Consider the following 57,671-nt stretch of genomic DNA (forward strand, 5'->3'; position numbering starts at 1 on the left):
GGGAGGCATACAGAGGCTGACTCCCCGAACGAAGGGGATCAATATCGGTTCCGTTCAGCGGATTAGGGCCCAGCCCAATCTGGTTGACCAGTTCGTCGGTTAATCCATTGCCGTCATCAAAAACTGTTCCGCTCAGTTGAAATTCGGATGGGAAACGGCCAATGCCGATGGCAGTGATACCCGCTATCATTGTACCAGCCAACGTACTGTTGTCGGTATTGAAACTAGCGTAGCTGCTCCCGGCTGAATAAGGCTTTTCGCCCGTACTTAAGTTAATCCACTTCGTTCCATTCCAGCCCACCAGCCGCAGGCTGGCCGACGAGGCAAAACTCGTCAGATTGGGGATTACGACGCTGATGGTCAGTCCCGCGCCCGTGCCGCTCAGGGGAATCCAGTCCCACTGCCCCACTGGGCTGACGGCCGTCAGGGTTTGGGTATCGAACTGGCCGATGGGGTGCAGGGCGGAGGCATCCGAAGGGTCGGGGGTGGTCGTAGGATCGCCTTCGAGCCAGGTAACGCCGTAGTGGTCCGTGGCGGTCGGTGGTCGGCTGATGGTTAGAGGTCGGCTGTCAGTAGCGCTACCGACGGGAAACGTAAAACTGGTTCTGCCCACTTTACTGACGTAGCCATCGACATGCTGGGCGTCGGTCAGCCCACCCACGTAACGAGCCTGATTGTCAAAGCGTAACGCCCCAGCCGTGGTCAGTGAGCGTACCGTCGTGGTGATTCCATTGGCGAACGTGGCTAGTCCCCGCACGTTCGCGCCATCGGTGTTGGTGATGGCCAGGGGCTGATCAGTTCCGTTCTGTAGGATCAGATTGAAAAAATAGGGACGTACCGTACCGGCTATTTCCTGTGGTCCCGGCTGGCCACCGGGGCCCTGGAAACGATCGGTGTGGTTGGTATCGGCGATAAAGGAGCCCAGGTTGACCAGCGTCCGGGCGGAAGGGCCCTGGTGGGTAAAGACGCCCTGTTTTGAACCGGTATACGTCCCCTTCGCTTTCACAAGGAACGACAGTTGCCGTTCGCTGATGCGGTTGGCGCGGTTCGTGATCCTACCGTTATTACTAAACTGCGCCCGCGCCGAAAGGTCCAGCAACAGCAGTACGAGTATGAAGAGAAGTCGGTTATTCATGGCAGAAAATGGTAGCCGCCGGATGGCGGGCTGGTCATCCGGCGGGTAGGTCGACGCGCTCCGGATCGGTTAGGGCTTTTGGGTGAGATTGGCCGACGAAGGCGCGGACTGCGGAGTTAGCAGGGCTTCGAGTCGGCTCAGCCGGTCTTCTACTTGCTGACCCTGCTGGCGGGTGCTTTCCAGTTGGGTACGTAGCTGTCCGTTATCGGCTTTGAGTTGCTGGTTGGCGGCTTTAAGCTGCTCGACTTCCTGGATCAGCGCTTTGATGGCGATCAGATTGACCCCGTCGAAGTCGGCCTGGTTGATGGCTTTGTCCTCTCCGATCGTACCGAGCGCATCGTGACCAAAGGCGGCAAAGAAATCCTGGGCCATAGGACCGTAGTGGCGGAAGGTGTGCACATCCTGGCCTTTGTAGTTCCAGCTCCCAAGCCGCATCTGGCTTATCTTTCTTAGGAAAGCCGCTCCGTCGGCGAGCCGGAAGTTCTCCTTGCGCGTCGAATCCGAAATTGTCGTCCAGGCATTTCCACCAGGAGGTACCGCAACGCCCAGATCAGGCTGTCCAGCGTTAATGGCAACGGGATTTGTTCTGAGTACATAACCTCCGGCAAAGACCATGAACATTTGATTGTCGGCTGTATTCAGATACCGGGCATTTGTTCGGCTATCACCAATGATAAACGAACCTGTTTTGTCATTGGTCGATACCGAGCTGCCCATAGCGGTCGAGTTTTTGCCGCTGGCCAGCACCTGGTAGCCAATGGCGATGGCATTCTCGCCCGTAGCCTGCGCCTGGAATCCCTGGGCGGAAGAAGCCGCTCCGCTGGCCAGCGCCTGAAAGCCCATGGCCGTGGCATAGGGACCTGTAGCCTGCGTAGTAAAGCCCATAGCCGTGGAAAAGAGGCCGCTGGCCTGGGTCGCGTTGCCCAGGGCAGTCGAATTGGGGCCACTGGCCAAGGTCGCGTTACCCAGAGCCACTGAATTGGCCCCGATAGCTGAGGTAGACTGGCCCATACTGATGGCGGCCTGAGCGGCAGGCCCCGTCTGAGCGCCAGCGCCCATTGCAGTGGAAAAGGGCCCACTGGCCAGGGTCATATTGCCCATGGACACCGAGTTGGTTCCGACGGCTGAGGTAGACTGGCCCATGCTGATGGCGGCTCCTGCTGTGAGGCTCGTCTGAGCATCGAAGCCCATAGCAACTGAATACCGACCGTTCGTGCGGGAAAGGTAGCCCGCAGCGGTCGAATAGCGGGCTAGGGCACTGGTCTGGGTACCCATCGCCGTCCCATCGGCACTGGCCTGGGTTAAGTAACCCAGAGCCATGGCATTGTCTCCACTTGCCAGCGTTTGCCGACCCAGAGCGGTGGCGAAATTACCCGTGGCGGTGGTGGAAGTACCCAGGCTGATGGTGGAGACACCGATGGCCTGGGCCTGATTACCGATGGCCGTCGAGGTTTCTCCGCTGGCAATGGAGAGATAACCAGTGGCCATCGTATTGAGACCACCGGCCTGGGTCTGGTAGCCCAAGGCGGTGGAGAATTGGCCACTGGCCTGAGTCTGGTTGCCCAGAGCGGTCGAGCTGGGACCACTGGCCTGTGTCGAGTTGCCGATACTAAAGGCGGAGTTGCCGGCCGCATTGGCGGAGTTACCGATCGCTACTGCGTTTGTATTATTGGTCTGGGCAGACTGGCCTATCGCCAGTGAGCTCGCTCCGTTAGCCTGGGCTTTATTACCCAGCGCCATGGAGTAATCACCGCTGGCCCGTGCTACGTACCCAAAGGCATAAGCGAACCGAGGTGTATCAAAAAAACCTCCGTCACCAGTCGGGCGATAGACATCCACTCTCGGATCAAATGTACCAGGATTAAAACTAGTTCTTAGATACTCAATATCACCGGTAGCACTGCCGGCTCCAATGGCTACGTTATAGGGACCTTTCGCAAAGGAGTTATTGCCCAATACCAAACTTCTCAGTCCCAAAGCGTAACTGTTGTTGCCCACACAAATGGCGAAAGCGAGTTCACTATCCGACTCCCCCGCACTGACCCCGTTTTCGTTCGAAGAATTATCCGGAGTTCCCGTAGCGCTGGCCTTTTTGTAACCAGCAGCACTTTGGCTACCCAAAACGATCGATTGGTCCCCCACCGCCCAATTTTTATAGCCCAGCGCGGTAGAAAAGTGGCCCAGAGCCTGGGTCTGGTAGCCCATGGCCGTGGAGAACTGACCACTGGCCCGGGTGTTGGCCCCCGAAGCAAAGGAGAAATCACCGATCACATCCCGGGTACCGCCATTGGCTACAGCTTTAAATTCCCGGTTGTCCCAGAAACGTTGAAAAGAGAGCGTATCGTAATAGTCCCGCTGGGTATCCAGGGAAAGGTCAACAACGTAGGGGCTATTTTGCGATAGTCCTTTATTAGAAGGGTAAGGGATAGGCGGTCTGTTACCAATATTTGGCCTGCTTTGTCCCGTATAGACGCCCCCGGCCCGAAACGCGCCTTTGTTACCATACCAGATCATTTTAGGCTCGATGGGTTGATTCTGGTACCGATAGTTACCAGCCGTGTTTGCCCCGTAGGCGGGGTCAAAACCCCCGTTTTGCAGGGCTCCCATTTTATCGAAGCGGGTGACCGTGGGTCGGCCAACACCTCCCAGCGAGTCAACCCCAAAGAGAACCGTGCGCTTGGATACGACGTTGAGAAAGGCTTTACCCGAGTCGAGACCGATCCCAACAGATGGGGCATTGAGTTCTTTCAGGGTTACCTGCGCCTGCGCACCAGATGTATTCAGTAGCACGCTCATCAGTAGTATCCAGCCAGGCAAAATATGTAGCCGGTCGGCTGGTCTCCGCAGGGATAGTACGGCTAGGACGCCAGCCCACAAGGGAGTAGAATCTGGCTGGTAAGAACAAGATGAAACGGCTTGTTCAAGAGGTAGAGTTTGCGTCATCGATGTTACGATTGATGGCCATCAAGACCATACGCAAAGGTGACGGTTGCTTATCGATCTGACGGGTCTAATCTGACCAAATACAGGTCTAAACTGACCAAATCAGCCAATCAGCGTCCTTTTTTGCTTGCTTTTAACACTCGAGCCTGGTAGACCCACAAGGCGAACTCGCCCGCTGCCGCTCCTTCCAGCGTCTTTCGAGTTACTGGATGAGCGCTCCGTAGGAAACGAGAAGGCGGTGGCGAAACAGACGATCCAGTAGCAATGAGCTTAGGATTCGGTGTGGGTAGAGGGGTGCCCATGAAGGGCACCCCCGCATGGATGAGCGGTTAGGTTACTTGTTAAAGTAGTCGATCTTGTCGGCATCGACGTTGTTGTTGACCCGCACTTCCCCACCACTGGCCCCCATGACCACCGCACTCAGCGTTAGCACTCCCGTGGTGGCCCCCGGACTCAGCGTACCGCTCAGGCCAAAGCTTAACCTGTTCCCCGCTCCCACCACGCTGCTGGTGGTCAGCGTGTAGTAGCCGGGACTGGAGTCGGCATCGAACCCCCACCGACTGTTCTGCACATCGCGGCCGTTGATGGCGGTGGCCCCCGGATCGAAGCTCAAGCTGACTTTGGCGTCTTTGGCGACCCGGACGGTGATAAGTCCCGAGCTGGCCAGATTGTTGATCTCGATTACGTCGACCGTCACGGTGATGGGTGTAGTGCCATACACCGTAGTGGGGCGGGTGTAGAGAATGGGCACCAGATCGGGACGCGCACAGGGACCGTCTGAGCGGACTGTTAGGGTGAAGGCACCGGGCCGGAAATCCCCACAGGCACCGTTGACGACCACCCGGTAGGTACCCGCATCGGCGGTACTCACCGCCGAAAAACTCAGGACAGAACCCGTCTCGGCCAGCCGCTGGTTCTCTTTATACCATTCGTAACTGGTAGCGCCCCGGGCCACTACCGAGAAACTGAAGGGGCTGCCCACGCAGGCGCTGGCCGAGCTGGGGTACTGGTTGACGACCAGCTGGCTGCCAGTGCCATTTTGGCAAAAGGCAGTAAAGTCTCCCCCGCCGGGCAGGGACGGGTTATTATTGATATTTACAGAGACCTTTCCACAAAAGGACGACAGACTGGCAGGCAAACAGCCACTTAACTGATTGCCAGAGAGATCGAGGGTTTGAAGATTGGTCAGAGCCGAGAGATTTCCGGGAATGGGTCCGCTCAACTGGCCATTGTGAAGATCGAGGGTTTGCAGCGCCGTCAGCGCCGAAAGACCGTCAGGAATGGGACCGCTCAGTTCGGTATTGAACAGCAACAGCTCCCGTAGGTTGGTCAGCGCCGAGAAACTAGTAGGGATCGACCCGCTCAGGCTATTGATAGACACATTGAGCGTCTGTAAATTGATCAGGGCCGAGAAGCTACTGGGGAGCGTACCGCTCAGATTGTTGCTCTGGAGATCGAGGGTTTGAAGGCTGGTCAGCGCCGAGAGGCTGGCCGGGAGCGAACCGTTCAGGTTGTTGTTGAACAAGTTTAGCCGAGTGACCCGGTTATTACCATCACAGGTGACACCCGCCCACCCACAGGGAATGCAACTATTGAGCCAGTTGCTTTTGTTGGTCCAGCCGGGGCCATTGGTCGCGTTATAGAGATCAACCAAAGGCTGATAGTCTGGAGTTTGAGACGATAAGACCGTCAGGTTGAAGGCCGTGGAGGTCAGACTGCTGCAACCAGCCGTGATTACTACGTTGTAACGACCTGTGTTCGCCGTAGTCGTGTTGGGCAGCGTGAGCGTGGCCAAGGTCTGATTACTGATCACCGTTCCATTCCTGTACCATTGATAAGCACTCACCTGTCCGGCCGTAGCCACCGAAACCACAACGGACGTGCCCGTACACACCAGGGAACTGCTGGCGGGTTGCCGGGTAATGCTCGCGGTGCTGGTGCTCTGAAACTCGTAGGCGCCCATGTCAACTATACAGTTATTGACGCGGGGGCTGCCCGCCAGATCGGTCGTGACACCGGCCAGCCCCGTGGCAGAGTTTAACCCCGTGTTGATCGCTGGCGAGGTGGCCGCCAGCATGGTTGTGGTGGTACCGGCAAAGGGAGATGTGTTGGTGGTTAGGCAGTTCGTGCCAACGTAGTCGGTTTCGGAACTTTCAAACAAACAGTTTGTCGCTACTACGTTAGGGGCAGTAAAAAAATAGCCAATGGTATTTGATCCACCGTTGCCCCAGAGCACACAGTTAACTAAGGTCATTGTATATTCAGCCGTATAGATAGCTCCACCATTACCGGCTGAATTATTTAGCAGCGAGCAATTGGTTAACACAGGACGGGAAACACTAAAACCGCCATCATTGTAAATTGCTCCGCCAGATGGCAAGACAAGGGCATAGTCATATCCGGCAAAGTCGATCGCCGAGTTATTGAGCAACGAGCAATTGACCAATTGAGGATCGGCTACCCCCCCCGCGCCATCATTGTACATGGCTCCACCCCGATTAGCTACGTTGCCATCGAAAATGCAGTTAATGAAAAAAGCCTTACTTCTACCCACTGTTTGATTCGCATTGGCCACCGCTCCTCCTCTGAGTGCTACATTATCTTTAAACAGGCAATTGGTTAGCCGGGGTTGCGCGACTGCCTGAAAGTCAACATAATCGCCCCGGATTAAGAGGGCTCCTCCAACTGCATCGTCTCTACAGGCGTTGTTGATAAACGTACAGTTGGTTATCTGAGGAGCGCCCCCGACAAGGAGCATCCCGCCACCCCCTCCACCGAGATAGGCACGGTCAGAGGCTCGCGTAGGCGCGTTACCACCGGTTAAAACAAAGCCATCGAGTATCGCAGACGCCGATAAATTATCACTAATAATGACATGATGGCTATTATCGGCATTATCACCTGGCGTACCCAGGTCTCCACTGAGGGTAGTACTGGAAGGCTGGCCCGTAATGGGGTTGATGGCTGGTCGCTGGCTCAAGCTGGTTTCTGAGCCCCGAAATCCACCGTAGATGGCGACGCCATCCTTCATGGAGAAATTGACAAATCGGTCTAGTCCCGTAGTCGGTTTATAAATACCGCTGGCCACCCAGACCTGATCCCCCGGCTGGCTGGCATCGATAGCGGTCTGGAGGCTGCCTCCCGCCAAGGCATTGGTCCAGGAGGTACCGTTTCGACTACCGGCTCCTGAAGGCGTGATGTAGCGGATGGTTTGAGCCAGGCTCAGCGAAGCTGACAGGCCCAGCAGCAGGACCAGAGCCACCGCCCGCCGGTGGAGTTGTTTTCGGCGGACGAACGACCCGCCAGTAAGGAAAAACCAAGGCTTGGTATGAGCCGATAAGGAGCAACGGCTGAGTGATTGGAAAGCCAGTAAATTGTGGAGCATCGTACAAATTCTTTAGTCAGATAAATGCCCCAAATTTCTCGCCTTGCAAGCCAACCGACGGGTCTAATCTGACCAAATACAGGTCTAATATGACCAATGTACTGGCTATGTTCCTTTTCTAGCCCCTTCTCCGGTTTGGGCGATGGACAACATCAGGAGTAAGTCGCCGTATCGGCAAACTGACTGGGCGTCATCTGATATTGCTGACGGAATAGCCGAGCGAAGTGGGTTGCACTTTGAAAACCGACCCGGTAAGCTGTCTCCGATACGTTCACCCCCGCCTGCAATAACTCACTGCCCCGCTTCAGCCGGTAGAGCCGTACGACATCCGCCGGAGCCAGACCAGTCAGGGCCTTGAGTTTGCGGTACAGCCCCGTACGACTCATGCCCAGCGGACTCAGCAGTTCATCGACGCCGTAGGCCGGTTCATCCAGGTGCTCTTCCAGCAACGCGTACAGGCGAGCCAGAAAGGGGTCCAGGGGCGGCCTTTCGTCAGCCTTGTCGGCTGACGCGGCAGGTTGGTGCAGGCCAGCCTGCACCCAGGCTCGAAGCTGGCGTTGCGTCGCGATCTGATTCCGCACCCGGGCCTGTAGCTCCGCTACGTGAAAGGGTTTGGTCAGGTAGTCGTCAGCCCCCAGGGAGAGCCCTTCCAGCCGGTTATCGAGCGCTACTTTAGCCGTTAGTAGCAGCACTGGAATGTGGCTGGTCCGCAAGTCGGATTTCAGCCGCTGGCACAGGGCATAGCCATCCATGACCGGCATCATCACATCCGAGATGATCAGATTCGGTACGTCGGCCAGCGCCTGTTCCCAGCCCAACTGACCGTTAGCCGCCTGGATACCCCGGCATTCGGTCGGCAGGCTATCGAGAATAAAGCGGGCCAGCTCGTCATTATCTTCCACCACTAGCACCAGTGGACGATCGTCCAACGACCCGGCATCCGGAAGACCTTCTGGATGGGAAACCGCAACCGCTTGAGCGTTGGGAATCTCGTCCGAAACCGAGGCCGAAGGGCTGACCACCCGGTAGGGCAACTCGATGGTAAACGTCGTTCCAATACCCAGTTCACTGCGCACGCTGATACGTCCTGCCTGCAGGCGAACCAACTCATTGACCAGTGCCAGGCCGATACCCGTACCCACAGCGGGGGAGGAGCGAGACAGGCGGGTAGATGGTATTTGATAGAACCGGTCGAAGATATGCGGTAACTGGTCGGCGGCCATGCCGATACCCGTGTCCGCTACGCTTAGCACGACCCCCGTCGAAGTCGACCGAAGGTCAACCCTTACCTGATCCCCGGAGCGGGTGAATTTCAGGGCATTGCCCAGCAGGTTGTTCAGTATCCGTTCGAGCTTGTCCGCATCGAACCAATAGCCGTCAGCTAGTTGGGTAGCCTCGACCTGTATTTCAACGCCGGTTGACTGGGCTAGTTCGAGGAAGGAACGGACGGTTTCTTCCACGAACTTAGTTAAATCACCCTGCACCTCTATGACGGGCAAAGCTTCAGCCTCCAGCTTGGAGAGATCCAGCAATTGATTGACCAGTCCCAGCACCTGATTGGCATTCCGGCCGATGGTGGCCAGTTGCTGCTGCTGCTCTGGTTGGTGGAGCGTACGGGCCAGCCGCTCGGCGGGCCCCAGAATCAGCGTTAGGGGGGTGCGGAACTCGTGGGTGATGTTGGCAAAGAAATTCGACTTGAGTGAATCAACCATCTTGAGTTGTTGAGCCTGTTGCTGTTGCAGAGTCAGTTCCCGTTGTTGCAGACTTAGTTCTCTCTGCTGGGTAGCAATGGCCTGGCGGAGTTGCAAGCGGTTAAGGTAAACTTTTAGGATGACCCATCCCAGGGCCAGCACCAGCATTCCATACAGACCTATGGCCCACCAGGTAGCCCAGAGGGGCGGCTCAATGCGAATCCTCAACCGCCGGGTATGGGGGCTCCAGACCCCCGAGGTGTTAGCCGCGTTGACCACCAGCGTATAATGACCCGGAGACAGATCGGTATAGGTGGCCACGGGCAGGTCCGTTTCTTTCCAGTGGGTTTCCAGCCCGTCCAACCGATAGCGGTAGTGGTGTTTACCCAGCCGGTTAAACTGAAGAGCCGCAAACTCTACCGTAATGAAATTCTGATCATGGGCCAGCCTAAGCTGAGCAACGGCCTGCATGGGCAACGAGTCCAAAAGGGTTGGCCCCGCCGGTTGGTCGTTGATGTGTACATCCGTCAGCTCAACCCGGGGCGCAAACGAATCCCCGCCCACCTGATGGGGATAGAAGGCCGTGATGCCTTCCAGCCCACCCAGGATAATGCGATCATCCGGCAGGTGCACCGCATGAAACCGATTAAACTCATCGGCTAACAGCCCATCGGTGCGGGTAAAGGTCCGCGTCGCCAGCGTATGCGGGTTTAGTCGGCAGATCCCTTTGTTGGTGGCGATCCACAACTGGCCCTGCTGATCGGGAATCAATGAATAAATCACATTGTTGGGTAGCCCCTGGGCGATCGTAAAGCGTTGGCAACGGCCGCTTCGTTTATCGAAGCGGCACAGCCCGCTGCCGTACGTACCGATCCACAGGAAATGGGCGTCAGTGGGGTCCTGAGCCAAACTGAGAAGAGAATTGTTGCTCAAGGAGTGAGAATCGGCTGGCCGATGGGCGTACTGATGCAACTGGCCCGTCGACTTGTCGAGTCGCCACAAACCCTTTTGTTCGGTAGCCAGCCACAGGGCTTGCTCGTCGACCGAAAAAACCAGGACGGTACTTGTCTGTCGACGCGGGATACGGTAAGGCAGGAGTAGCCACTGGGGGTGCTCATAGCGATATACCAACGTATCATGTACCGCCCAGATACGTCCCCCTGGGTCCGTAGCTAGCGGACAGGGCGCATCACCGGTCTCCCGGTTCTGAAACGCATGGGGCAGGGGGTGCGGAGTAGGCTCGTGGGTAGCCAGATTCAGTTGGTAAATCAAGGAACTGCCCACGTTGAACCACAGCGAGCCGCGCGCGTCAAGAGTTGACCGAAAGTCATAACTGGTGGGCGAGGAATGGGTCTGTATCAACGCCCGTTGCTGAGCAGACAACGTTAGCCAGGGTGCGTCGAGCAGATCAGTGTGAAACGAGTGTCGATAGCGACCGGTTTGAAACGGATTGGGCCTTAGGTCGTAGGTTCGAATACCGGCCCCGGCAGTACCTTGCCATAAGACGTCGGATTGATCGACCCAGGGCCGGAGTCCGTTTTCTTTGGGTTGACCCGGTAGGTTCGCCACCAGCAACTGGCCTCCGCCCTGATCGGTGAAGCGGAACAGCGCCCCCTGGTTATTAAAATAAACCCGCCCCTGGCTGTCGGTCGTAAAGCCCACCTGGTCCCACTCCGGTAGCCCACCCGCCAGGGGATAGGTATGGATTTCCCCTGTCCGGGGATGGAGTCGCAGAATCTGGTTGGTAAGAAAAAGCAGCAACTCGCCCCCGCCGGGCCGGCCGCTGGGCCGCACATACAGACGGAAGACGAGTTCTTTCAAGTTGGGATTGGACGGACCGCTCGGGAGCCGGTAGGACCGGAATCGGTTTGTTTTCTCCTCGAACCGTAGTAGGCCACCGGCGCAGGCCAGCCAGATACCTCCCTGATTGTCTTCGACAAGGTCGCTGACAATCTCATGATTGCCCAGTGTGGATGCATCCGACCGCACGGCGATATTCCGGATCTGTCCCGTATTCAGATCGATGCGCACCAGCTTCCCGTTGGTCAGCACCAGCCATAGGCGATCCCGCCGATCGATACAGAAGAAAAGCAGTCCCTGCTGACCGACGGCCCGGCGAAAGAGAGGCCCTCGGGAAATATTCGTGAACCGCTCCGTGCGGGGGTCGATCCGGTCGAGGTCACCCCGGTCGGAGGTCACCCAGATGCGGCCCTTGGGATCCAGAGTGATCTTGCTAAGACCCGCAAAGGAGAGTGCGGGTCGACCGCCGGGATCGGGCTGGAATACCCGAAACCGCTGTCCATCGTAGCGACATAGTCCATCGCGGGTGGCAGCCCAGATGAAGCCCAGCCGATCCTGCACGATAGCGGGGACGAAGGCCTGGGGTAGTCCCTGACGGTCAGTAATGACTTCAGGGAGGGGTAACTGAACTGACTGTGCTCCCAGCCAAGTGGCTGAGGCCAGTTTGATCAGTAGAAACACTAATAGGCTGGGGACAGCAGGTATGTATTTACTCATGCCTAAATGACTCGCTTCTATTTACTCCTTAAGTCTAGTAGCAAACAGAAATGCCTTGCATGTTTATCAACTGGTTTTGTTCAGGGAAATCCCCTAACAAATCTACCTTTTTTTACTGTAAAATCAGCCTTTCCAGCCTGGAAAATGAAATAGATATACATACCCATGAGTCAGCTACGCGCTTTATTTTAGCAACTAATTTCAGAAACTTTATTAACTGAATCCTGGGCAATGGTATCCAGTCCTTTTAGACAGATGTCTCCCTACGGATGTTTGGTTAGATAGGTTGGAACCAATTCTTAGGCTGATTAAATCATTTCTAGTCGTTTCGAATGAAAGAACTACTATCCTTTTCCCTTTTCAGAACTGCTTCCTCAAAGCAGCGCATGTACGTCGACAAGTAAAAAGAATCAAATAGGTTAACCCGAATGGACCCTTATAGAAGACCGAGCTACCTGAATTGTTCCACAAACGTCCCAGATTTTTCTTTGTAAAGAAGCACGTTAATTTAGTCCTGACGGGTCAGCGTCACGGGGGGCTACTCGCCAATCAACGCACTGGACCAGACGCTTCGCTCATTTTCTAGTCGGTACCTAACGAAGTAGGGTTGTCAATTCGCCCTTTTTGGGTGCCTCACGTGAAGGCTAACGGGACGCCTGTCTTACTATGGAAACCACCCATACTCGCAGATCGTGTCTGGCTAGTGGCTGCTAAGCGAGCTGCTTGTCAGTAGCTACGGTGGGCGGGGCGGCCGTACGCTCGTTTCAACTATTTTTTTTGCCGTGGCCCTAACAGACATCCTGACCGGTGAATTTCACCGTATATTTACTTGTTTAGCTGGCCAATACTTTTGACGCGTAACCACCTAGGGCAAGCTTTCATCAGCACCCATTTAGACCGTAAACATGGGCTACTCCTATGGATCAGACAGGCCTTGGCAGGGCTGTGCCTGTTGTTGGGGGTAACGGCGCCATTCATCAGCCCACAAGCGCAGCCGGTCCGTAAACCCATCCGGGTGCTTACCACCAAAGAGGGTTTACCCCAATCGTTTGTCTCGGGTATGGTGCAGGATGCGGCCGGCTTTGTCTGGGTGGGCACCCGAAATGGCTTAGCCCGCTACGATGGCCGCCAGTTTGTGGCCTTTCATTATGATCAGCGGGATTCAACGAGCCTCTCCTCCGAGGTCATTATCCACCTGCTGCCGGATCAGCAAAAGACGATCTGGATTGAATACGAATCCGGCGAACTGGATCAGTTTTCACCCCGCTCGTAACAGGTTGAGCGCATCGACCAACGGCCCCTGTTCCGTCGACATCCGCTTCATTTTGCCCGCCGGGGCTGGACGGTGGATACCCACGGTAATCTATGGGGGACCCAGCTAACCGGGGGGCTTTGGGGCTATGACTGGGCGGCTGGGGCTCTTCGTCACTATACCCGGCGTCGTCACGGGCTGCCTTCCGATACCATCCGGGGCCTGCTGGCCAGCCGCCAGGGGGGCCTTTGGCTGCTGAGCCGCGACGCCTTGACCCGGTTTGATCCCACTACGGGCAAGAGCGATTCGGTCCGCTTGCCCGTAGCCATTCAGGGGGATTCATTACCGGTGGGGGCGGGCGGAACGGTGCCCCTTTTTGAGCGCCGGAACGGGGAGCTGATGTGGACGTATGGTGGCCAGTTACTTATTTTTTCGCCCACGACAGGCCAGTTTCGGCGGCATCGCTTCCCCTCCCCCAACCAGACCTGGGTGCAGACCGCTCCCGACGGGCAGGAGTACCTGGTTACCCTGAACCGGCTATATCGCTACGATCCGGTTCAGGGTCCGTTGCTGGTGGGTGAACTGCCCCCCGGCAATGCCGAATCGATCCTGGTTGACCAATCGGGCCTGGTATGGGTGGGTACCAACGCAGGCGGTATTCATCAGCTCGACCTGACGGGCCCTTATTTCGAGCGGTTTACGAACCAGCTGGGCTTTCACCCGGACTTGTTTCAACAACAGGTTGGTTTGTCCCTGGCCCAGGCGTTCGAATGGTCACCCACCCAGGGTAACTTTCGCCAGCTAAGCTATTATGTGCGGACGACGTATGACCCCCAGAAGCGGCTCTGGGTTGGGCTGCGTTACCGGGCGGGCTATGTCGACTCGACTCAGCGACGACTTATTTTTCTGCCGTCCCTGCCTTCCGCCAACCCTACCCAAGATCGGCCATTGAGCATTAGCGGCCTGCGTTTCGATCCCAGGGGCCTCCTGTGGGCCGTCGATAACGAAGGCAACGTGGCATTTTGCGACATCCAGCGCCGGGCGTGGACGAGCTGGTTATCCGCCGACCAACTCCGGAAGGGGGTGGCCCCCCGAATCGAAACGCAGGATATCGTCGTGGATGGAGAAGCCATCTGGATTACCGACCATCAACATGGATTGATCCGCATTGAGCGGGCCACCAAACGGATACGGGTCATTTCGCAGGCCACGCCCGGAGCCCATTTTCTGACCGACATGCTGCTGGGGATGCAGCCCGACCCGACCCGTTCCAATTTACTCTGGATCGGGAGCCATGCCGGGCTCATTAGCCTGAACAAAACGACGTTACAGGGGCGGACGTTTACCACCGCCGAGGGGTTGCCCGATAATACGATCTACTCGGTACTGGCCGACCGCCGGGGCTATCTGTGGCTAAGTACCAATAAAGGGCTGTGCCGCTTTGATCCCCGCAGCCACCAGGTCCGTACCTTCAACACGACCGATGGTTTGCCCGGAGACGAGTTCAACCGGTTTCATCACCTGGCGTTGCCCGATGGGCGGTTGGCCTTCGGGGGGACCGAGGGCTGGGTCCTGTTCAATCCGCTGACTATTCAGAACGATCGGTTTCAGCCACCGCTAGCGCTGACGGAGCTAAAAATTAACAACCAGCCCGTCCCCCTTACGCCAGGCCGGGGCTTTTTGCCGGTTCCCCTGAATGAACTGGAGGAACTGATCGTGCCGTTCGCTCAAAATACGCTCAGTGTAAGTTTTGCGGGGCTGGAATACAATCAACCGGCCCGGCTCCGGTACCGGTATCAGTTGGTGGGCTACGATGAAAACTGGGTCGATGCCGGGCTTACCCCCCTGGCCTCCTATACGCAATTGCCCCCCGGCCAGTACACCCTGCGGGTCAGCGCCACCAACACCACCGGGCAGTGGAGTCCGCACGAGCATACGCTGACGATCCGGGTAACGCCCCCCTGGTGGCGTAGTGGGTGGGCCTACGGGTGCTACGTGCTGCTGGGCTTTAGCTTACTACGGGTCTACATCCGGCTCCGCACCCAGCAGGTCGGCGAACGCCAGCAACGGCTGGTTGAGCAACAGAATGCCGACCGATTGCGCGAATTGAACGAGTTGAAAAATCGTTTTTTTACCAATATTACCCACGAACTGCGAACGCCACTGACCTTGATTCTGGGGCCCACCGAGCGGCTGCGGGCGGTGGTGGAGGAGCCCGCCTGGCAAGGCTGGCTGACGGCCATTGACCGCAGCCGCTCATCAGCTACTAAACCTGATCAATCAATTGCTGGAGTTGGCCCGGCTGGAAGCGGGCGTCATTACGGTCGATGAGCGTCCGGGTGATGTGCGCGGGCTGATCCTTCAACTGGTGGAGACGATGCGGCCCGAAGCGGAGGCCAAGGGCCTGGAACTGGTGTGGGTAGATCAGCTGGGTCCGGGCCTATATTGGTTTGATGCCGACAAGCTGGAACGGATCGGGCTGAATTTACTGGCCAATGCGGTTAAGTTTACCCCGCGGGGACGTATTACGGTGACCTTGCAGGCGGGAATACGGCTGCTGGTGGAGGATACGGGACCGGGTATGGGGGATGAGGAGCGGCCCCATATTTTCGACCGCTTTTACCAGGGACGTGCGGCCTCCGCTTCCTCGCCCGGCTAGGGCATCGGTCTGGCGCTGGTTAAGGAGTTGGTGGAGGTGCAGGGCGGCACCATCACGGTCGAGAGTCCGTTGGACGCATCCACCTGGCGTTCGTCGGCCGGTACCCGGTTTACGGTCGAGCTGCCTTTTCGGCTGGCCAGCCCAACGGAGCCTGAGCCCATCCGGCTGAGCGAGGAGATACTCCCGGGGCCAGTGGAGGAGGGGGTGGTGGGTGATGAGCACCCCTTGGTGCTGGTGGTGGAAGACAATGCCGAGCTGGGCGATTTTATTGCCCAAAGCCTGCCGGCCCAGTACCGGATTCTGCGGGCCGCCGATGGGATCGAAGGGCTGGACGCGGCTGTCGGGCAGGGCCCGGATTTGATCATCAGCGACGTACTCATGCCACGTATGGACGGCTACACCCTTTGCCAAACGCTGAAACAGGACCGGCGCACCAATCACATCCCGGTTATCCTGCTGACGGCCAAAGTAACCCTGGATGATCGCCTGAGGGGCTTGACGGGCGGGGCCGACGATTACTTGACCAAACCGTTCTACGTGGCCGAGTTGCAGCTGCGGGTCCACAACCTGCTCGAGCGGCAGCGTCGGCAGCGGGACTGGGTCCGGGCGCAGTTGAACAGCCCGATGACGGCCGTTGTGCCAACCCAACCGGCTCCCGGTGAGCCACAGCCGATGGGTCTGGATGCGGAGGCATCCTTTCTGGAGGAACTCGATGGACATATAGCGCAGCACCTCGACGAGACTCAGTTTGGGGTGGAGGAACTGGCCCAGGTCATGGGCCTGAGCCGGGTGCACCTGTATCGAAAAGTGAAAGCGCTGAGTGGGCTCACCGCCACCGAATGGCTCCGCAACTACCGCTTGAAACAAGCGACCCGGCTGCTCCAGGCAGGCAGTTCGGTGAGCGATGCCGCTTACCAGGTGGGCTTTGAGAGTCCGGCTTACTTCGCCAAATGCTTCCGGGAGTTGTATGGGCTGACCCCCACGGATTTTCAGCATCAGCCACCGGACAGGCCGATATAGGAAAAAAAAGGCTCTCCTGCCTGATTTAAGGCCAAAATGTAACATATGTTATAGGGGTATGTAACATTTGTTATCGTCCATGCCCTATAGAGGCTGTAGCTTTACCCCCGGGGAAGTCGGGTTGCCATCCAACTCATTCGTATCTAACCGGGTACCACGGTGAGTGGCTATGTTGCCAGCGTGCGTACTTGATAATCCGGCTTTTTACCTCCTTGTCCCCCGTCAACTCAATCAACGCTTACCTCTATGAAACCATCGTTTTACGTAGTTAACCGTGGGTCTATTAGCCTGCTGGTGCTTTTTATACTTAGTAGCTTAAGCAGCTACCTGATGGCTCAAAACTCAGGTTCGGTGACGACCACCCAGAGCTTTTCCTACACTGGCCAGATTGTCAGTTGGACCGTACCGACAGGAGTGACATCGTTAACCATCGAAGCCCGGGGGGCGGAGGGGGGATTCGGTGATCGCCAGTTTGGGGGTGACTTCATTATTTTCCCGGCTGGCAAAGGCGCCCTTATTCGGGGGACGGTTGCCGTGAGTGGCGGGCAAACACTTAAAATATTGGTCGGTCAGAAAAGTCCAAATCGCAACGGGGGTGGCGGTGGATCGTTTATCACTACGAATACGAATGCCCCTCTAATCATTGCCGGTGGTGGTGGTGGCAGTGGGACGGATTATGATCTGGCCACTAAAGATGGTCAGTCAAGTAGGACAGGAGGAGCTAACGGAGGAAGTGATGGGAATGGAGGACCAGCGATCGCTGGCGCTAGCGCCGGTGGAGGGGGTTTACTAACTGATGGCAGTAACAGTAATTTTCCCAACGGCCCTAATGAACAATCTAGGGGCGGTAAAGCCTTTGTTAACGGTGGAGCGGGTTCATCCAACAACGATAGCTTTGGACTGGGCGGTTTTGGTGGCGGTGGCAGTGGAACCGGTACCGCTGCTGGTGGCGGTGGTGGTGGCTATTCCGGTGGCGGTGGGAACAAAGGTCCCGGTGGTGGGGGTGGCTCGTTCAACGGCGGCATCAACCAGACCAACACGGTAGGAGCTAACTCAGGTAATGGCTTAGTAAACATTACTTATGCCACCCCACCCCAGCCCATCCGCTACGTCAAACAGGGTGGCACGGGGGATGGCACTTCGTGGGTCAACGCCAGTGGGGATTTGCAGAGCCAGATCAACATCGCCGGGGCCCAGCAGGTCTGGGTGGCGGGGGGTACGTTCTATCCCACCGCTACAACGGATCGTACCGCTTCATTCTCGCTTCGCAACGGGGTGAGTGTCTACGGGGGCTTTAGGGGTGATGAGCAACTACTGAGCGGGCGGCCTCGCTTCAACCCCACGACGGGCAGCCCTTCCAGCACGACCTTATCAGGCGACATTGGCCAGCGGGGGACTACCACGGACAACAGCTACCACGTAATTAATAACCAATCCGTGGATAACACCGCTTTGCTGGACGGCTTTGTCATCAGCGGAGGTAATGCGAATGACGTCAATAATCTAGCAAACAATTATGGGGGCGGCATCTCCAATGGCAATAGCAGTCCTGCGTTAACCAACCTGCTCATTCAGGGGAACGTAACTTCTAGTTTGGGTGGGGGGGGTGGTATTTCCCTCACTACTAACAGTAGCCCCCGGCTGACGAATTGTGTGATCAAAGGCAATTCAGGGAGTCTGGGTGGAGGTATCTACAGTAACTCCAGCACCACCTCCACGCTGATCAACTGCGTCATCAGTGAGAATTCGGCTGGTTATGGTGGGGGCGTCTTTACGGCTGCCAGCAATACCAGTCTTGATCTAGTCAATGTGGTCATCAGTAACAACACGACGAGTCAACAGGGGGGGGCATTTATATCAATGGGACTGCTACGCCGGTTCGCCTAACCAACTCCATCCTCTTTAGCAACGGGGGAGCAAACAGTATCGTTAACGGCAACGGCGCTCCCCAGATAGTGATCAACTACTCGCTGATCGAGTCGGGGGAAACCGACTTTACCGGTACGGGTAACCAGACCATCAGCCAGTCCCCGTTTGTATCGCCCACTGACTACCGACTACCGGCAGGTTCGGTGGCCATCGACGCGGGCAATAATGAGGCCTACACGGCCGTGGGTGGACCTACCACCGATCTGGCGGGTAACCCACGCGTGGCTAACAACCGCATTGATATTGGGGCTTACGAATATCAGGGGCCCTTCTGCCAGCCCATCGCCATCACCCAGCAGCCCGCCAGTTCCAGCAGCGTGACGGCGGGGGCCAGCGTGAGCGTGCCGGTGAGCGTGAGCGGCACGGTGAACGGCTATCAGTGGTACAAAGACAACCTAAGCAGCCCCGTCATGGGCCAGACCTCGGCTACCCTGACGCTAACCAACGTGCAATTGGGCGACGCGGGCAGCTACTCGGTAGTGGTGACGGGAGCCTGCAACAGTGTGACCTCAACGGCCTTCAGCCTGAGCGTCAGCGCCCCCGCTCAACCCATCCGCTACGTCAGGCAGGGTGGCAGTGGTACGGGCGATGGTACGTCGTGGGCCAATGCCAGCGGGGACTTGCAGAGCCAGATCAACATCGCCGGGGCCCAACAGGTCTGGGTGGCGGGGGGAACCTTCCAACCTGCCAGCGGGGGCAGCTTTTCGATGAAGGAAGGGGTGGCCATCTATGGGGGCTTCTCCAGCACCAGTCCCGAAAGCAGCACCGCCAGCCGCCCCTCGGTCAACCCCGTGACGGGTCCCGGCGGGGCTTCGCAGCCCTCCACCACCACCCTGCTGGGCAACGGTAACAGTGTCATCCAGAACGCCCAGGCCCTGACCAGCGGGGCGGTTCTGGACGGCTTTGTCATCCAGGGGGGTAATGGCACCCGGGGCGGGGGGATGTTCAATTATAACAGCAGCAGTCCTCGTCTGACCAACCTGGTCTTAAGCCATAACTCGGCGGTTTCTGGCGGAGGGATCCATAATGAGTTCGAGAGCAAACCTAGTCTAACCAACTGTGTGTTTAGCTCGAACTCGGCTACCTCTGGCGGAGGGATGTTTAATCTTTCCGGCAGCCAGGCTGAGTTAGTAAATTGTGTTATTAGTAGCAACTCGGCTGAGCGTGGCGCAGGCATTTATAATGCTTTTCAAGCCGGTTGCCGACTGGTCAATTGTAAGCTGGTCGGTAATGTAGCGACGCAGGACGGCGGAGGAATCTACACGATTACGAATGGGAGCCTGGTCACCTTGTCCAGTTGTACCCTGAGTGGCAATTCGGCCGTTAATGGGGGTGGGGTTTACAACGATTCAGGCGTTCCAACCCTGATCAACTGCCTTATTCAGGACAATAAAGCCACCGGAAAGGGGGGTGGGGTCTACTTCAACCAAATGGCCAACTACGGCAGCTTAACTAACTGCCTGCTCCAGGGTAACTCAGCCCAGCAGGGGGGAGCCCTCTTCAACAATATTGCCAGTCCTACTCTAACTAATTGCACCATCAGTGATAACACGGCTAGTCAGGGGGGAGCCCTGTATAACACCTATTTCAGCCCTACGCTAGCGAGCAGTATTGTCTGGCATAACCATTCCGGCACGGGGGTTGAAACTACGTTTGTCAATACAAACGGTAGTACAGTCCTAACCCGATATTGCCTGATCGAATCGGGCGTAACCAGTTACTCCTCCGGGGCGGGCACTATCATGGCGGTCAGTTCTCCATTTGCCAGTGATACTGATTACCGATTAGCTATAGCTTCTCAGGCCATCGACGCAGGCGATCCGGCCAGTACGACGGCTACAAGCGGTGCCACGGATCTGGCGGGCAACCCCCGCCTGGCCAACGGGCGCATCGACATGGGAGCCTACGAGTACCAGGGCCCTTTCTGTCAGCCCCTGGCCATTACCCAGCAACCCGCCAGCGGCTCCTCGGTCTGCGCAAGCAGCACCGTCACGGCGATGGTCTCGGTGAGCGGCACAGTGAGTAGCTACCAGTGGTACCGGGATGGACAAGCGGTTACGGGCCAGACCTCCGCCACCCTCATTTTAGCCAACCTGCAGCCTAACCAGGCGGGGTCGTATGCGGTGATAGTGACGGGCAGCTGCAATAGTCTGACCAGCACGGTCTTCTCCCTAACGGTCAACCCCCTGCCCACGGCTAGCCTCACGGCCAGCCCATCGATGGTCCTGAGTTGCGCCCAGACCAGCCTGACGCTGACGGCTAGTGGGGGTACCTCCTACACCTTTACCAACGGCAGCGGTACGTTGGGCACACCCGGGGCGACCGACATCCTGGTGGTGGATAGCCCCGGTACCTATTCGGTCTCAGTGGCCAATGCCAGCGGCTGTGTGAGCACCACCAGCACCAGCGTCATCAGCAACACGGCTACGGTTGCCGTGAGCATCCCCGCCACTACGACCGCTACGGTGACCCGTGCTTTCAGCCAGTCGTTCACCGAGTCAGGGGGTAGTGGACCCTATCGGTACAGTCTGGCCAGCGGTAGTTTACCGACGGGTGTAAGCTTAGCGGCTTCGGGGGTATTGTCGGGAACGCCCACGCAAAACGGGAGCTTCCCCATCACCGTGCGGGCTACCGATGCCAATGGCTGTTCAGGAACCAGTGCTACCTATACCCTTTCGGTGCTGGGCGGCCCCTTGATCGTGACCGCCCCTGATTACGACTGTGCCAGTGGGGCCATTACCTTCCGCACCCAGGGGGGCGACGAATCGCCCATCGAGTACTTTGCCATTGGCATCACCCCCTGGACGAGCAACCCCAATCAGCAAATCGAAGCCGAGCTGCGGGCCGATCCCAAGAAGATTCAGCTTCTGGCTCGCCAAAACGGGCTGACCGTGAGCTATCTCTTCGATCTGCCCGCCTACTGCGCGGGTCTGCCCACGCCCCCTCAGTCCTCGACAAACCCCGCCCCGGTGGTTAGCCAGGGCATTAGCGCGCAGGTGGCGGTGGAGCGGGCGCCCTACCGCTTTACCATCCCGGCGGGTACGTTCACCGATCCCCAGGGGGAGCCGCTGACCTACTACGCGCTGGCCTTGCCGGCGGGTCTTAGCCTACAGGGCAATGTGATTAGCGGTACGCCAACGACCCAGGGGCGAGTGGTCGTGACCCTGATTGCGGTAGACCCCTCGGGCCAGACGGCCAATACCAGCTTCTGGTTCACCGTCGGCCCGCCGGTAGCTGACCTGACGCCACTGCTCTACGCCCGCCCGACCTCCCTCTACGGCACAAGTGCTCTTAGCATGGTGGTTGATGTGGTGGAGCTGAACGGGGTGGCCACGGCCGATCCGATCACCCTGAAGATCACCCGCGATGCCAAGCTTTCGCTGAGCTTGTCCACCAGCGCCACCAGTGTGGGTGACCGAAGCGTGCAGAACAGCTTCTGGCAGTTGAATCTGAGCGACCCCAACTACTACGTGCTAACCACCGATCAGGTCATTGTCGGGGGTGATAAACTGTCGGTGGGTTTAACGGGCACGTTGAGTCCGGGGGCTACGGCGGGGGTAGTGAGCATGAGTTCAGTGTTGGTCAACATAGCTGGCGAGGTCAGGCAAAGTAACAACACGGATGCCGATAAGATCGAGTATTTTCAGCAGTGAGAAAGGGGTTACTTAATTGGCTGAACAGTCCTGCACGGATGGTGCAGGACTGTTCTTTTTAGGAGCTGGTCTGGGGTCTTTTTTGAGCCGGGCCTTAACCAACCCTGTCAGGTAGCCGGCTACCTAGTGTGCTCCTCGATGGTTGCCTCTCTAGAGTACTTGACCGGTGTATACTCCGTCTAATTGGTTGTTTGTGATGCTCAAACTAGTTGTATGTTTCGTATCGTCCGGAACCTATACCGAGGTTTTTCCGAAGGATTTTGCTGATAGTTGGTTTTAGCACAAAATGGCTTATTATGGTAGATTGCCAGTCTAATAAACAGCATTATTTACCCTTTTATTGAACGAAAACAACCGATTGGGGGAGGAGAGCGTGTAGATAAATAATACATGTATATAACATAAGAAAAACGTTAGGCAACGCAAATCAGAAGCCCTATGAAGTGGTAACGAACGGATTCTTGTCCAAATCAAACTCGGCCAGTGCTTATCGAAGAGCAGTTATGTCCGATTTTAATAGCTATCCCCTTTCATTCCCAAGCATACGATATCCTTATCCTCAATCACTTACCTAAATAAACATTCAGGATAAACGTATAGATTATGCGTTTTTTTTATGTAAAATTACCCAGTCAATTTTTTAACCGTTTAATCCTAAACCATGCGAAAAAATCTACTTAGTTGCTTCCTGATCGGTATCGGGTTAGCCATAGGGATACTCGACGTTCAGGCTCAGAGCCTGGAAGTTTCTGGAAAAGTAGTTGATGAAACCACGGCTGCGGTACCTGGAGCCAATATTTTGGTAAAAGGAAAAAACATTGGTACCAATTCCGCCGGGGATGGTAGTTTCACCATTGCGATTCCGTCTGGCGCTCGAACTTTAATTGTCTCATCAATCGGATTCAAAACCCAGGAAGTCGACGTATCGCCCGCCATGACTAAACTGACCATCAAGCTGTTGCCCGATGTTAAAAGTTTGGGTGAAGTTGTCGTTACGGCGTTAGGCGTACAGCGCAACACCCGTAATGTGGGTTACGCCGTTCAGCAAGTCGATGGTAAAGCGATCCAGGAGGCTCGTGAAGTCAATTTTATTAATTCGCTACAGGGTAAACTGGCGGGTGTGCAGATTGGCGGCAATAGCGGGTCTATGGGAGGCTCGGCGCGGGTCACGATCCGCGGCTTAAAGTCCATTTCTGGCAATAACAACGCCCTGTTTATCGTAGACGGCGTACCAATGGCCAATATGAACCTGAACTCCTACGGCACTACGGGTGGGCAGGGTACCGGTGGCGGTGGCTATGATTACGGTAATCCGGCCCAACTGATCAATCCGAATGATGTTGAAAACATTTCGGTGCTGAAAGGTGCCGCAGCCACGGCCCTGTACGGTAGTCGCGGACAGAATGGCGTGATTTATATCACGACCAAATCGGGCAAAGGGTCTGGAAAAATTTCGGTGAATTACGATCTCAACATGCAGATCGATCAGGTTTCCTTCTTGCCCAAGTTTCAGAATCTGTACGGTGGGGGCGGTAGTTCCGCGTTTACCAAATTATACGTCAACCAGAATCCCACCGGTTTTTTACCCGGCGGAGGCACGTACGACGACAATGACGGAAAAGGGAAATATGACCTGATTCCGGACTACGGCACCGACGAATCCTGGGGTCCTAAACTGGATGGAACGCTGGTTCGGCATTACTGGTCGTGGGATCAGGACCGGAACAATCCTAATTTCGGGAAAACCGCTCCCTGGAGCGCCCATCCCGACAACGCGAAGGATTTCTTTAAAACCGGTTTTACGTTTTCCAATAATCTGTCGGTCGCCAGCAGCACCGATCAGGGCTCTATCCGGTTTTCGCTGGGTCAGACCAAACAGAATTTTATTTATCCCGGCAGCCAGCTTGGCCGATTTTTTATGAGCCTGAACACGACGTATAAATTTACCGACAAATTCACGTTCAGTGGAGGCATTAATTACGTTCACGACGATTCTAAAGGCCGGCCCGGCACGGGCTTCTTCGGTAACAACCCAATGCTATTTTACGTCATGTTCGGCCAACGGCAGATCGATGATGCGTACCTGCGAGAGTATAAATACGCGGACGGCACCGAGCAATCCTGGAACCGGACCGCCTGGAATATCCAGAAACCGGCGTTCACGCAGAATCCGTACTGGAACCAGTACGAGAGTTACAATACCGATCAGAACAACCGCTACTTTGGTAATGCCGGTCTGACGTACAAAATGACCGATTGGCTGTCTGCCGACGTGCGCGTCTTTTCCGATTATTTGAATCACCTGGATGAGGTCAGAAGTGCGAAAGGATTTTTTGTCGGGTCGTATGCCAAGCGGGTAGCCGTCTACAACGAAGCCAATTACCAGGCAACGCTGAACATCAATAAAACCCTGATGGACTCCAAAATCAGCCTGGAAGGCGTAGTGGGTGGCAATATCCTGAGTATAAAATCGACGGTCGACGCCGGAACGACGAATGGTGGGCTTCAGAACCCGTTGGTGTATGTGCTGCAAAATTCGGTAACACCCGCAACGGTTTCGAACGAGTATGGCAACCGACAGACGAATTCCCTCTTTGCGTCGGCCACGCTGGGGTATAAGCGGTTTTTGTATCTGACGGTCACTGGCCGGAACGACTGGGCCTCAACGCTGCAACAGACCGGCAACTTCTCGTATTTTTATCCGTCGATTGCTGGTTCGTTTATTTTCACCGATTTACTACCCAAGAGCAACTGGCTCACGCTGGGCAAAGCGCGTTTGTCGTTTGCGCAGGTCGGCAATGACGCCGTTCCGTATAACGTTTCCCGATACTATGACTACGTAGCGCCGTTTAGTGCCTACCCGCTGCAAAGCACTTCGGATAAGCTGTTCAACGGCAAATTGAAACCCGAGCTTTCGTCCGAGGTAGAAGGTGGTTTTGACTTCAAATTTTTCAATGAACTGCTCGGGTTAAATTTCACCTATTACGACCGCCAGACAAAAAATCAGATCTGGGATGTGCAGGTACCCGCCGAAAGTGGTTTCTCAACGAAGATTGTCAACGGTGGAACCGTCCAGAACAAGGGCATTGAGGTGTCGCTCTCGGTCGCGCCCATTACCACCCGAAATTTCAGCTGGCGGGCAGCCCTGAACTTTTCAAAAAACAAAAACACCGTACTTGACCTCAATACGGACAACATCCAGGGCATCGATCGATTTATTATCGGTACGGAACGTCGCACCAATAAAGTGTCGATGGTCGCTCAGAAAGGGATGTCGCTGGGCACCATGCTGGGTACCGACTTTGTTTACGACGCCAAAGGAAACAAGACGGTCGGTACTAACGGTACGTACAACGTAACGCCTGCTCCAGTGGTCATTGGCGATGCCAACCCGGATTTTATCGGTGGTTTTTCCAATACGTTGAGCTACCGGGCGCTGTATCTGTCTGCCCTGATCGACTTTCAGAAAGGCGGTGATTTCTTTTCGTATACCAATCTATACGGTAATAAATCCGGCATGCTACAGGAAACCGCCGAAAACGGTATTCGTGAAAACGGCCTGATCAATCCCGGCGTGAAAGCGGATGGTACACCGAATGATGTGGTGGTCACGGCCCGCACGCACTTCAACGCCGATGGCGGTAACCGCATCAGCAGCGCTAATTTATACGACGGCAGTTACGTCTATTTGCGCGAAGTTCGGCTGGGCTGGAACATACCGGAAGTCTGGACGCAAAAAATCAAGATGCAGGCAGTACGGCTCACCCTGACGGGCCGCAATCTCTGGCTGATCAGCAGCAACGCACCCAATGTGGACCCCGCCAACATCACCAACTCCATCAGTAACCAGATTGGCTTTGAAGGAGGTGCTTTACCGCCGGTCCGGAGTTTTGGCGTCAATCTAAATGTGACTTTCTAATCAGTGACCGTTCAGGCACGTTATAGCATACCCTTAACCACTATGAAACGTACTACTATTTTTCTGCTGGCCCTCTTGCTTGTGGCGTTTACCGCCTGCAAGGATTTTGAAACCCTGAATACGAACCCGGCCCGTTCCAGCGAAACCCAGCCGGAATTTTTGCTGGCCAACGCCCAGAAAAGAGCGTCGGATCTGATGTATGATTCGTATTTTAACGGGCGAATCGGCATGGAGCTGTCGCAATACTGGATGGGTACCGATAAAACTTCCGACGGCCGGTTTTTATTTACGAATGATGGTTTGTGGACTGGTTTGTATTCCGGACCGTTGATGGATCTTCAGGAGATTCAAAATTACTATAATCGGCATCCGGACGAAGTTAATCCGCACGTACTGGCGGTGGCCGAGATACTGAAAGCCTGGATGTTTCATGTCCTGACCGATGCTTATATCGATATTCCATATTCGCAGGCGCTGAAAGGAGATGATATTCCACAGCCGACTTTTGACAAAGGCAAAGATGTATACGCTGGTCTGTTAGCATCGTTGAAGAAACAGGTTGATATTTTGCAAAACACCACCGCTGGCCAGATTAGGGGTGACATTATTGCCAACGGAGACCCCAAACAATGGGTACGTATTGGCAATGCGTTACGTATTCGCATGGCGTTGAGAACCGCTGACGTTCAGCCTTCGGAAGCCAAAGTAGTGATTGAGGAAGCGGTGAAGAATACGTTGACCAGTGTCAGTCAGGATGTCTTTTTTCCGTATAACCTAACAGCGTCAACCAGCCGCTTTCCGTACAACGATGTAGAAAGACCGCTGGTTGAATTCGCCGTTACGTCTACGCTGGTTGAGTACATGAAGGCAACCAACGATCCCCGCTTACCCATTTACGCCCGCCCCGACGAAACGAATAGTAAATACATTGGTAAAGTATACGGCACGGAAGCCAATTCGCCGACGATGATCGGGTTATCCAGACCGGGGGTGGTTGCCTACAGCGGTTCGGCCAAAGGCTACCTGATTACGTACGCAGAAGTGGCCTTCGCCAAAGCCGAAGCCGCTGCCCGTGGTATGAATGTGGGGACTGAAACGCCGGAAGATTTATACAAAGCCGCCGTAACGGCCTCGATGACCCAGTGGGGCGTCACGGATTCAAAAGCGGTCGCTACTTATCTGGAGAGCGTACCGTATAAAGCAGGTAACTTTAAAAACGTAATTGGCACCCAAAAATGGCTAGCGCTTTACATGCAGGGTTTGCAGGCCTGGATGGAACGGTTGCGACTGGACATTAAAAAACCGAATGGTGATGTCCTGTTCATCGATCCAGCCTCGGGAAGTCTGGACCCGGATGTAAAAGACGTTCCCAAACGATTGAAATATCCGAGTGGAAGCCGAACCAGTAACGCGACTAATAGTGCCACCGCTGCCAGCAATATTGGTGGCGATACGCAGGCGATTAAGAACTGGTGGGATAGTTTATAAACTGACTAAACGAATAGGTATGGCGCATAACCGTCGAAATTTCGTAAAAAAACTGGCCGTGGCCGGGAGTACGTTGTCTGTTACTAATTTGCTGGAAACTACGCATGCGGCTGACCTAATCGCTGCTAACCAGCGTGTACAACACCTTAGCCCGCTGCAAGTTGCCGCTGACGAAGACTACTGGCACACCATTCAGCAGGGCTACACGGCATCGTCCTCCAGTATCATTATTCTGAACAATGGGGGCGTTTCTCCGTCGCCACTCGTGGTGCAGCAGGCCGTTGAGCGCTATAACCTAATGATCAATCAGGGGCCCTCTTACTATATGTGGCGGCTGCTGGATCAGGGACGCGAACCCTTGCGCGAAAAACTGGCGTTACTGGCCGGTGCGCTGCCCGACGAGATCGCTATCAACCGCAATGCGACCGAAGCCCTGAATACAGTAATCTACGGACTCGATCTGGCGAAGGGTGACGAAGTGATCGGGACGCTACAGGACTACCCGAATGTCATTCAGGCCTGGCGGCAACGGGCACAGCGGGAAGGCATCGTATACAAGCAACTGAGCTTTAAATTCCCGATTGAAGACGACGAACAGATTGTTCACGAATACGAGAAAGCCATTACGCCCAAAACAAAACTCCTTCACGTAACGCACGTCATCAATTGGGTCGGCCAAATCATGCCGGTGCAGAAAATTTGCCAGATGGCCCGTAAACACGGCATTGAAGTACTCGTCGACGGAGCGCACTCGTTTGGTTTACTGGACTTTAAAATTCCCGAACTGGGCTGTGATTATTTCGGTACCAGTCTGCACAAGTTTCTATCCGCTCCGGTTGGTACCGGCATGTTGTGGATCAGGAAGGAAAAGATCGCCAATATCTGGCCGCTGCTCTGTAACAGCCAGCCGAAAAGCAGCGACATTCGCAAATTTGAGACACTGGGTACCCGAAGTTTTGCCATTGAACAAGGCATTAATGAAGCCATCAATTTTCACAACGCCATCGGTAGTAAACGCAAAGAGGAGCGCGTGCGGTATCTGAAAAATTACTGGGCTGAAAAAGCCCTGAAGCTGCCGGGCGTTCGCTTATCGACCTCACTGAAACCCCAGTTTTCCTGCGGTATTTGCGGGGTGAGCATCGACGGCATGACGCCGGGTGAAGTGGAGGGGAAGCTCATGGCCAAGTATAAAATCAATACGTCGCCTACGGTCTGGGAAAACATTAGTTGTGTTCGGGTAACGCCCCACGTGTATACGACCCTGGCTGACCTGGACAAATTGGTGAAATCCCTGAGCGAGATTATCGCGGAAAAGAAGAAAGTTTAACTCATTGCTCACCCTGTCTTGTCCTTTCTCTACGCCATCGGGTCAATATCTGAGGAGTAATACCTAGTTCTTAAGCCGTCTCTTTTAGGGAGCCTTTAGCCTTTGATCCAGGGCCATCTTTTTAAACACTTCGTTGCACGGCCTCCTATTGGTTTTCATGGTCCACTAAGTTAGATGAGGCTTACCTTAATGTCCAGTCAAATGTAGCAGCTCCACCTTGGCTATTCGAGCTACTATGCGACCTGTTTGTGACGCCAATTTGTCAGTTTATGAACAACGATCTTACAAATGCTGGTGAAATCGGCAAAGGTTTAGCAGTGAATGGGTACACTTGAAAAACTTTGTGGCCAACATCGAACAATTTCTAATGAGCAAATAGTTATTTCTTCTTTTATGATAAGGAGGAAATATACTACTGATTACCCGGGTAATTATAGCTAAAAACAGAATAGTCTATCGATTAGTAGGTGTAATATTTTGCACTTTTTTCTCCATTTGTAGTATAATTCAACTTATTCCATATAATCCTTTGACTTAGTAGAGAGTATAGATTTATTTTTGCCCTTTCTTTCCTCAAATCAAGATGATCTCACATAATGTGCCTACTAATTCTATAGGATTAATTAGTTTCTTAACTCGTAATTATTTCTCTCACAGTATGTGGCTGGCTCAGAGTTGCTCCATGTCCGCCACGCAGACTTTCCATCCGGCCGCTGGCGTAACCCTCGACCTATCTCTTCGGATTCAGGGAGCCAATTGGCAGTATGGCTGTTGTCGATCCCTTCCAAAATAGTATGCCGGTGGCAACTAATCAACCCGCTCGTATTTAATCAGTTTATCCTTACGTTTCTATGCGACTTTTTTACTTCACAGGAAGTACGCCTTTCAGCGCGAGATTTCTCCTGTCGACCATTTTATTGCTGACGGCTTCCGGTACTTTTGCCCAATCTATTCTCAAAGGAAAAGTAATCTCTGAAGACGACCCGGGCGGAGTACCCGGTATCAACGTATTGCTTAAAAATACAACACAGGGTACGGTTACCGATGCGGAAGGGAACTATCAACTCCCGGCGGGATCGAATGCTGTATTGGTTTTTTCCGGCGTGGGCTTTATTCGCCAGGAAGTGCCGGTTAATGGCAAAAGCCAGTTAAATGTCAGACTAGTGGTAGACAACCGGCAGTTGAGTGAGGTGGTTGTCATTGGTTACGGTACGCAGAAAAAAAGCGACTTGACCGGAGCGGTTAGCTCACTTGATTCCAAAGATTTTAACAAAGGTGTTCAAACGTCGGTAGATCAGATGATTGCTGGCCGTGCGGCTGGTGTGCAGGTTACCCAGTCGAGTGCTGAGCCGGGTGGAGGTGTGACGATACGTATTCGGGGAGCCAATTCCATCAATGCTAATAACGAGCCTCTCTACGTCATTGACGGATTACCCATCGATAACTCACCCGTAGTACCGGGTTCACCGATTGTCACGGATGGGTCCGTTCGGAATCCGTTGAATGCGCTCAATCCCGCCGACATCGAGTCGATGGAAATTTTGAAAGACGCGTCGGCAACGGCTATTTACGGGTCGCGTGGTGCCAATGGCGTTGTGCTGATCACCACCAAAAAAGGCTCCAAAGGCAAGCTTAAAGTCAATTACAGCGCTTATACGGCGTTGCAGGACGTAACGCGGACGATTCCGATGCTGAACACGCAGCAGTACATCAGTTTGCTGAACGATTTGAAAAAAGATCAGGGTTTAGCGCCAGAATTTACGGCCGAACAAATTTCTGCCATCGGCGCCGGGACGAACTGGCAGCAGGAAGTCTACCGTCGCGGATCGGCTCAAAATCACCAGCTTTCCTTCTCGGGCGGACAGGATAAATTCAACTACTACGCATCGCTCAATTATTTTGATCAGAAAGGGGTCGTGATCAGTTCGGGCATCAAAAAATACATTGGCCGGGCTAACCTGACTTACAATGATGACAAATTCAAGTTTGGCCTTAACCTGAATTCAAGCCTGGTCAACGACGATTTTGTACCCAATGGGGTCAGTATCAATGAAGGGGCTGGCGTGGTCAATACGGCGATTTTTCAGGATCCCACCTTGCCAGTACGTAACGCCGATGGGACTTACGCGCAGACCCTGATTGTCAACCTCGAAAATCCGGTAGCGTTAGCCAACGAAGTAAACGATGCCGCCCAAACCAACCGGACCTTCGGCAATATTTTCGCTGAATATTTTATCCTGCCAGAGTTGTCGGTGAAAATAAACGCCGGCACCGATCGTCAGACGGCCCGGCGCGATACGTATGTATCGCGGCAAACGAAACGGGGGCAGGCTGCCAATGGCCTTGCCAGCGCGCAAACGAACAACACGGGTAATTACCTGCTGGAGTTGACCGCCCGCTACAGCAAAACGTTCAAGGCTATTCATAAAGTTGAGGTGCTGGGCGGCTATACGTATCAACAGTTTGAAGTCAACACGCTCGGGGCGAATTCACAGAATTTTGCGTCGGATGCTTTGCTGACGAACAACCTGGCTGCGGGCACCCGATCGTCGTTCGGCGTCTTCTCCGACAGAAACCAGAATCAGCTTTTATCCTATCTGGGCCGCGTCAACTACAACCTGCTGGATAAATACTTACTGACGGCTTCGGTTCGGGCTGATGGCTCGTCCCGGTTTGGTGAAAACAACAAATTCGGATTTTTCCCGTCCGTAGCCCTGGGCTGGCGGATCAAGGAGGAAAGCTTCATGAAAGACGTACCCGTTCTGACTGATTTAAAACTGCGCGGGAGCTATGGCCTTACCGGGAACCAGGACATCGGTAGCTATAAATCGTTGGTGCTGCTTGGGCCACAGGGGCAGGCTATTTTCGACGGTACGTCGTTTGTTGGCATTTCAACGACGCAGCTGCCAAACCCAAACCTGAAATGGGAAACCACAGGTCAATTGGACGTAGGGGTTGATTTCGGATTCTTTGGAAACCGCTTGACCGGTACGGTTGACTACTTTTATAAAAATACCAAAGACTTACTGCTTCAACTGCCCGTGGTACGTACCACAGGTTTTTCTACTACGTTCAAAAACGTCGGGGGAATGCAGAATCAGGGACTTGAAATTACGCTGAACTCCATCAATATTCAGAAGCCTGTTACCTGGCGTTCGTCGGTCAATTTCTCCCTGATACGTAACAAAGTGACGGATCTGGCCGGATTGCCGTACATCCTGCAGGGCGAAGCTGGTTTTTCCCGAGAGTTTAGTATCATACGGAAAGGTGATCCGCTCAACTCGTTTTATGGCTACAAGATCGACGGGGTCTATCAACTGACCGACGACATCAAAAATTCACCCCAGCCGCTGGCGAATCCCGGCGAATACAAATACAAGGATGTGGACGGCGACGGTCGAATCACGACTGCGGACCGCACGATTCTTGGATCGCCATTTCCGAAATACACCTTTGGGATCAACAACGATTTTGCCTACGGACCACTGACGCTCTCGGTGTTTATCCAGGCTGTAGAGGGGAGCAGTATTTTCAACCTGAACCGGACCGAATCAGAAAATCCCATTTCGTTCCGACGCAATCGACTGGCAGAATCGTATACCGATCGCTGGACGTCCACGAATCCGACCAACAATAATGCTTCAGGTATTGCGCCGAAGGTTGCCTACGCCAGCAACATCAACAGCCGGGCGGTGGAAGATGCCTCGTTTGTCCGGCTGCGGAATATTCAACTCACGTATAACCTACCCGTTGCCAAACTCAAAGTGTTACGTAGTGCGCAGGTTTATCTGACGGGGCAGAACCTGTTTACGATTACCAAATACACCGGTTCGGACCCGGAAGTGAGTGCGTTTGGTGCGTCCAATGTTCGGGCCGATTACAACGCCTATCCGCAAACAAGATCGTACACACTAGGCCTCAACCTTGGTTTTTAATGAAATTTACCATGAAAAAGATACTTTATACATTCCTTTTTATTCAGTTGTTGGGGTGTAGCAAACCATTAGATGAGGAGGTATTTTCATCGTTTGGACCCAATAATTTTTTCCAGAAAGCCGACGACGCGGAAGCTCTGTTAAATTCGGCTTATTCCGTGGAACAGCGTCGTGGTTTTCGGAACTACCTGTTGATGGCCGAAGTCAATACTGACCTGGTAATCGACCGCGAAGGCGGACTCCGTAGTCTGGCGCAACCGCTCGAAGATTTTACCTGGCCCGCGACCCACGAATTTTTTGAAACCGCCTGGACACTCCACTATCGGACGATTTACCGGACGAATCTCGTGCTGGATCAGGTACCGTCAATCTCGATGGCGGATGCCCGTAAAACGCAGATTCTTGCCGAAGCCCGGTTTTTGCGGGCAAGTGCTTACCAGACGTTATACGATTTATTCGGGCCGGTTCCGCTGATTATCAGCAGCAACAGCAGTAGCGATGATCGTCCCAGCCGACCCACGCAGGCTGAGTTTATTAGCTTTGTTGAATCGGAATTTAAAGCGGTGGCCGACATCCTGCCAACAGTGGCTCCCCAGTACGGTCGGGCCACCAAAGGCGCGGCCCTATCACTGCTGACGCGATTTTACCTGAACAGCAAGAAATGGTCTGAAACCGCTGAAACCGCGAAAAAGGTTATGGATCTGGGTGTTTATCAATTATTCAATGGCACCAACCGGACCGATCTATTCGACGTAGCGAACGAGAAAAACAGCGAGTTTATTTACATCCGGCCCAGCTTACCACAGCCGGGTTTAAGCGACAATTACCTGCCACACGCGGCTCCTCCAAACTACAAATTCAAGGTGGCGCCAAAAACCAACTACGCGACGCAGCTAAAAACGTTGTCTGGATTTTATAATACTTTCGATCCGGCAGACCAACGGCGGCAGGCCATCATTACGGAATATGAAGATGTTAATGGTAAGATCATTAAGCTCGGTACTGACGATGTTCGCAGCTTTAAATTCCGCGAGGATTTAAGCGCGACCGCGGAAAACATGGGGAATGATTTTCCGGTCTATCGCTACGCCGATATCTTGCTAAGCCGGGCCGAAGCCTTAAACGAGCTGAACGGCCCCACGCAGGAAGCGATTGGCTTGATCAATCTCGTTCGGGCAAAAGCCGCTGTTACGTTGCTCAAGCTAAGCGATTTTACCTCGAAAGATGCCTTACGCGCGCATCTGTTAAAAGAGCGGAGCTGGGAGTTTTTCTCGGAAGAATTGCGTCGCCAGGATTTGATTCGGCACGGCAAGTTTATTGAATATGCCAAAGCCAGAGGGAAAGTAGCCTTCGATTATCAGGTGCTTTTCCCGCTACCACAAAGCGAAATCGACCGAAACCCGAATCTGAAGCAAAATGAGGGATATAAATAAGAAGGGTGGACTAAAAGTCTGGATGGCAGGTAGTTTGACACTACTCCTTTTCTGTGGATTTACTGCGCCCAAGCCACCTCGTCGGGATGCCGCACCCCGTACGACGACGGTCCGGCCCAACATAATAGTTTTTCTGGTCGATGATATGGGGTGGCAGGATACGTCCGTCCCATTCTGGAAACAGATGACGGACCTGAATCGGCGGTATCACACGCCCAATATGGAACGGTTGGCGAAGGAAGGCGTAAAATTCACGAATGCCTACGCTACGCCCTTGTGTACACCCACGCGCACCAGTCTGATGACGGGTCTGAACGTAGCACATCATCGCGTAACGAACTGGACCTCACCGAATAAAGATACCAGTACCGATTATCCCGATACGGTACTCAATCAGGTAGCCTGGAACGTCAATGGACTCAGCCCCGTAGCGGGCGTTGACCGAACGATTCATGCGACGACTTTACCCGCCTTGCTGAGTCAGCAGAATTATTACACGATTCATGCCGGCAAGGCGCATTTCGGGTCTGCCGGAACCCCCGGTTCGGACCCGAAGAATCTTGGTTTCCGAGTGAATATTGCCGGGAGTGAAATTGGGCATCCGGCCAGTTATTTAGGCGAGGACAACTACGACCGTCCCGTGAATGGTAAACATAACCGGAATGCCGTACCGGGTCTGGAAACGTATCATGGCACGGACGTATTTCTGACCGAAGCCCTTACGCGGGAAGCTCTGAAAGCCCTCGACGTACCCGTTAGGAATAAGCAGCCTTTCTTTCTGTACCTGGCTCACTACGCAGTGCATACGCCCATCATGGCAGACAAGCGATTCATTGACAAGTACTTGAAAGCCGGTCTGGATAGCACCGAAGCGAAATATGCCTCGTTGGTTGAAGGGATGGACAAAAGCCTGGGTGATATTCTGGCCTACCTGGATGCTCAAAAACTGACGGATAACACAGTCGTCATGTTTATGTCGGACAATGGTGGACTGAGTACTACGCCAGCACGGGGCGGAAAAGCGCATACGCAGAATTTGCCGCTACGGGTTGGGAAGGGCTCCGTCTACGAAGGCGGCATTCGGGAGCCCATGCTGGTGCGATGGCCCGGCGTGGTGAAAGCGGGTAGCGTAACGGATCAGTACGTAATTGTCGAAGATTTCTTCCCAACGATTCTGGAGATTGCGGGGATTCAGAAACCAGCGATTCGTCAGTCGGTCGATGGGCGAACATTTCTGCCCTTACTGAAAAATCCGGCCTTGCGCGATACGTCCCGGGCGCTGGTCTGGCACCATCCCAATCGCTGGATTGCCGCCGAAGCGCCCCTAGTTTCCTGGGCGAGTGCGTTACGTCAGGGCGACTGGAAACTGGTCTATGATCACCGTACGGGTGCCCTGGAACTCTATAATTTACGTAACGACATTGGCGAGCAACAGAATCTGGCCGGTCAGCAACCGCAGAAGCTGAAAAGTCTGGCGGCACTGCTGACCAATCAATTAAAGCGCTGGGATGCGCAGATGCCAACGTTTAAAAAGACGGGTCAGCCGGTACGCTGGCCGGAAGATGCGTTGATCCAACCTAAACAGTAACCAATTATGAGACGAAAAACAATGGCTGGTTCGCTCGTGGGCCTGACAATAATGGGTACGCTGTTGCTGACGGCCCCGGCTTATACGCCTAAACAACAGGGAGCGTCACCAAGGCCCAATGTAATCTTTATTTTCTCGGATGATCATGCTTACCAGGCCATTAGCGCGTATGGTAGCAAATTAGTCAAAACACCCAACATCGACCGGATTGCGAACGAAGGAGCTATTCTGCATAACAACGTCGTGACCAATTCCATTTGCGGCCCTAGCCGCGCTACGTTGCTAACGGGCAAGTTCAGTCACCTGAATGGTTATACGGTGAACGAGCGCAGTTTCGAAATAAATCAGCCTGTATTTCCGGAAGCATTGCAGAAAAATGGGTATCAGACGGCCTGGATCGGGAAAATGCATTTGGGTAGTCTGCCCAACGGGTTTGATTATCTGAACGTACTGCCGGGTCAGGGCCAGTATTACAATCCGGATTTCATCAATTCGAAGAAAGACACGGTCCGTTATCCGGGATACGTAACCAACGTAACAACCAAACTGTCGCTGGACTGGCTTAATCAACGCGATGCAGCCAAACCATTTTTTCTGGTTGTTGGGCACAAGGCTACGCATCGAGAGTGGTTACCCGACTTACCAGATTTAGGGGCTTACGACAACGTCACGTTTCCGTTACCTGCTACGTTTTACGACGATTACAAAGGGCGGGAAGCGGCCCGCGATCAGGACATGACCATCGACAAAACCATGCGCCTGAAAGAGGACCTGAAAGTTCATGCCGATTATGAACGGAAGGGACGTTTAAACGCGTATAGTCGCTTTTCACCCGAGCAGAAAAAAGCCTTTGTCGATTACTACGAAAACAAAGTCAGCAAGGAGTTTGATGACAAGAAGCTAACGGGTAAAGCGCTGGTCGAGTGGAAATACCAGCGGTATCTGAGAGATTATCTGTCGGTGGCGAATTCACTGGATCGTAACATTGGCGAATTACTCAATTATTTAGATAAAACCGGATTGGCTAAGAATACCGTCGTGATTTATGCGTCTGACCAGGGGTTTTACCTGGGCGAACACGGCTGGTTCGACAAGCGATTTATTTACGAAGAATCGCTGAAAACGCCCTTTGTGATCCGATATCCGGGCGTAATCAAGCCACACACGCAGATCAATCAGCTGGTATCCAATATCGACTGGGCACCGACCGTATTGAACCTGACCGGAACGAGTATCCCGAAAGAAATACAGGGCGAATCCTTTCTGCCGCTTCTGAAAGGACAGAAGACCCCCTGGCGGAAAGAAGCGTACTACCACTATTACGAATATCCGCAGCCCCACCACGTATACCCGCATTTCGGCCTACGTACCGATCAATATAAACTGGTACGTTTCTACGGTCCGAAAGACTTCTGGGAACTGTATGACCTCAAAAAAGATCCGAACGAACTGCATAATCTGTACGGTCAGAAGAGTTACGAAGCCCTGACTGCTGATCTGAAAACAAAACTTCGGGTGCAGATTCAGACGTATAAAGACGATGAAGCCCTCAAACTTTTTGACCGTACTCTTTGAGCTACTTATATGATTCACTACCGAAATCAACTCGCTTTCCTAAGCCTATTTTTTTTATTAGTTGGTTCATTGGCCAGTGCTCAATCGAACCAGACGCCGAACGTAATTATCATCCTGGCTGATGATCTGGGTTATGGCGATCTAAGCTGCTACGGGCATCCGACCATACGTACCCCAAACCTCGATAAAATGGCCGAGGAGGGAACCCGATTTACGCAGTTCTACGTAGCGGCCAACGTCTGTACACCCAGCCGGGCCGCCTTGCTGACGGGTCGGCTACCCATCCGAAGTGGGATTTTTGGTAAGCGTGGGGTTTTCTTTACCAACTCCGCCAATGGCCTTCCCAAAACGGAGATTACTATCGCCGAAGCCTTAAAAACCAAAGGCTATCAAACGGCTTTAATCGGCAAATGGCACCTGGGGTCTCAGCCCGAACATCTCCCGTTGCAGCACGGATTTGATTATTACTTTGGGTTACCGTATTCCAATGATATGGGGAAAGTCGGTTCGGTTCCGAATATGGTCAATCAAAATCCGCCGTTGCCGCTGTACCAGAATAACAAGGTTATTGAAACCGAGCCCGATCAGCGATTGCTGACGAAACGGTATACGGCTGAAGTTGTTACGTTCATCAAAAAGAACAAGACAAAGCCCTTCTTTCTGTATTATGCCAGTCCGTTTCCACACGTACCATTGTACGCATCGAGTGATTTTGCCGGAAAAAGCAAACGTGGGTTGTATGGCGATGTGGTCGAAGAGCTGGACTGGAGCGTGGGCCAGGTGTTGAATACGCTTCGGGAACAGAAACTGGATAAAAATACACTCGTCATTTTTCTGAGCGATAACGGTCCCTGGCAGATGAAAGCACTGGTACCAGGAACGGGTGGCTCAGCAGGGTTGCTATACGAAGCCAAAGGCTCTACGTATGAAGGAGGTATGCGCGTACCGGCTATTGCCTGGGGATCTGGTTTCGTCAAGCCAAAGACCGTATCGTCGGCCATTGCTACGTCGATGGATTTGTACCCGACCATTCTGAACCTGGCCAGAGCCGAACTGCCAAAAGACCGCACGCTTGACGGATCGGATATTCGGGAGTTATTGAGCGGTAAGAAAGCCAGTGTGACCGACGTTGTCTATTTTTATGATTCAGATCGTTTACACGCCATCCGCAAAGGTCCCTGGAAAGCGCATTTTACAACACATGCTTCCTACTCACCAGATGCTCCGGCACCTCACGACCCGCCTTTGCTGTACAATGTGGAAGCTGACCCTTCGGAGAAATTTGAGGTTGGAAAAGACCACCCAGACGTCATTGACGATCTAAAAAAGGAGTATGAAAAACACAAAGCTGGTGTCAAGTCAGTTCCTCCCTTGCTTGATGCAGTGGTTTCGGGACAATGACCAAACCCATTCATTTGCTTGAAATAGAGACAGTGGTTAAAATGCTCACTGCTAAGGGTTTATCATCTAATTCGAAACAACGAATCGCTGGCATTTTTATGATAATCTACAGGAACTTACCAGTTAAACAGCGTAATGAATCTGACTATTATTGCCCGAACTCAGCGGTAATCGTTGGGAGAGTGGGCTAATTATGCCGGCTCATAGGCTACATGTTGGGTAAAATGGGCGGCAGTCTTTTATGCTTTGTCTTATGAAGACTCCGCAGCATGAGTGTAGACATAGTCGGGTAATACGATCCCCTCCGCTTTGCTTTCGTCTTCGGTTTTTGTTGACGTAAATAAGCTGAACAGTTTCTGAACCGGCTTGCTAGCAATAATACCGGCAACGGTGTTTAGAACGGATACACCAAATCGCGTCCTGGGGTATACTAGCCAGGGCACACCAGGCGGTAACTTCTGTACTTCCTCCACGTACGGACGCATGCGTTGTTCGTAGGCAACGAATGCATCCTGATGGCGTTCGTGTTGGGATAATTCACCCGCCAGCAGGTAGGCACCGACCATCGCTAAGGTAGTGCCTTTACCAGTCAACGGTGTGGGACAATACGCAGCGTCGCCAATCATCGCCATCCGACCAGATGACCAACTGGGAGCTTTAATCTGACCAATTTTGTCGAAGTATACATCTACCGAATCGTCCAGGGCGTTACTGATTCGGTCCGCTTCCCAACCTGCACCGACTAGTTTGGATTTAAGCACGCTTTTCTGCTCGGCGAGCGACAGTTTTTCGTAGGCTTCATCGGATTCTAGGAAAGCCACAGAAGCCCGCATAGTTCCCTGATTGTCGGGACGAAGCATAACGATCCGGCGGTCAGTGGCCGTGTACCATCGCCACCAATTGGTATCTGTTTTTATCCTGGGAATCGTTAGATAGGCCGTATACAAGCCCAGATACTCGAATTTTGGTTCGTCACCAAACACCAGTCGACGGGTGCTTGATCGAACACCGTCGGCTGCGACCACGAGCTGGAAGGTTTCCTTTTTTCCACTCGAAAAGGTTACGGTTACTTCGTTAGGATGTTGCTCCAGATTCGTGATCGAATCACCAAACCGGTACTCTACGTTCTGCTTGGTTGCCTCGTAAAGAATATTGACCAGATCACCCCGTAGAATCTCCAATTCCTGAGTCCCACTGATCGAACCCTCTTTGGGAAAGGAGGCTATCGCCTGCTCATTTTGCCCGATTAGTTGTAACCCGACCTCGCCCGTATTGGCCGCCCGGATGGCGGCTTCAATTCTCATTTTCTGGGCAATTTGCTTGGCCGGACCGTTGACGTCGATGTTCTGTCCACCCAGGCGTAAGGTTTTCGACCGTTCAACGACAGTGACTGTGAAGCCGTACTTAGCCAGCCAGAAGGCTAGCGTTGGACCCGCAATGCTGGCCCCTGCAATGAGCACTTTTTTCGAATCCGGAATTGCCATTGAGAGAAATCGATTATCGACCAGAATCAAAACTTACTTTTACCTAGCTAGCCAAGTAAGGGCATGACTATTACATCACTAAGGGGAAACATATCGTAATTGTTTTGTTTTACCGTGAGTTACGGATAATTTACCCTAGAGGGATGGTCGGCCGCTGCCGTGATATGTTTATAGACATAAGAGGCTCATTATTATATGCATGCCGGAGGCATGCTGCCTAAAGGGGTAGGTTTATCACCTATAAACCTGAGATCCCTACCAGCATCGTACTAAAAAAGCTTCACCAACCATAATTCATGTTGTTCTGGTAGGCTAAAAATTGCGATGGCTACTGGTTTTCATGATCGATCCACTAAGTTAGATCGTGCTTAACTTTATGTCCAGTCAAATGTAGCAGATCCAAGCACTGGCACATGCACAAAGGGGATGATTCTGAGTGCTTTTGCTTAGCTAAGGGGACCAAAGAGAGTTACAGGCTTAGCGTGAAAGTTATTGTCATTAAGCCGCCATCAATGGAGCGATCCTGTACGATCATACCCGTATCCTCATTATAAAGCCGATCCCCAATCTGTGGTAAGCTCCCAAAGTCTAAATAGTACTGCCGGATACTGATAAAGCAGACATTAACCCGGTCGATATACGTTGCAGATGCCACTGGATCTTCATACCAGTTTGACACACAGGATATTTTTCTGATCTCAGTGAGGATTCGTTCCGATAGCAGGAACTGGATCTTAAAGTCGTTGATAATCCATTGGGTAAGGTGCAAGCACTCAATAAGAGGCTGGGTTGGCTTTGTTGTAGTAGGTTCCATAAGTGGCTGGGGAAAGCTAGACCAGCAACTCTAGTGGATGAAGAGTAGAAGGTGGAGAAATCCGTTGACGGTATAAATTAAAGTGTACTACTCAGGGCAATGATGTACCTGGCAAATTCTGTTTGTGAATCCGCATCCAAAGAAATAACACCTATAGTGACAAAGTGTTATATTTATATACATAACTTGGTTAATTGGCGCTATGCTGGAAACAAAGTTATAGTTACTGAATATTGTGCCATATGAGAATAATAGGCTCATTTTGCCAAGTGCCGGGTATTGAGACTAATGGTCTCTAAAACTCTTTCTCCTGCATCTGGTGTATACATAAAGGAGTTACGTAGCTTTTTTGCCGTGTGTCGAAAGCAAGTTTGACTAAGCTCGTGTCTTTTCCAGGCCTATTCGGCTTGTGGCAAAGGAATAGTTACCACATACCCACCAAGGGGAGCTATCTTGGGACGTTTGTGAAGGGGCACAACAGCAATCTCCTCGTCAGTGAGGCCAAAGCCAGTCAGGTAAACTTTCAGTTGTTGAAACGTGAAGGCTCGGCTGGGAACGAACATCGCCGTTAAGTTCAATGGAATTGATTCGTCTCTAAAAAGCAAACAACTATGTTCTTTTTTACAATCAATAACCAGCCTGCTGTATTCCTCTTGCCTCATCACCCCTAAAGGTAGGGATTTGATTGAGCTTTTACGGCTTTTTCTCATGCCGATCTTCGAAAGGGTACTTAACTTGTCTATCTGCTCAGGCTTTAACCCGCAATGGCTGGTGCAGTTCTTTGTCTCTGAGCACGAACGTTAACGCAATAGCCAGGGATTGTATAACAAACTTGACATGAAACGGGGCGCCGAAGCGTGAAGAAAATCATTGCTCCACCTACAAACGGAGGCTTAATAGACAATAATTCAACTGGCAGAAGAGCACGGGGCGGACTGCGCACTTTCATATACCTATTCTAAAAAAGCCTGGTCGCCGTTGCACAAGCCCTAGCTCATAAAACGACGCTTACTAACCCTGCTTGCCGCTTAGTAGCCAGAAAGACAATCAATTAAAAGACTGCCGGAATTCCAGCGGGGACAAATTCGTCTTTAACTTAAACAATTTACTAAATGATTGTGGATGCTCGAAACCCAACTGATAGGCGATTTCACCAACAGTCAGGTTGCTGATGGTCAGCACTTCCTTTGCTTTCTCAATAAGTTTATGGTGAATATATTGCTGAGTATTCTGCCCGGTTAGTGAGCGCAGCATATCGCCTAAATATCTGGGCGAAACGTTTAACTCGTCAGCAAGAAATTGAACCGTTGGTAATCCGTTCATCAAGGCCGATTCATCGGTAAAATAGGTATGCAGCAATACGTCTAATCTTTCCAGAAGCGCATTATTTATCGGCTTACGGGTGATGAACTGGCGCTTGTAAAAGCGCTGACTGTAGTTCAGCAGCAGTTCCAGTTGAGAGACCAGTACGTCCTGGCTGATATCATCGATGGCCGTTTCCAGTTCATCGCCAATGTTTTTACCAATGGCAGTAATGATTGTCTTTTCTTTATCCGACAGGTGCAGTGACTCGGTTACGGAATATGAGAAAAAGCCATAGTTTTTGATCTTGGTATCCAGCGGATAATTCCGTAGAAAATCGGGATGTACCAGCAAAGTGAAACCTGAACTCGAATCAGCTGTTTGAATACCAGTTAACGGCTGGCCGGGTGAAGTGAAAAACATACCACCTTCATCAAAGTCGTACGTCGTTTGCCCATATCGCATTCGGCAACCGGCCGACTCATTGTAGGTAATGTTATAGAAATCCATTACAAAGGGGGATGCCAGCATCTCACGGGTGATTTGCACGTTGCTATAGTCCAGCAGGCTGATCAATGGATGCAAGGGCTGTGGTAAGCCAAAAGCCCGTTGCATTTGGGTAATAGACTGGTAAATATGTGGTTTGTGTTTTGGTTCACCTTTCATGGGTATATAACGGTAGTGCCGGTACAAATGGTTACACCGATGTACCGGCAACGTAAGTTCTGAAATTCCACTTATGCGCCAGTCAGCATTTGCCTGATGCCTTCCCGAAAAGCCTCATCGCCTACGGCAAGGCGCTGTGCATACAGGGATTTGGCATCGTCGCCACATACGTAGCGCAACGTATTCGTACCATCCGTAGCGGCTTGGTACACCACATCGGCAATCTGCTCAGCCGTCGAAACGGTTTTATCAGTAGCAGTGGCCGCCAGAAACTTACTTAACAACGTTTCGTAAGCCGGGTGCGAAGCGATCACAGAGCCAGTTCCTATTTCGGTCGCCACCAGACCGGGTTCTATCGTTTTGATGCCAACGCCGAATTCGTTTAATTCAAACGAGAGGCTTTCGCTCCAGCCTTCCAGGGCCCATTTACTGGCATCGTACATCGAACTGACCGGAAAACCCATCAAACCAGCCGAAGAACCTGTGGTAATAAAAAGTCCGGCTTTCTTCTGGCGAAAGTAGGGAATAAACGCCTGCGTAACTCGAACAACACCCAGAAAATTGGTTTCCATCTGGCGAACCAGTTGTTCATCGGTAATGGCTTCCAAAGCGCCCAGCAATGCGTAACCTGCATTATTAAACACAACGTCAATATCGCCCAGCGTTAGTGCTTTCTGTGTGGTTTGTTTAATCTGTTCTTTGTCTGTTACATCCAATGGCAGCAGAATCACGTTGTTTAACCGACTTAGCTCTTTTTCGGCCTCCGGCTTGCGCATGGTCGCGATCACATTCCAGCCTTTGGCCGCAAACAGTTTTGCCGTTGCCTTCCCTATTCCTGTCGAAGCTCCCGTAATAAAAATGGTCTTTGTCATGTCTTCTCGGTTGTTTTTTCGAGATGCAAAGTTCATTTGCCAACGGTTGCAGTCTGTAGTGAAACTGGTGAATCTTGTAGTCAAATCGGTGAAAGCCTTAGTTTATCAGCAGCCTGTATGGATGCTACCTGTTTCAGTTTTATGTACCTGACTACGGTACGTTTGATTAACTCTTGCTTGCACAATCTATAAATGATCGGTCTGGTTTATTGGCCGTTGGTATTGACGGGTGGTATTGGGTTAAGTTTTAGTTGCTCTGGCCTGATTTAATTCGGACGTCTTTTTTGATCTTAGTCCAGCAAGAGTATCGGTTTTATACCTGTCAATTACTTCAGTTGTAAACGGATCAGAAGCTTATCGGGTGGTACAACCTCACAATATGGGTGCCGCAGGAATAATTATAAACAGACAGTAGGGTTTAAAACTTATCATCCTAAAAGGTCATCATTCGTCACAGGAGATGTACCCAACTAGTCAACGTTGATTATGCAGAAAAAAGCATTAGTAGTTGGTGTCAGCGGTATTACTGGCAGTAATCTGGCCCAAAGGCTCCTTGCCCAAGAATGGACCGTGTATGGGTTGGCCCGTAATCCCGCCACAGAGCTAAACGGACTGATTCCTATCGCAGCGGATCTTTTACGTATGGACAACCTGGAGGCTGCCTTGTCCGAAATTAGTCCTACCCACGTGTTTATTACCAGTTGGATGCGCAACGAAACTGAAGCTGAAAACATCCGGGTAAACAGTCTGATGGTTCGCAACTTGCTGAATGCGGTTGCGCCAACGAAATCGGTGCAACATGTGGCGCTGGTAACTGGATTAAAGCATTACCTGGGTCCGTTTGAGGCTTATGCCAAAGCCGGTACATTACCCATAACGCCGGTACGGGAAGAACACCCCAGACTGCCGATCGAGAACTTCTACTACGCCCAGGAAGATGAGGTATATGCTGCCGCTGAGCGAGATGGCTTTACCTGGAGTATTCACCGTCCGCATACGGTAATTGGCAAAGCGGTTGGCAATATGATGAACATGGGGACAACCCTTGCCGTCTATGCATCTATCTGTAAAGAAACTGGCAGGCCGTTTCAGTTCCCGGGTTCCGGTGCCCAATGGAACGGGCTATCTGATGTAACGGATGCCCGGGTTTTGGCTCAGCATATGATCTGGGCAGCGACCACCGAGGCAGCCCATAATCAGGCATTCAATGTGGCCAACGGTGATATATTTCGCTGGAGCTGGCTCTGGCAACAGCTAGCAGACTGGTTTGACATCGACGCGAAAGGGTTTGATGGTAGCATTCACCCGCTGGAAGTCCAGATCGCTACCGATGGAACGCTATGGGCAGATATAGCTTCTCGATACAACTTAAAAGAGCCTAATCTGGATCGTCTGGCATCGGCCTGGCATACGGATTTAGATTTGGGCAGACCCCTTGAAGTGATGACAGATATGTCGAAGAGCCGGAAGCTGGGCTTTACCGTTTATCAGGATACTCGTGATTCGTTCTTTGATTTGTTTGCCAGGCTTCGAGAAGAAAGGCTGATTCCGTAAAGACATCACTGTCAATCATCAAGCCTAATTTATACTTTATTGCCCGAGTCAATGGCATGATCAAAATAGGTGTTCTGTGTCTCCGAAAGCCGGACCTGACCCGGACCACTGATGAAATGTGCATCGCCCTCTGTTTTCCACACAGATGATTTTACGAGATTAAATTTATCAAAGAAAAACTCAGTTTAGCGAAGGACCAGCTACTACCCGATAAAGGGCCCTGAGATCAGAAATGAGAAAGACGATACGTTAGCAGCAGATTATAGCCATGTTGACGAAGCTGGCTGTCGGCTTCACGGGTAAGGCTTTCGTACAACACTGAGCGAATGAAAAACTGGGCAGACACAGAAGGAATACGAGTTTTTTTTACGCATTTCGGAGAGAATATCGCTCGATGCCAAGCCAGTAGATTTATCTATTTCTACCCCACTTATTGGAGAGAGGCAGTGTTAGGTTGGCACGTAACATCGTGTTTGCCTGAATGTTCCCGGTTGCTCTCCCATCCCGGACCATTGGGTAACAATAAACGGGTGACCAAATCGATAAAAGCGGACAAATTCTGCCAAAAAGCCCCTAGGTAGGTCAGTGTTAGGGTTTCGGAGCTGGTAACAGCCTGCTTAGATAAGCATCATAAGGCTTTATGATTATCATCATAGATTGCTCTTATGGGGAAGAATAAATTTGTCATAAAGAGAATCATCTGTAAGCTGCCCAGCTACGGGCGTTTGCTGGGTCTACGGTTATAGGCAATAGCATAATGTTGTTTAGTTTAGAGGTTAGTAGAGTGCTGGTAAGCGAATACGATTACGTATTAAGAAAAAAGGCGGAGCGTTGGCCTGGCCTTTTTTCGAGCTTCCTTTCAGGAACGACTAAATCGCCAGGATTAAAATGATGACACCAGACGTCTGGACCAGACGGAGCTGTCGAACGAAGCTATTTCCTATAGGTACGGGGTAACTTTGGCCGACGTTCTGCAAGCAGCCGACTTGTTTGCTACCGATGTATGAAGACAAAATAAGCAGTGCCAGGAGCTTTGTGAACCTGGAATGAAATGTCTCCCATTTTGCTCTGATGCAGAAAAAAGCCATACAGCAGACGCGATTTTTATGACAAGCAGTTGATCAGGCCAACGTAATGATCAGAATATCGGGTACCCGAAATTGTCTATCGGCTATTCGACAAGTGATTTGTGTAGCCTCATTAGCAACGTAACCAGATTGTTTGGGCTGTACCGCTATTTGGCTGTAACGGAAGCCTGCTTCGCTGGATTGGACGATCGCCTGCGGGCGGTTCAGTCATCGATTAGCTGGCAGCCTGTATCTAGTTTCTTTATCAGCTAACTGCTCATACAAGGCAATAACTATTGCAAAAATGGGCACAGGTTTATACTTCTGTTTTGAACTCTTTGCTTCGAAAGCAAACTTTAGTGGAATGAGGGTCATTAATCGTTTAGTTCCCTTCCCAATCTTGAAGATAAAGTCTGGTGCCATAAAACTTCATCGACTCATCAAATAAATGTTCTCGTTCAACGACAGTTAATGTCTCGGTGCAAGCTGGCCAGAACGTTTGCCGAATGTCTTTTGGGATTTCTAGCCAATCATTCGTAGCGGGTAGAAACGGCATTGAGATTTCAGGGCCAGGGTTTGAATAATCCTGATGGTGCAAGTAGATGACATACATAGCTTTGTGAGGAAATCTTCTGTGTATAACAAAAAAAATCCCTAAATGTCTGAGCGCCATTAAGATTAAGACGAATGTATCTCCAGTAGCCTTCGGCTTGAAGATTATAAGTACTACCGGAAATTAGTATCAAGCCGACTCTGTTCTCATATCCGTAATATAACTCGATAGTAAAGATTTACCGCTTCGACTACCCGGTGAAAGTCATTTTTTACCGTGAATAGATGAATGCCATGCTCATAGACTTTCTGCCTGAGTTAATCACTAATGGAAGCGGATAACCTGATGACGGTTCTATTTATTTCACGTCAATTTACCCCGTCTTGTGTCTGGCTTTTTCGGCGTCAATTTTTGTCTGCAACTCGTCAAACTGACACTTTATGGCTTCTAACTGCTCAAGGAGTCCTTTTTGCCGTTGTTCCAATTGATTCATAACGTGCATGGCACGCTCAGTTCTCTGGATCAATTGTTGATAAACTAGCTCCAAGTGGTAGATTCGTTCTAGTTGACTTTTCAAGGAGTGATTCATCGTTACGCTGGACTCAAATTGCTGCTCCATTTGATCGACTCGTTTAAGGACTTGTTGACGATTCGTTTCAGGGATTTTTAACTTGATGTGTAATATGGAGGTTTACAGGTAAAGCATTAAAATTCAACCGAAGACACAATCGGGTTGGCTGTAGGAGCAAAAACAAGGGTGAGTTTCCCTATATTCGTGAGGGCTAGTCCTCGCATCATCGAGTGCTACGACTACAGACGTATCCAAATCCACGATAGTCGTCACCAGTAGCTGACAACCCACACCTTATCCTTACATGGAAAAACGAAATATCATTGTTATAGGCGCATCGGCGGGCGGCTTCGACGCCATTCAACGCCTGAGCGCTTGCTTACCGCCCGCTCTGGACGCAGCCATCTTTATTGTCTGGCACATGGCACCAACAATTCGGGGGATGTTGCCTCGGGAACTGGCGAAGCTGACAACGATCCCGGTTGCCCACGCCGTTGATCACGAACTGATTCAGACTAACCGCATTTATATCGCGCCACCCGATCGGCATATGCTAATCGAGAACGGCCGCATCCGTATCACCCACGGACCCAAAGAAAATCACTTTCGCCCCGCCATCGATCCTCTGTTTCGTTCAGCGGCTTATGCCTATGGCAGCCGGGTGATTGGCGTGATCTTGTCCGGTGCCCTCGACGACGGTACCGCTGGTCTGTGGACCATCAAGCATCGGGGTGGGATGGCCCTGGTTCAGGACCCCCAGGAAGCCTTGGTATCCGCCATGCCTGAAAGTGCCATCCGCCAGGTAGCCATTGACCTTATTGCCCCCCTTGTTCACTTAGCCGCTTTACTGGTTCAACTGGTGGGGGAGGACGTTTCACCGCAACTACCCATACCCATCGAGGAGGACAAGAAAACAAAAGCTGAGATTAGCATTGCAGCCGGGGATACAGCATTAGGAACGACGATTGGCCAGTTTGGTCCACCCAGCGCCTATGCCTGCCCGGACTGTCACGGCGTGTTAACCCGACTTAACGAAGGCTCTTTGACCCGCTTTCGTTGTCATACCGGTCACGCCTATTCAGCCGATGCTTTACTGACCACCGTGTCCGAAAAAATTGAAGACAGCCTTTACAGTGCCCTTCGGGGTATGGATGAGCGGGTTTCGCTACTCAACCAGCTTGGCGACCAGTTTGCCGATGCTAACCATCCTAAGCAGGCGGCTCTTTATTTTCAGCAAGCCCAGGAAACTCAACAGTAGAGCGAGCTCGTTCGCCAGTCCGTACGAACTCACCGCTCCCTGGGGCCCCCAACCGAGAACGACCATACGACCGATTTCGATGATGTTGAATCGGTCGTCCGGGCCACTGATCCTCTTTAAATCCGACAGCCAGATCTCGCTAGCTTTGAGCAAGAAAAAATCCTTCCTGAAAAGCCAAAATAAACCAGTCGTGACAGAACTATTAGTCGTGGGCATCGGTGCCTCCGCGGGGGGTGTGGAAGCACTAACCCAGTTTTTTAAGCAGGTGACCCCCGATTCGGGTTTGGCCTACGTAGTCATCCTGCACCTGTCGCCCGATTATGACAGCCAGTTGACTCAAATCCTGCAGGACGTGGCCAGCATTCCTGTCAGTAAGGTGGACGAGCGGGTGGAGGTCGTCGCCAATCATGTTTACGTCGTACCTCCCAATAAGCACCTGCAAATGGACGAAGGGCATCTAGTGGTACTGCCTAATACCCAGATCGAAGACCGGCGGGCACCAGTGGATATTTTCTTTCGCACGCTGGCGGAGTCGCATCAGGAGTTGGCTATAGGGGTGATTCTCTCGGGCACCGGCGCCAACGGCTCCATGGGCCTCAAGCGCATCAAGGAGCGGGGCGGGGCGGTCTTTGTACAGAATCCCCGCCAGGCCACCTTCAATGAGATGCCCCGCCATGCCATCGCCACGGATCTGGTGGATGATATTCTGCCTGTAGAAGAAATACCGGCCCGGCTGCTGGCTTACGCCCAGAGCCGGGGTACACTAATTATTCCCCTGGAGCCTTCGTCAAATCAGGAGGACCAACAAGCAGCCCTGCGTGAGGTGTTCACTCAACTGCGGGTGCGCACCGGACACGATTTTACCAATTACAAGCGTCCCACAATGCTCAGGCGAATTGAGCGTCGCCTGAACGTGCGCAACCTGCCCGACCTACCCGCTTACGTGAGCTTTCTGCGGGAGCATCCCGAGGAAATCCAGGCACTGCTGAAAGATTTGTTGATCTCGGTCACCAACTTTTTTCGCGATAGCCCCGTCTTCACCACGCTGGAACATCAGCTCATATCCATACTCACCCATAGTAAAACCCAGGACAATACTCTGCGCATCTGGGTAGCAGGCTGTGCCACAGGCGAAGAGGCCTATTCACTGGCGATGCTATTCGCCGAACGTACGCTGGACATTGTTGATGCGCCGAACGTACAGATCTTCGCCACCGACCTGGATGAGACCGCTCTGAACACCGCCCGGGATGGGCTCTATACCCTGAACGATGCTGCCGACGTATCGCCCGAGCGGCTGCGTCGCTTTTTTACCAAAGAAGGGGAAAGCTATCGTGTTCGGCCCGAGATTCGGGAGATGGTTTTGTTTGCCCACCACAACGTGCTCAAAGACCCGCCCTTTTCCCGGCTGAATCTGATAAGCTGCCGTAATCTGCTCATTTACTTTAATCAGACAGCCCAGCAGCGGGCGCTGGAGACCTTTCACTTTGCTCTAAATCCGGGCGGGTATCTGCTGTTGGGCCTGGCCGAAACGACCGACGGTACTCGTGATCTGTATGCTCCCGTTCATCGGGAGCACCACTTGTTTCAGAGTCGATCAGTGGCCCCCCGCGCTTACCCCGTGCCCGAGATCAGTGCCGGTATAGCCCCCGCCCAAAAACGAGGGTCAGAAGCCACCCTGGCTCAAGAAAATCCGTCGAACGGTCGACTGAGTTATGGCGAGCTGCACCACCAGGTACTTGAGCAGTATGGGCCCCCCTCGATCCTGGCCAATGAGGCCTTAGACATCCTGCATGTGTCCGACCGGGCAGGACGTTACCTCCAGGTTGGGGGGGGCGAACCGTCCAAAAATCTACTTCAACTCATTCAGTCCGACCTGCGCCTGGAACTTCGGTCGGCTTTTTACCGGGCGGTTCAGCAACGGACCCCCGTGGTAGTGCCCCGACTCACGGTACGTCTGGACGGCCAGGTTCAGACGATCACCCTTCACGTCCGACCGGTACTGGGCGAAGGGGATCCGGCTCGCGGTTTTATACTGGTTCTCTTTGAGCCAACGACCGAAGAATCAGACACGTTAACCCGTGAGCGGTCCCCGGTCGAGCCCATGGCGCATCAGTTGGAGGAAGAATTGATTCGGGCCAAAGCGCAACTACGGCTCGCCAACGAGCAGCATGAGCTCCAGGCTGAGGAACTCAAAGCAGCCAACGAAGAATTGCAGGCGATCAACGAGGAGTTGCGCTCGTCGGCCGAGGAGTTGGAGACCAGCAAGGAAGAGCTTCAGTCGATCAACGAAGAACTTACGACGATCAATCAGGAGATGAAGATTAAACTGGAAGAGATTTCTCTGGCCAGCAACAACTTGCAGAACCTGATTAACGCCACCGACATAGCCACCCTGTTTCTGGACCGAAGCCTGCGGGTCAACCTGTTCACGCCCGCTACGCGAACTATTTTCAATTTGATTGCCACCGACACGGGGCGGCCCCTAAGCGACATTACCAGTCGACTGGACTATCTTCAATTGCAGGTTGATGCCGAAGCGGTGCTGGCCACGCTCCAACCCATCGAGCGAGAAGTCAGATCGACGGACGGCCGCGTATATATGGGGCGGATATTTCCCTACCGCACGTCCGACGACCGTATTAACGGCCTGGTGCTAACCTTTGTCGACATCACCCAACGTAAGAAAGCCGAAGAAGCCAACTATTTTCTGGCCTCGATTGTCGAATCATCGCAGGATTCGGTGCTGACGGTCAATTTTGCGGGGCTGATTACCAGTTGGAACCAAGCTGCCGAATCGCTCTACGGCTACCCGGCGGAGGAAGCCATCGGTCAACCGCTGAGTCTGTTGACCATGCCCCAGGACCTGGTTCAGATGTTGCGCAACGTGGAGAAAATCAAACTGAACCAGCGGGTTGAAACCTATGAAACCATCCGGGTCAATAAAGCCGGGCAGTCCCTGGATTTGGAGGTGGTACTCTCGCCAGTGAAAGATGCCACCGGGCAGGTCATCGGCCTTTCCACGGTAGCCAGGGATATTACCCAGCGCAAGGCCGTGGAAGAAGCTTTGCGGGAGTCAGATCGACGGAAAGACGAGTTTTTGGCGATGCTGGCCCACGAATTACGTAATCCACTGGCCCCCGTTCGCCATACTCTGCAAACGCTGGGGCTTAGCGGTGGACAAACCGAGACCATGAGCGCAGCCATCGCGTTGATGAATCGACAGGTTAACCAGTTAGTTCGGCTGGTGGATGACTTACTGGATGTCAGCCGAATCAATCAGGGGAAAATTACGCTGCAGTTGGAGCGACTGGATCTGAAGGCCCTGTTGGCGGATGCCCTTGATGACGTACGCCCCCTCTTTGAAGCGCGCCATATCGAATTGTCAATTTCGTTGCCCAGTAAATCCATTTACCTGTCCGGCGATGCTGCCCGGCTGACTCAGGTCATGACCAATTTACTGACGAATGGTGCCCGGTATACCCCCGAGGGGGGGCAGGTTTGGGTCAGCCTGGATCAGGTAATTGAGGAGCCGAACCATTCCATGGCTTGCTTGCGGGTACGCGATACGGGCATCGGTCTGGCGGCTGATCAGCTGGAGCGCATTTTTGAGTTGTTTGCGCAGGTAGATAATTCGCTGGCTCGCACGAAGGGTGGATTGGGATTGGGTCTGACGCTGGTCAAACGCCTGGTTGAGTTGCACGGCGGGCGGGTAGAAGCCCGAAGTGAGGGCCTGGGGCTAGGGAGTGAGTTTTTAGTTTACCTGCCCGTTTTACCCGTTGTAGATCCGTCTATAGAAAACACCTCGATCCCAGTCGCTTCACCAATATCAGGCCGCAGGATTTTAGTTGTGGATGATAACCAGGATGCGGCTGACTCCTTCGCCCTGCTGCTGGAACTGACCGGCTATACGGTTGAAGTTTGCTACAGTGGTCAGCAAGCTCTGGAAGCTGCGGAGCAACTACAGCCAGACGTTATCCTGCTCGACATTGGAATGCCCGGGTTGGATGGTTACGAAACGGCCCGTTTGATTCGTCAACAGGCCTGGGGTCGCCATTTGATTCTAATTGCCCTGACGGGTTACGGCCAGGCCGATGACAAGCGACAAAGTCAGGAGGCTGGTTTTGACGGTCACCTGGTTAAACCGGTCGAGCTGGAAGCGGTATCTCAGTTGTTGGATTCGTTTGTGCCGCCCGGAACCACGGCCTGATCCTGTGGCTACGTAGCTAACTAACGTCACTCCATACGACTTATGATTGACCGCTCTCTTCGACCGGAGCATAGGTCAATACTTGGTTCAATGAGTGCACGGCGACGTTCACATTCCGATGCAGCATGTCCAGGTATTTTGTCCGATCAGTGGCCTTAAGCGGCCTTTGTAGCAAGCTAGCTGCCGTGGCGAGAATACCAAACGCGCTACGCAGATCATGAGCAGCCTGCCGCAGGTGGTCCACGCGCGGTATGGCCAAATGGGGGCGGGTATCCGGCGCTAGGGGAAGCGTTGGTAGCGGCTCGTCCCCTCTTGTTTGCCACAATTGATCAGCATAGCCAATACTGTCCCTGCTAACCTGCTTCGATAGGTTAAGCAATTGACGATACACCTGGGTAATAACCCAGGGCTGCGTTTGGGGATAGCGCTCCAGGAACTGCTGGATCTGTTCATCCAGGACATCATAAAGGTTGTCTACTACCCTAAACCATTCAGCCAGAGAGTAGCCCCCTTGCCAACAGTAAAGTTGAAGGCTCCTGCCATCCAGACCACTTACCCGGGACTCACCCATGACACGCTGGATAAGGCGATGAAGTAATACCCGTAGCATTTCCGTATACGCCTGGCGGGAATGGCAGGTGAAGGGATGAAGCGCTTCATCCAGCGAGCATTTCGTCTGCCACCGGTCAACGATTATCTCCTGCTGGCTTAATAAGTAGTCGGCCAATTGCCCAAGTTGCGCTTTGTCGGCATCGGTTAATGAACTCATCGGTTAGTTGGATTAGTCAGTGAGTTAGTTTGAGCGTAAGGGGACTTACATATGGCAATGGTCCTGATAGGGAAAGACGTTGTACAAACCGATTTCCGGTTAATCGCTACACGACTGCCATATACCTCAACAAGGTAAATAGATTGACGTATCATTCATTTCTCTATAACAAGCCCGTCAGTAAATATCCTTGACCGGCATACTCCGGCTGATGCGAACTTCATGCCAACGGGTATGGAGAGGTTGTAAAAAGACATTACGTATCCACGAACCCGACCAAGCTATCTATTTGTCAACTAGTTTGGTTTTGATACGCCAACAGCTGAATTTTCGTCGCAAATAAATTAGTCTGAAGGGGAATAAGCTGGACGTTTACATTGACTCTGGCCATGCCTGTATGATCGCCAATAGGTTTTAAACCGTATATCGCATTGGTGATCACTAATTCATGCGTTTCGACACGATTCCGTATCACCAGGGTATTGGTTAGGCTACCATCTAAGATAATCTGCATAATGATACCTTGAAAATAAGGAAACTCATTGGCGGCTCCGCACGGCTGATCGACCCAGACCGTATCACCAACCATAAACGGAATGTCAACAGGTTTAAGCGTAAGTTTCATTGGATAATTAATGCCGACTGCCGAATAGTCGATCTGAAGCTGGTTATGAAGACTAAACTAACTTTTCCGTGCAGTAATCAACCAATCGTCTTTGGCGATAGGATCAACACTCCTGAAATGGATCAGTCGTGCCAAAGCCAGACTGAGTTTGCAGTTGACACCAAACCTAATAAACCTCAAAACCTGCCCGCCTGTATTGACCAATTAGGCGGCTGAATTGCTGACCCGATAAGGTTTGATCTACCACAGATGCCTGCTTGTTAGCAAGTAACTCTTCAGGATCAATCTGTAGTTGTTTCCAGAATTTCCAGTCTTGACCTGACAAGTGCTGTTTTGGGTAAGCCTCCTTAGCCTCCGTACCGGCCAGCGTTGAGTTGGGCACTAGTTGGCGGAAGCGCTCGATGACACGAATAATGCGCCTTAAAGCCGCTAATTCGTCAGTAGTTTGGTTCATCGGTTGGCATGGTTAACGGTGTGTAGCGAAGAGCAAGGGCTTCAGAAGAAACTGCGTACCAATTGATTCAGCTATAGCCACCCTGTAGGTAGATGACCGGGAAGCTGGATTAGTTCAGGTGAGTGCCATCTGCTTGGGACGAGCGAAATGATAAAGAAACCCAATCCCACCAATAGCGCCGAAATGTATAAAAACCCACTAGCCATTGGTGATAGGTACTGGGCTTAACAATGTAGGAGGCAATACTATACTGGTAGGTTTCGATAATGTCATTGTACTCTTCTGAATTACTCAGGACAATAACCGGCACTTGTCGATAAAAAGGGTGACTTTTAATAGAGGCCAGCAAGGCAAGCCCCTCGTCCCGGTGGGGTAAGTACAACTCCATAAGGATCAGACGGGGTATATCGTTTTTTTTGAGCGAACAATTCTCCAGATAGGTTAAGCTCTGGGCCGCGTTATTGATCCAGACAGGTTCCAGTTCAGGAATACATTGGTACAGCGCCGAGCGTATAATGAGCCACTGATCGGCGTTATCCTCAATCAGTAGGATCGGAACCCGTTTTTTTGTTCGGCCTTTTTGGTTAGTCACCTTACCCATCGTGTCGATAATCGTTTATTGATGAAGTGATCGTAAACCTGGATTGTAAGTCTTAGTTACCAGTAACGGCTAGTGAGTCAATAACGCCCAGTGCCCGACGGAGTCCCTAGTTGCTTCAGAAGTTGGTAATGGGAAATCAGCGCAGAACGAAAGGTTACGTTTTCTATGTACGGCAGGCCATATTCACTGGCCGTCTGTTTAACGATAGGGGCAATGGCCGGGTAGTGAATGTGACATATTTTAGGAAACAAATGATGTTCAATCTGGCGGTTCAGACCTCCGCAAAAAAAAGTAGCTAATCGGCTATGAGGGGCAAAATTAGCTGTCGTCTGAAGTTGGTGAATGGCCCAGGCTTCATCAATGGTACCTTTTGAGGTCGGTACCGGAAATGAGGTTCCTTCCACGATGTGCGCCAGTTGAAAGACTAGCCCCAGAGCTAACCCCTCCGTTATATGCATAGCCATGAAGCCGACGAGAACTTGCCACCAGCGCAGGTCAAGGACAACGATCGGTAACACCAGGAAAAACACATAATAAGCTACTTTGTAAGCAAACAGGTTAATATGCTCCGTCCGAGGATGATGCGTGTTGTCGAGCGGGCCAATCTTCGCCTGAAAAAACTTAACATAATCTTTACGAAATACCCAGGACAGGGAAGTCAGCCCGTAGAGGAAAAAGGCATAGATATGCTGAAAGCGTTGCCACGGCCGGTGCGACTCATCCTGATCCAGCCGAACCAGGCCCGGTGCTAATTCAATGTCTTCGTCATGGCCGGCAATGTTGGTATACGTGTGATGAACGACATTATGGGTTAGTTTCCACAGGTACGGGTTAGCACCCAGTAGATAAAAACTTTTACTGAGCAACCGGTTGACCCAGCCTTGGGCGGAGAATGCCCCATGAATCGCATCATGAGATACGTTGAAGCCCACTCCGGCGGCACAAAATCCCAGGAGCAGTGCAAAACCTAGCATCGCAAGTCCACCAAATTGGTTAGATAAGATCAAGCCATACAGAAGCACATAGGTGACTAGAAAAAAAACGGCTTTTTGCCACATAGCCCGGTTGGCATGAGGAGAGAGATTTCGCTGGGCAAAGTACGAATCAACCCGATTTTTAGCAGTGACAAAGAAAAGTGACTGCTGAACAGGGCTGAATTTAAGTGTTGTTTTCGGTTGAGTAGCTACATGAATCATAGAGACAAAATTGTCCTGTCAAACCGATGTAATCAATGAGCTAAACCTGGCAAAGAAAGATAACGAGTAGTTGGCTTTATGACGAATGTCACCCAAGAAGTTGACGATGGATAGGCTAACCCGAATCAGGTTGGGTAAGCAGGCTCCGTTTGGTTGCTAATATCTAACGGCCAGGAGTCCCGGTAAAGGTTCGTATCTCCAATACGTAATGAGACAATGACTGGACTTGCACTATTGAGTAAGTTAAGCGTAATCTAACGTTGTGTCCCACGTAGGCGGCATGTTCTGCCTAAAAACAAGGAGGCAGTACCGGTTGAAACCAGTGTTTTTTTCTCTTATCAGGGTTAAGCAGGATTATTGGATATGATCAAAAGTCCTGTCACCGATTTAAGGAGAGGTTATCGAAGAACCTGGCAAGGCTGGAACTTTATTGACTTTATACTCAGCGATCTATATCGAGGGTAGGGGTGAACGGATAACGCTCCACCTGTAGCGCCGGAAAAGGAGCATATAGACAGGTTCAGGGTGAAGCCTACCAGGTTTGGGCCTGCCCAATGAAAGACAATCAGCGCTTTAGGTTGGTCAGCCTGTCCCTATCGAGCAGGGTAATCTGACTGCCATTGATCTCGATCAGCCCTTCGGCCCGTAAATCGCCCAAAATACGAATGACCGTTTCGGTGGAGGCTCCCACCAGGTCCGACCAGTTCTCGCGTGATAAGCTCATGGGTAGGGATTGGTCATGGGCTCGATTACCGGGTATGCGGTCTTCTGACAGGTTAGCGTCTGGCTGAGGATAAAACGTTCGCTGAACCAGCAGCAGGGCTT

At 52.4% G+C, this 57,671-nt stretch carries 35 protein-coding genes (2 of these 35 running past the window's edge); 17 read left to right on the top strand and 18 right to left on the bottom strand.

Annotated features, from left to right (window positions below; all coding sequences use genetic code 11):
- The 4 genes from IC230_RS13465 to IC230_RS13480 all read right to left on the bottom strand — a co-directional run.
- Positions 1 to 1,135: the 5' portion of a hypothetical protein gene (locus IC230_RS13465; RefSeq protein WP_191039549.1), read on the bottom strand. It extends 2,963 nt beyond the left edge of the window; the window shows 1,135 of its 4,098 coding nt (coding positions 1-1,135); the start codon lies at positions 1,133 to 1,135; its stop codon lies off the left edge, out of view.
- A gap of 69 nt (positions 1,136 to 1,204) precedes the next feature.
- Positions 1,205 to 4,078 carry a tail fiber domain-containing protein gene (locus IC230_RS13470; RefSeq protein ID WP_191039550.1) on the bottom strand — a complete coding sequence of 958 codons (2,874 nt, stop codon included), beginning with the start codon at positions 4,076 to 4,078 and terminating at the stop codon, positions 1,205 to 1,207.
- A 334-nt stretch (positions 4,079 to 4,412) separates the two neighbouring features.
- On the bottom strand, positions 4,413 to 7,463 hold the full coding sequence (locus IC230_RS13475; protein ID WP_191039551.1) for an immunoglobulin domain-containing protein: 3,051 nt from the start codon (positions 7,461 to 7,463) through the stop codon (positions 4,413 to 4,415).
- A 152-nt stretch (positions 7,464 to 7,615) separates the two neighbouring features.
- Entirely contained in the window at positions 7,616 to 11,671 is a 4,056-nt protein-coding gene (locus IC230_RS13480; protein WP_191039552.1) for a hybrid sensor histidine kinase/response regulator transcription factor, read from the bottom strand.
- 850 nt (positions 11,672 to 12,521) lie between these two features.
- Between IC230_RS13480 and IC230_RS13485 the strand changes: the two genes are divergently transcribed.
- The 3 genes from IC230_RS13485 to IC230_RS13495 all read left to right on the top strand — a co-directional run bounded on the left by IC230_RS13485 (position 12,522) and on the right by IC230_RS13495 (position 15,582).
- Complete coding sequence (locus tag IC230_RS13485; protein ID WP_191039553.1) at positions 12,522 to 12,944, top strand: ligand-binding sensor domain-containing protein; 423 nt, start codon at positions 12,522 to 12,524, stop codon at positions 12,942 to 12,944.
- 72 nt (positions 12,945 to 13,016) lie between these two features.
- A complete protein-coding gene (locus IC230_RS34630; protein ID WP_191039554.1) occupies positions 13,017 to 15,254 on the top strand; it encodes a triple tyrosine motif-containing protein in 2,238 nt (745 codons plus the stop codon).
- Positions 15,255 to 15,336: 82 nt separating this feature from the next.
- A complete protein-coding gene (locus tag IC230_RS13495) occupies positions 15,337 to 15,582 on the top strand; it encodes an ATP-binding protein (protein WP_191039555.1) in 246 nt (81 codons plus the stop codon).
- Here IC230_RS13495 and IC230_RS13500 read toward each other — a convergent pair.
- A complete protein-coding gene (locus IC230_RS13500; RefSeq protein ID WP_191039556.1) occupies positions 15,579 to 15,743 on the bottom strand; it encodes a hypothetical protein in 165 nt (54 codons plus the stop codon). The genes IC230_RS13495 and IC230_RS13500 overlap by 4 nt on opposite strands.
- A gap of 76 nt (positions 15,744 to 15,819) precedes the next feature.
- Between IC230_RS13500 and IC230_RS13505 the strand changes: the two genes are divergently transcribed.
- From IC230_RS13505 to IC230_RS13555, 11 genes are all read left to right on the top strand, one after another.
- Positions 15,820 to 16,602, top strand: coding sequence for a response regulator transcription factor (locus IC230_RS13505; protein WP_317171798.1), 783 nt, complete (start codon positions 15,820 to 15,822; stop codon positions 16,600 to 16,602).
- Positions 16,603 to 16,848: 246 nt separating this feature from the next.
- On the top strand, positions 16,849 to 18,489 hold the full coding sequence (locus IC230_RS13510) for a hypothetical protein (RefSeq protein WP_191039558.1): 1,641 nt from the start codon (positions 16,849 to 16,851) through the stop codon (positions 18,487 to 18,489).
- A 68-nt stretch (positions 18,490 to 18,557) separates the two neighbouring features.
- Positions 18,558 to 22,184, top strand: coding sequence for a putative Ig domain-containing protein (locus tag IC230_RS34635; RefSeq protein ID WP_191039559.1), 3,627 nt, complete (start codon positions 18,558 to 18,560; stop codon positions 22,182 to 22,184).
- Positions 22,185 to 22,845: 661 nt separating this feature from the next.
- A complete protein-coding gene (locus IC230_RS13520) occupies positions 22,846 to 26,103 on the top strand; it encodes a SusC/RagA family TonB-linked outer membrane protein (RefSeq protein ID WP_191039560.1) in 3,258 nt (1,085 codons plus the stop codon).
- Between the two features lie 42 nt (positions 26,104 to 26,145).
- Positions 26,146 to 27,591 carry a SusD/RagB family nutrient-binding outer membrane lipoprotein gene (locus IC230_RS13525; RefSeq protein ID WP_191039561.1) on the top strand — a complete coding sequence of 482 codons (1,446 nt, stop codon included), beginning with the start codon at positions 26,146 to 26,148 and terminating at the stop codon, positions 27,589 to 27,591.
- 19 nt (positions 27,592 to 27,610) lie between these two features.
- On the top strand, positions 27,611 to 28,918 hold the full coding sequence (locus tag IC230_RS13530; RefSeq protein WP_191039562.1) for an aminotransferase class V-fold PLP-dependent enzyme: 1,308 nt from the start codon (positions 27,611 to 27,613) through the stop codon (positions 28,916 to 28,918).
- Positions 28,919 to 29,769: 851 nt separating this feature from the next.
- Positions 29,770 to 32,853, top strand: coding sequence for a SusC/RagA family TonB-linked outer membrane protein (locus IC230_RS13535; RefSeq protein WP_191039563.1), 3,084 nt, complete (start codon positions 29,770 to 29,772; stop codon positions 32,851 to 32,853).
- Positions 32,854 to 32,864: 11 nt separating this feature from the next.
- Entirely contained in the window at positions 32,865 to 34,286 is a 1,422-nt protein-coding gene (locus IC230_RS13540; protein WP_191039564.1) for a RagB/SusD family nutrient uptake outer membrane protein, read from the top strand.
- The gene (locus IC230_RS13545; RefSeq protein ID WP_223860635.1) at positions 34,270 to 35,874 is read left to right on the top strand and encodes a sulfatase; all 1,605 of its coding nucleotides are present in this window, start codon (positions 34,270 to 34,272) and stop codon (positions 35,872 to 35,874) included. Before IC230_RS13540 ends, IC230_RS13545 begins: the two co-directional genes overlap by 17 nt.
- Before the next feature lie 6 nt (positions 35,875 to 35,880).
- The gene (locus tag IC230_RS13550; RefSeq protein ID WP_191039565.1) at positions 35,881 to 37,449 is read left to right on the top strand and encodes a sulfatase family protein; all 1,569 of its coding nucleotides are present in this window, start codon (positions 35,881 to 35,883) and stop codon (positions 37,447 to 37,449) included.
- Positions 37,450 to 37,458: 9 nt separating this feature from the next.
- Positions 37,459 to 38,850 (top strand): sulfatase family protein, encoded by a 1,392-nt coding sequence (locus IC230_RS13555; RefSeq protein WP_191039566.1) that lies wholly within the window; start codon positions 37,459 to 37,461, stop codon positions 38,848 to 38,850.
- A gap of 251 nt (positions 38,851 to 39,101) precedes the next feature.
- Here the strand turns inward: IC230_RS13555 and IC230_RS13560 are convergent, their stop codons facing one another.
- From IC230_RS13560 to IC230_RS13580, 5 genes are all read right to left on the bottom strand, one after another.
- Positions 39,102 to 40,334 carry an FAD-dependent monooxygenase gene (locus IC230_RS13560; RefSeq protein WP_191039567.1) on the bottom strand — a complete coding sequence of 411 codons (1,233 nt, stop codon included), beginning with the start codon at positions 40,332 to 40,334 and terminating at the stop codon, positions 39,102 to 39,104.
- A 469-nt stretch (positions 40,335 to 40,803) separates the two neighbouring features.
- The gene (locus IC230_RS13565; protein WP_191039568.1) at positions 40,804 to 41,148 is read right to left on the bottom strand and encodes a hypothetical protein; all 345 of its coding nucleotides are present in this window, start codon (positions 41,146 to 41,148) and stop codon (positions 40,804 to 40,806) included.
- A 398-nt stretch (positions 41,149 to 41,546) separates the two neighbouring features.
- Entirely contained in the window at positions 41,547 to 41,858 is a 312-nt protein-coding gene (locus IC230_RS13570; RefSeq protein WP_191039569.1) for a hypothetical protein, read from the bottom strand.
- A gap of 337 nt (positions 41,859 to 42,195) precedes the next feature.
- Positions 42,196 to 43,116, bottom strand: a complete 921-nt coding sequence (locus IC230_RS13575; protein WP_191039570.1) for a helix-turn-helix domain-containing protein — start codon at positions 43,114 to 43,116, stop codon at positions 42,196 to 42,198.
- A gap of 71 nt (positions 43,117 to 43,187) precedes the next feature.
- Positions 43,188 to 43,988, bottom strand: a complete 801-nt coding sequence (locus IC230_RS13580; RefSeq protein WP_191039571.1) for an SDR family oxidoreductase — start codon at positions 43,986 to 43,988, stop codon at positions 43,188 to 43,190.
- Positions 43,989 to 44,474: 486 nt separating this feature from the next.
- Between IC230_RS13580 and IC230_RS13585 the strand changes: the two genes are divergently transcribed.
- Positions 44,475 to 45,542 carry an SDR family oxidoreductase gene (locus IC230_RS13585; protein WP_191039572.1) on the top strand — a complete coding sequence of 356 codons (1,068 nt, stop codon included), beginning with the start codon at positions 44,475 to 44,477 and terminating at the stop codon, positions 45,540 to 45,542.
- 1,449 nt (positions 45,543 to 46,991) lie between these two features.
- Here the strand turns inward: IC230_RS13585 and IC230_RS13590 are convergent.
- Together IC230_RS13590 and IC230_RS13595 are read right to left on the bottom strand one after the other, a co-directional pair.
- Complete coding sequence (locus tag IC230_RS13590) at positions 46,992 to 47,222, bottom strand: hypothetical protein (RefSeq protein ID WP_191039573.1); 231 nt, start codon at positions 47,220 to 47,222, stop codon at positions 46,992 to 46,994.
- Positions 47,223 to 47,535: 313 nt separating this feature from the next.
- On the bottom strand, positions 47,536 to 47,781 hold the full coding sequence (locus tag IC230_RS13595; protein WP_191039574.1) for a hypothetical protein: 246 nt from the start codon (positions 47,779 to 47,781) through the stop codon (positions 47,536 to 47,538).
- 256 nt (positions 47,782 to 48,037) lie between these two features.
- On the opposite strand from IC230_RS13595, the gene IC230_RS13600 reads away from it, so the two are divergent.
- Both IC230_RS13600 and IC230_RS13605 read left to right on the top strand, forming a co-directional pair.
- On the top strand, positions 48,038 to 48,991 hold the full coding sequence (locus IC230_RS13600) for a chemotaxis protein CheB (RefSeq protein WP_191039575.1): 954 nt from the start codon (positions 48,038 to 48,040) through the stop codon (positions 48,989 to 48,991).
- A 190-nt stretch (positions 48,992 to 49,181) separates the two neighbouring features.
- The gene (locus IC230_RS13605) at positions 49,182 to 53,201 is read left to right on the top strand and encodes a CheR family methyltransferase (RefSeq protein WP_317171791.1); all 4,020 of its coding nucleotides are present in this window, start codon (positions 49,182 to 49,184) and stop codon (positions 53,199 to 53,201) included.
- A gap of 40 nt (positions 53,202 to 53,241) precedes the next feature.
- Here IC230_RS13605 and IC230_RS13610 read toward each other — a convergent pair whose 3' ends face one another.
- From IC230_RS13610 to IC230_RS13635, 6 genes are all read right to left on the bottom strand, one after another.
- On the bottom strand, positions 53,242 to 53,970 hold the full coding sequence (locus IC230_RS13610) for a hypothetical protein (RefSeq protein WP_191039577.1): 729 nt from the start codon (positions 53,968 to 53,970) through the stop codon (positions 53,242 to 53,244).
- 292 nt (positions 53,971 to 54,262) lie between these two features.
- Positions 54,263 to 54,595 carry a hypothetical protein gene (locus IC230_RS13615; RefSeq protein WP_191039578.1) on the bottom strand — a complete coding sequence of 111 codons (333 nt, stop codon included), beginning with the start codon at positions 54,593 to 54,595 and terminating at the stop codon, positions 54,263 to 54,265.
- 166 nt (positions 54,596 to 54,761) lie between these two features.
- Positions 54,762 to 55,049: a hypothetical protein gene (locus IC230_RS13620; protein WP_191039579.1), complete on the bottom strand. Its 288-nt coding sequence runs from the start codon at positions 55,047 to 55,049 to the stop codon at positions 54,762 to 54,764.
- A gap of 109 nt (positions 55,050 to 55,158) precedes the next feature.
- A complete protein-coding gene (locus IC230_RS13625) occupies positions 55,159 to 55,650 on the bottom strand; it encodes a response regulator (protein ID WP_191039580.1) in 492 nt (163 codons plus the stop codon).
- A 77-nt stretch (positions 55,651 to 55,727) separates the two neighbouring features.
- Complete coding sequence (locus IC230_RS13630) at positions 55,728 to 56,846, bottom strand: fatty acid desaturase family protein (protein ID WP_191039581.1); 1,119 nt, start codon at positions 56,844 to 56,846, stop codon at positions 55,728 to 55,730.
- 565 nt (positions 56,847 to 57,411) lie between these two features.
- Positions 57,412 to 57,671 carry the final stretch of a response regulator gene (locus IC230_RS13635; protein WP_191039582.1) on the bottom strand. The gene runs 847 nt beyond the window's last position, so 260 of the gene's 1,107 nt are visible here — the last part of the coding sequence; its start codon lies off the right edge, out of view — the gene reads right to left on this strand; the stop codon is at positions 57,412 to 57,414.

The sequence above is a fragment of the Spirosoma validum genome, from assembly GCF_014699035.1.
Taxonomy (GTDB): Bacteria; Bacteroidota; Bacteroidia; order Cytophagales; family Spirosomataceae; genus Spirosoma; species Spirosoma validum.

Coding starts and splice junctions, on each gene's coding strand:
- IC230_RS13555 (WP_191039566.1), top strand. CDS start 37,459: ATGATTCACTACCGAAATCAACTCGCTTTCCTAAGCCTATTTTTTTTA.
- IC230_RS13530 (WP_191039562.1), top strand. CDS start 27,611: ATGGCGCATAACCGTCGAAATTTCGTAAAAAAACTGGCCGTGGCCGGG.
- IC230_RS13580 (WP_191039571.1), bottom strand. CDS start 43,988: ATGACAAAGACCATTTTTATTACGGGAGCTTCGACAGGAATAGGGAAG.
- IC230_RS13545 (WP_223860635.1), top strand. CDS start 34,270: ATGAGGGATATAAATAAGAAGGGTGGACTAAAAGTCTGGATGGCAGGT.
- IC230_RS13535 (WP_191039563.1), top strand. CDS start 29,770: ATGCGACTTTTTTACTTCACAGGAAGTACGCCTTTCAGCGCGAGATTT.
- IC230_RS13625 (WP_191039580.1), bottom strand. CDS start 55,650: ATGGGTAAGGTGACTAACCAAAAAGGCCGAACAAAAAAACGGGTTCCG.
- IC230_RS13500 (WP_191039556.1), bottom strand. CDS start 15,743: ATGGGCTCAGGCTCCGTTGGGCTGGCCAGCCGAAAAGGCAGCTCGACC.
- IC230_RS13570 (WP_191039569.1), bottom strand. CDS start 41,858: ATGAGAAAAAGCCGTAAAAGCTCAATCAAATCCCTACCTTTAGGGGTG.
- IC230_RS13595 (WP_191039574.1), bottom strand. CDS start 47,781: ATGGAGCAGCAATTTGAGTCCAGCGTAACGATGAATCACTCCTTGAAA.
- IC230_RS13510 (WP_191039558.1), top strand. CDS start 16,849: ATGAAACCATCGTTTTACGTAGTTAACCGTGGGTCTATTAGCCTGCTG.
- IC230_RS13610 (WP_191039577.1), bottom strand. CDS start 53,970: ATGAGTTCATTAACCGATGCCGACAAAGCGCAACTTGGGCAATTGGCC.
- IC230_RS13585 (WP_191039572.1), top strand. CDS start 44,475: ATGCAGAAAAAAGCATTAGTAGTTGGTGTCAGCGGTATTACTGGCAGT.
- IC230_RS13630 (WP_191039581.1), bottom strand. CDS start 56,846: ATGATTCATGTAGCTACTCAACCGAAAACAACACTTAAATTCAGCCCT.
- IC230_RS13520 (WP_191039560.1), top strand. CDS start 22,846: ATGCGAAAAAATCTACTTAGTTGCTTCCTGATCGGTATCGGGTTAGCC.
- IC230_RS13575 (WP_191039570.1), bottom strand. CDS start 43,116: ATGAAAGGTGAACCAAAACACAAACCACATATTTACCAGTCTATTACC.
- IC230_RS13560 (WP_191039567.1), bottom strand. CDS start 40,334: ATGGCAATTCCGGATTCGAAAAAAGTGCTCATTGCAGGGGCCAGCATT.
- IC230_RS13590 (WP_191039573.1), bottom strand. CDS start 47,222: ATGTATGTCATCTACTTGCACCATCAGGATTATTCAAACCCTGGCCCT.
- IC230_RS13615 (WP_191039578.1), bottom strand. CDS start 54,595: ATGAAACTTACGCTTAAACCTGTTGACATTCCGTTTATGGTTGGTGAT.
- IC230_RS13620 (WP_191039579.1), bottom strand. CDS start 55,049: ATGAACCAAACTACTGACGAATTAGCGGCTTTAAGGCGCATTATTCGT.
- IC230_RS13540 (WP_191039564.1), top strand. CDS start 32,865: ATGAAAAAGATACTTTATACATTCCTTTTTATTCAGTTGTTGGGGTGT.
- IC230_RS13470 (WP_191039550.1), bottom strand. CDS start 4,078: ATGACGCAAACTCTACCTCTTGAACAAGCCGTTTCATCTTGTTCTTAC.
- IC230_RS13600 (WP_191039575.1), top strand. CDS start 48,038: ATGGAAAAACGAAATATCATTGTTATAGGCGCATCGGCGGGCGGCTTC.
- IC230_RS13550 (WP_191039565.1), top strand. CDS start 35,881: ATGAGACGAAAAACAATGGCTGGTTCGCTCGTGGGCCTGACAATAATG.
- IC230_RS13475 (WP_191039551.1), bottom strand. CDS start 7,463: ATGCTCCACAATTTACTGGCTTTCCAATCACTCAGCCGTTGCTCCTTA.
- IC230_RS13480 (WP_191039552.1), bottom strand. CDS start 11,671: ATGAGTAAATACATACCTGCTGTCCCCAGCCTATTAGTGTTTCTACTG.
- IC230_RS13565 (WP_191039568.1), bottom strand. CDS start 41,148: ATGGAACCTACTACAACAAAGCCAACCCAGCCTCTTATTGAGTGCTTG.
- IC230_RS13525 (WP_191039561.1), top strand. CDS start 26,146: ATGAAACGTACTACTATTTTTCTGCTGGCCCTCTTGCTTGTGGCGTTT.